This is a genomic window from Kitasatospora sp. NPDC036755, assembly GCF_040636595.1.
GTDB lineage: Bacteria > Actinomycetota > Actinomycetes > Streptomycetales > Streptomycetaceae > Kitasatospora.
This window is the reverse complement of the sequence record NZ_JBEZUT010000027.1, coordinates 1-43,670: the sequence shown is the minus strand read 5'-3', so window position 1 is coordinate 43,670 and position 43,670 is coordinate 1. Positions and strand designations below refer to the sequence as shown.

36 protein-coding genes, 3 pseudogenes and 3 riboswitches are annotated in these 43,670 nt (G+C 73.9%); of the genes and pseudogenes, 20 read left to right on the top strand and 19 right to left on the bottom strand.

Translation table 11 applies throughout. The features are described 5' to 3' along the window. The 3 genes from AB0E96_RS06710 to AB0E96_RS06700 form a co-directional block, all read left to right on the top strand. Positions 1–253, top strand: a 253-nt coding sequence (locus tag AB0E96_RS06710; protein ID WP_359819412.1) for a hypothetical protein, incomplete at its 5' end; no start/stop codon positions are given. Between the two features lie 94 nt (positions 254–347). Beyond that, a riboswitch (cobalamin riboswitch) is annotated at positions 348–470 on the top strand. 99 nt (positions 471–569) lie between these two features. After that, positions 570–1,637, top strand: coding sequence for a peptidase (locus AB0E96_RS06705; protein ID WP_359819397.1), 1,068 nt, complete (start codon positions 570–572; stop codon positions 1,635–1,637). Positions 1,638–1,666: 29 nt separating this feature from the next. Next, complete coding sequence (locus AB0E96_RS06700) at positions 1,667–2,155, top strand: flagellar hook-length control protein FliK (RefSeq protein ID WP_359819395.1); 489 nt, start codon at positions 1,667–1,669, stop codon at positions 2,153–2,155. Positions 2,156–2,218: 63 nt separating this feature from the next. On the opposite strand, the gene AB0E96_RS06695 is transcribed toward AB0E96_RS06700, so the two are convergent. Next, positions 2,219–2,557: a hypothetical protein gene (locus AB0E96_RS06695; protein WP_359819393.1), complete on the bottom strand. Its 339-nt coding sequence runs from the start codon at positions 2,555–2,557 to the stop codon at positions 2,219–2,221. 179 nt (positions 2,558–2,736) lie between these two features. Here AB0E96_RS06695 and AB0E96_RS06690 point away from each other — a divergent pair, with 179 nt between their 5' ends. After that, a complete protein-coding gene (locus AB0E96_RS06690) occupies positions 2,737–3,336 on the top strand; it encodes an adenosylcobinamide amidohydrolase (protein ID WP_359819392.1) in 600 nt (199 codons plus the stop codon). Here the strand turns inward: AB0E96_RS06690 and AB0E96_RS06685 are convergent. After that, a complete protein-coding gene (locus AB0E96_RS06685; protein WP_359819409.1) occupies positions 3,324–4,688 on the bottom strand; it encodes a hypothetical protein in 1,365 nt (454 codons plus the stop codon). The genes AB0E96_RS06690 and AB0E96_RS06685 overlap by 13 nt on opposite strands. 196 nt (positions 4,689–4,884) lie before the next feature. After that, positions 4,885–4,962, bottom strand: a riboswitch (cobalamin riboswitch). Positions 4,963–5,045: 83 nt separating this feature from the next. Continuing rightward, positions 5,046–5,187, top strand: a riboswitch (cobalamin riboswitch). 179 nt (positions 5,188–5,366) lie between these two features. Here AB0E96_RS06685 and AB0E96_RS06680 point away from each other — a divergent pair. The 6 genes from AB0E96_RS06680 to AB0E96_RS06655 are packed head-to-tail and all read left to right on the top strand — an operon-like array spanning position 5,367 to position 13,346. Beyond that, positions 5,367–8,183 carry a prenyltransferase/squalene oxidase repeat-containing protein gene (locus AB0E96_RS06680; RefSeq protein ID WP_359819389.1) on the top strand — a complete coding sequence of 939 codons (2,817 nt, stop codon included), beginning with the start codon at positions 5,367–5,369 and terminating at the stop codon, positions 8,181–8,183. A 20-nt stretch (positions 8,184–8,203) separates the two neighbouring features. After that, positions 8,204–9,298: a hypothetical protein gene (locus tag AB0E96_RS06675; protein ID WP_359819406.1), complete on the top strand. Its 1,095-nt coding sequence runs from the start codon at positions 8,204–8,206 to the stop codon at positions 9,296–9,298. A gap of 4 nt (positions 9,299–9,302) precedes the next feature. After that, positions 9,303–10,496 (top strand): CbiQ family ECF transporter T component, encoded by a 1,194-nt coding sequence (locus AB0E96_RS06670; protein ID WP_359819387.1) that lies wholly within the window; start codon positions 9,303–9,305, stop codon positions 10,494–10,496. Between the two features lie 4 nt (positions 10,497–10,500). Then, positions 10,501–12,144, top strand: coding sequence for an ATP-binding cassette domain-containing protein (locus AB0E96_RS06665; protein ID WP_359819384.1), 1,644 nt, complete (start codon positions 10,501–10,503; stop codon positions 12,142–12,144). Beyond that, a complete protein-coding gene (locus tag AB0E96_RS06660) occupies positions 12,141–13,010 on the top strand; it encodes an ECF transporter S component (RefSeq protein ID WP_359819383.1) in 870 nt (289 codons plus the stop codon). Before AB0E96_RS06665 ends, AB0E96_RS06660 begins: the two co-directional genes overlap by 4 nt. Positions 13,011–13,028: 18 nt before the next feature. Continuing rightward, the gene (locus AB0E96_RS06655) at positions 13,029–13,346 is read left to right on the top strand and encodes a hypothetical protein (protein ID WP_359819380.1); all 318 of its coding nucleotides are present in this window, start codon (positions 13,029–13,031) and stop codon (positions 13,344–13,346) included. 221 nt (positions 13,347–13,567) lie between these two features. Here the strand turns inward: AB0E96_RS06655 and AB0E96_RS06650 are convergent, their stop codons facing one another. The 3 genes from AB0E96_RS06650 to aceA form a co-directional block, all read right to left on the bottom strand. Further along, the gene (locus AB0E96_RS06650; protein WP_359819377.1) at positions 13,568–14,434 is read right to left on the bottom strand and encodes a 3-hydroxybutyryl-CoA dehydrogenase; all 867 of its coding nucleotides are present in this window, start codon (positions 14,432–14,434) and stop codon (positions 13,568–13,570) included. A 27-nt stretch (positions 14,435–14,461) separates the two neighbouring features. Further along, positions 14,462–16,072, bottom strand: a complete 1,611-nt coding sequence (gene aceB / locus AB0E96_RS06645; protein ID WP_359819375.1) for a malate synthase A — start codon at positions 16,070–16,072, stop codon at positions 14,462–14,464. A 108-nt stretch (positions 16,073–16,180) separates the two neighbouring features. Beyond that, on the bottom strand, positions 16,181–17,473 hold the full coding sequence (gene aceA, locus AB0E96_RS06640) for an isocitrate lyase (protein ID WP_359819373.1): 1,293 nt from the start codon (positions 17,471–17,473) through the stop codon (positions 16,181–16,183). Between the two features lie 351 nt (positions 17,474–17,824). Here aceA and AB0E96_RS06635 point away from each other — a divergent pair, with 351 nt between their 5' ends. Next, entirely contained in the window at positions 17,825–19,228 is a 1,404-nt protein-coding gene (locus tag AB0E96_RS06635) for a short-chain fatty acyl-CoA regulator family protein (RefSeq protein WP_359819372.1), read from the top strand. A gap of 393 nt (positions 19,229–19,621) precedes the next feature. Here the strand turns inward: AB0E96_RS06635 and AB0E96_RS06630 are convergent. From AB0E96_RS06630 to AB0E96_RS06615, 4 genes and pseudogenes are all read right to left on the bottom strand, one after another. Beyond that, a pseudogene (locus tag AB0E96_RS06630) lies at positions 19,622–19,864 on the bottom strand (glycoside hydrolase family 95 protein); the annotation flags it as partial. Between the two features lie 163 nt (positions 19,865–20,027). After that, a complete protein-coding gene (locus AB0E96_RS06625; RefSeq protein WP_359819370.1) occupies positions 20,028–20,261 on the bottom strand; it encodes an FAD-dependent oxidoreductase in 234 nt (77 codons plus the stop codon). A gap of 40 nt (positions 20,262–20,301) precedes the next feature. Further along, positions 20,302–21,456: a terpene synthase family protein gene (locus AB0E96_RS06620; RefSeq protein ID WP_359819368.1), complete on the bottom strand. Its 1,155-nt coding sequence runs from the start codon at positions 21,454–21,456 to the stop codon at positions 20,302–20,304. 455 nt (positions 21,457–21,911) lie between these two features. Then, positions 21,912–22,865 carry a pirin family protein gene (locus tag AB0E96_RS06615; RefSeq protein WP_359819366.1) on the bottom strand — a complete coding sequence of 318 codons (954 nt, stop codon included), beginning with the start codon at positions 22,863–22,865 and terminating at the stop codon, positions 21,912–21,914. Positions 22,866–22,971: 106 nt separating this feature from the next. Between AB0E96_RS06615 and AB0E96_RS06610 the strand changes: the two genes are divergently transcribed. Then, complete coding sequence (locus tag AB0E96_RS06610) at positions 22,972–23,460, top strand: carboxymuconolactone decarboxylase family protein (RefSeq protein ID WP_359819365.1); 489 nt, start codon at positions 22,972–22,974, stop codon at positions 23,458–23,460. Between the two features lie 218 nt (positions 23,461–23,678). Further along, on the top strand, positions 23,679–24,965 hold the full coding sequence (locus AB0E96_RS06605; protein WP_359819363.1) for a serine hydrolase domain-containing protein: 1,287 nt from the start codon (positions 23,679–23,681) through the stop codon (positions 24,963–24,965). A gap of 157 nt (positions 24,966–25,122) precedes the next feature. Here AB0E96_RS06605 and AB0E96_RS06600 read toward each other — a convergent pair whose 3' ends face one another. Beyond that, positions 25,123–25,875 carry an acetoacetate decarboxylase gene (locus tag AB0E96_RS06600; protein WP_359819361.1) on the bottom strand — a complete coding sequence of 251 codons (753 nt, stop codon included), beginning with the start codon at positions 25,873–25,875 and terminating at the stop codon, positions 25,123–25,125. Positions 25,876–26,058: 183 nt separating this feature from the next. Between AB0E96_RS06600 and AB0E96_RS06595 the strand changes: the two genes are divergently transcribed. The 5 genes and pseudogenes from AB0E96_RS06595 to AB0E96_RS06575 form a co-directional block, all read left to right on the top strand. After that, a complete protein-coding gene (locus tag AB0E96_RS06595; RefSeq protein WP_359819359.1) occupies positions 26,059–26,940 on the top strand; it encodes a 3-hydroxyacyl-CoA dehydrogenase family protein in 882 nt (293 codons plus the stop codon). 115 nt (positions 26,941–27,055) lie between these two features. Further along, complete coding sequence (locus AB0E96_RS06590; RefSeq protein ID WP_359819357.1) at positions 27,056–27,904, top strand: hypothetical protein; 849 nt, start codon at positions 27,056–27,058, stop codon at positions 27,902–27,904. Positions 27,905–28,076: 172 nt separating this feature from the next. Then, on the top strand, positions 28,077–28,682 hold the full coding sequence (locus AB0E96_RS06585) for a TetR/AcrR family transcriptional regulator (protein WP_359819355.1): 606 nt from the start codon (positions 28,077–28,079) through the stop codon (positions 28,680–28,682). A 142-nt stretch (positions 28,683–28,824) separates the two neighbouring features. Further along, positions 28,825–30,141: a GNAT family N-acetyltransferase gene (locus tag AB0E96_RS06580; RefSeq protein ID WP_359819353.1), complete on the top strand. Its 1,317-nt coding sequence runs from the start codon at positions 28,825–28,827 to the stop codon at positions 30,139–30,141. Positions 30,142–30,471: 330 nt separating this feature from the next. After that, positions 30,472–31,251 (top strand): annotated as a pseudogene (locus AB0E96_RS06575) (aminoacyl--tRNA ligase-related protein); the annotation flags it as partial. On the opposite strand, the pseudogene AB0E96_RS06570 reads toward AB0E96_RS06575, so the two are convergent. The 3 genes and pseudogenes from AB0E96_RS06570 to AB0E96_RS06560 all read right to left on the bottom strand — a co-directional run. Next, positions 31,249–32,175: pseudogene (locus AB0E96_RS06570) on the bottom strand (aminotransferase class III-fold pyridoxal phosphate-dependent enzyme); the annotation flags it as partial. The pseudogenes AB0E96_RS06575 and AB0E96_RS06570 overlap by 3 nt on opposite strands. Before the next feature lie 156 nt (positions 32,176–32,331). After that, positions 32,332–33,060 carry a response regulator gene (locus AB0E96_RS06565; protein ID WP_359819351.1) on the bottom strand — a complete coding sequence of 243 codons (729 nt, stop codon included), beginning with the start codon at positions 33,058–33,060 and terminating at the stop codon, positions 32,332–32,334. After that, positions 33,057–34,952: a sensor histidine kinase gene (locus AB0E96_RS06560; RefSeq protein WP_359819348.1), complete on the bottom strand. Its 1,896-nt coding sequence runs from the start codon at positions 34,950–34,952 to the stop codon at positions 33,057–33,059. The genes AB0E96_RS06565 and AB0E96_RS06560 overlap by 4 nt, the downstream gene beginning before the upstream one ends. 234 nt (positions 34,953–35,186) lie before the next feature. Between AB0E96_RS06560 and AB0E96_RS06555 the strand changes: the two genes are divergently transcribed. Then, a complete protein-coding gene (locus tag AB0E96_RS06555; RefSeq protein ID WP_359819346.1) occupies positions 35,187–36,599 on the top strand; it encodes a cation:dicarboxylase symporter family transporter in 1,413 nt (470 codons plus the stop codon). A gap of 252 nt (positions 36,600–36,851) precedes the next feature. On the opposite strand, the gene AB0E96_RS06550 is transcribed toward AB0E96_RS06555, so the two are convergent. Together AB0E96_RS06550 and AB0E96_RS06545 are read right to left on the bottom strand one after the other, a co-directional pair. Beyond that, a complete protein-coding gene (locus AB0E96_RS06550) occupies positions 36,852–37,874 on the bottom strand; it encodes a hypothetical protein (protein WP_359819344.1) in 1,023 nt (340 codons plus the stop codon). A 114-nt stretch (positions 37,875–37,988) separates the two neighbouring features. Further along, positions 37,989–38,600, bottom strand: a complete 612-nt coding sequence (locus AB0E96_RS06545; protein ID WP_359819342.1) for an RNA polymerase sigma factor — start codon at positions 38,598–38,600, stop codon at positions 37,989–37,991. Positions 38,601–38,928: 328 nt separating this feature from the next. Here AB0E96_RS06545 and AB0E96_RS06540 point away from each other — a divergent pair, with 328 nt between their 5' ends. Continuing rightward, entirely contained in the window at positions 38,929–39,300 is a 372-nt protein-coding gene (locus AB0E96_RS06540; protein WP_359819340.1) for a hypothetical protein, read from the top strand. 233 nt (positions 39,301–39,533) lie between these two features. Here the strand turns inward: AB0E96_RS06540 and AB0E96_RS06535 are convergent, their stop codons facing one another. From AB0E96_RS06535 to AB0E96_RS06520, 4 genes are all read right to left on the bottom strand, one after another. Further along, positions 39,534–40,106, bottom strand: coding sequence for an ATP/GTP-binding protein (locus tag AB0E96_RS06535; protein ID WP_359819403.1), 573 nt, complete (start codon positions 40,104–40,106; stop codon positions 39,534–39,536). Between the two features lie 115 nt (positions 40,107–40,221). Then, complete coding sequence (locus AB0E96_RS06530; RefSeq protein WP_359819400.1) at positions 40,222–40,569, bottom strand: DUF742 domain-containing protein; 348 nt, start codon at positions 40,567–40,569, stop codon at positions 40,222–40,224. A 125-nt stretch (positions 40,570–40,694) separates the two neighbouring features. Next, complete coding sequence (locus AB0E96_RS06525) at positions 40,695–41,105, bottom strand: roadblock/LC7 domain-containing protein (RefSeq protein ID WP_355257205.1); 411 nt, start codon at positions 41,103–41,105, stop codon at positions 40,695–40,697. Beyond that, a partial coding sequence (locus AB0E96_RS06520; protein ID WP_359819338.1) for a nitrate- and nitrite sensing domain-containing protein occupies positions 41,102–43,670 on the bottom strand: 2,569 nt, incomplete at its 5' end. The genes AB0E96_RS06520 and AB0E96_RS06525, both read right to left, overlap by 4 nt.

Sequence of the window (43,670 nt, the reverse complement as noted above, 5' to 3'; positions counted from 1 at the left end):
GCGTGACATCCGGTTCGTCCGGCTGTGGTTCACCGATGTGCTCGGGTTCCTGAAGTCCGTCGCGGTGGCACCGGCCGAGCTGGAACAGGCCTTCGCCCGTTCCGGACGGCCGGCAGCTCGTCCCATCCGTGTTCGGACGCCCGCGCTGGCAGCACGCGTTCGCGTTCGCGCTGTCCGCCCTGGAACGCGAACTGCGGCCGACCGGTCAGGTGTGACGGCGGGTCTTGACGCGGCTCGCCGATCCGATGCCTAGACCGCCTGGTACGTGTCGCGGAGGCGGCCGGGGGAAGCGGGATGTGACGCACGATCCCTTGACCGGATCTTTTCCGCTTCGCCATGATGAGCCGTCATGTTGTGACTCCGCCGATGGGGGAAGTCCGGTCCGAATCCGGCGCTGACCCGCAACGGTAGGCCGCCGACTCCACGTCGCGCGGCGAGCCCGAGTACCCGTCGGCGGAGGTGTGTCACCCCTCCTCCCGTCGTGGTCTGCGGGCCGGAGCTCCGAGGGCTGCCCGGCGTGCCGCCGATGCCCTCCGGGCCCCTGCGTCCAGGCCCGGAAAGGTACCACCATGCCCGCGCTCCGTCGCACCCTCGGTCTGCTCGCGATACCCGCCCTCGCTCTCGCCACCGCCCTTCCGGCGGCCTCGGCCGCCCACGCCGACACGACCTCCTCCTGGACCGTCCGCCCCGACGCCGCCGCGGGCGGCTGGCTGGCCCGTCAGCTCGTCGACGGCGACCACTTCGAGTCCGTCTTCAACGGGACGGCCTACCCCGACCAGGGCCTGACGATCGACGCCGTGCTGGCCTTCGCCGCCTCGCACAGCTCGGACGAGGCCGCCGCCAGGGCCACCGCCTGGCTGGCCAGGCCCGAGATCATCGGCGGTTACCTCGGCGACGGCACCACCGAGGCCTACGCCGGCGCCACCGCCAAGCTGCTGCTTGCCGCTGAGGTCCGCGGCGCTAATCCGGCCTCTTTCGGTGGCGTCGACCTACCGGCCCGGCTGCGCTCGCTCCAGACCACCGAGGGGCGCTTCTCCGACCGCTCGCAGTGGGGCGACTACAGCAACGCCTTCGGCCAGTCGCTCGCCCTGATCGCCTTGCACCGCACCCCCGGAGGCGCCCCGGCGGCTGCCGTCGACTTCCTCGCGAACAGCCAGTGCGCGGACGGCGGTTACCCGGTCTCCTTCGGCCAGGCGACCTGCACCGCCGACCCGGACGCCACCGCGCTGGCCGTCCAGGCGCTCGCCGCCACCGGCCGCACCGCCAAGGCGAACGCGGGCCTCGGCTGGCTGACCGCGCACCAGAACGCCGACGGCGGCTTCGCGGCCGCCGGGGCGACCGCCTCCAACGCCAACACCACCGGCCTGGCTACCCAGGCGCTGGTGGCCGGCGGGCGCTTCGGCGCCGGCCTCAAGGGCTGGAGCCGGCTGGTGAAGTTCCAGCAGGGCTGCTCGGCCGACCCGGCGGTGCGCGGCGCGGTCGCCTACGACGAGACGGGGTTCAACGCGGGCAACGGCGCCCGCGCCACCGCACAGGCCGTCCTCGGCCTCGCGGGCACCCCGCTGGCCACCCTCTCCGCAGCCGGGGCCCGCCCCGACGCCCCCTCCCTGGCCTGCCCGTCGCCGACCGTCCGCTGAACGAACCTGACACCACTGGGAGTTCCCCGATGACCGACACCCTCACCCCGGCCCGCCCCGTCCGCCCGGTCCGCCGCACGCTCGGTTCGATCGCCTCCGCCGCGGCCCTCACCGCCGGCCTGCTCGGCGTCTCCGCTGCCCAGGCGCCGCAGGCCCAGGCCGCCGCCTGCAGCGGGACCACCGGCGTCACCGTCGTGGTCGACTTCACCGCCGTCGGCGGCGGCATCCAGACCGGCTGCGCGCTCGGCGACCCGGCCAGCGGCCTGACCGCGCTGACCGGCGCCGGATTCTCGTACGCCTTCCACCCGCGCTACCCGGGCTTCGTCTGCACCATCAACGCCTTGCCGACGACCTGCACCAACCCCACCGGCAGCGCCTACTGGTCGTACTGGCACGCCCAGCACGGCGGCCCCTGGTCGTACAGCAGCCTGGGCGCCGGCAGCTACAACCCGGCACCCGGAGACGTCGAGGGCTGGTCCTTCGGCGCGGGCGCCCAGCCCGGCACCACCGCGCCCTGACCTGCCTGCTTGTCCACGCCTCGACGCCCCGGCCTCCCCGACGGGGGAGGCCGGGGCACGGGGTCAGGCGGGGGGTGCCCTCCGGCGCCGGGCGAGGTGGTCGTAATGCAGCACGCTGCCGACCGCCGCGGCCGTGAACAGCAGGGTGTTGGCCACGATGCCCGCGGTGGCCGGCCACGCGGGGTCGCTGCCGTCAGGGAGCAGGGTGTTGGCGACCAGAGTGCCGATGCCGGTCAGCAGCCCGCGCGCGAGGTGCACGGCCAGGAACGCCAGGAGCCCGGCGGGCAGGGTCAGGACGATCGCGGCGAGGTAGAAGCGTCCGTTCTCGGTCAGCCCGCCCAGGCCCGCCAGCAGGCCGACCACGGCCACGTAGCAGCCTGCCACCCATCGGGAAGCACTCATCAGAACCCGTCCCCCTGCTCCGTGAAGCCGACGGGTGATCGCTTGCCGAGGCCGTGATCTTCCTCGTCGCGGCCGCTCACCAGACCGTGTGGGGGAGCCGTCGTCGAGGCGGTCCCGGCGCCCGGCGGTTGCTCTCCAGCACCGTCCTCGGCGGTGGCCTCGGCGAACGGGAGTGGGTGGTGAACGCACAGGTCAGGCCGGGGTACAGCCGGATGGACCCGGAGCGGCACCTGGCGGAGCTGGCTGCCGCGGAGCGGCTGCGGGGCGCCGGGGCGGGGCTGATGACCGCCGCCCAGGTGGACGACTTCACCTGGGCGTGCGACGGCGGGGCCTCGGCGGTGGTCACGACGGGGATCGGCGTGCCGATCTGGGCCGCCGGGCCCGAAACCGCCCCGGCTCACGCGTACGTGCCGGGTACGATCAACATCCTCGTCGTCGTCCCGGCGGCGGTGTCCGACGCGGGCCTGGTGAACCTGCTCGCCACGGCCACGGAGGCGAAGGTCCAGGCCCTGCTGGACGCCGGCTACGACTGCTCCGGGACGCCCTCCGACGCGGTGTGCGTCGCGGTACGGCGCACCGGCGCGGGGGAGAAGCCGGAGCCGTTTGGTGGCCCGCGCTCGCTGCGGGGCGCACGGGTGGCGCGCGCGGTCCACGCGGCGGTGCGCGCGGGGGCCGAGAGGGACCGCGCGCGCCGGGCGCGGGGGCCCGCACCCGAGCACGCACGGCCGACGCAGGACTGCCGCCGCAGCGTCGTCCTGCCGGTGGATCAGCTGCCGTAGCGCAGCGAGACGGTGTCGCCGAGGTGGACGGTGGTGGCCCGGGTGGCGGCGGCCTCGATGGCGCCGTCGAGGCCGACCTTCCAGGTGGAGGAGCCGCTGTTCGCGGTGCCGTTGAGCGCGGTGACGGTGCCGCCTCCGGTGGCCGGGGTGACGGAGGTGACGCAGCCGCTCGGAGTGGCGGTGGCTGCCGCGTCGAGGACGTCGCCGAGGGTCGTGGTGGTGCCGGTGGGGGCGAGGGTGACGGCGCAGACCTTGAGGCTGCCGGTGCCGTCGTCGACGACCAGGGCGAGCTTCGCGGCGGTACCCGTGGTGAAGTCGGTGGTGGCGGACCAGGCGGGTTCGCCCGCGCTGGTCGGCGCCGGCGGGGTGGCGGTGAACCCGGCGCCGGCGACGGCGCGCAGGCCGTCGACGGAGGCGTACGGCGACGGGGAGGTGTCGGTGGGCAGGTACTTGAAGCCGCCGCCGGGCTTGAACTGCTGGGCGATGAGGAAGTCGAGCGGGGTCTTGCCGGTGCCGCTGGTGAAGTCGGTGCCCTGGGGGTTGATGCCGCAGGCGTTGAGGCCGGACACGGCCCAGCCGTTGGAGTCGGTGTTGACGCCGAACATGGCGTTGAAGGCGCCGGAGGAGGCGAGCTTGCCCTTGAGGAAGTTCTTCGCGGCCACGATCGCGGCGTCGGTGTTCGGGACGCCGCCGACACACAGCGAGGCGATGGCGGCGCCGGTCATGTCGATGTCGCTGCCCTGGGCGAGCGCGGTCGGGTCGCCGGCGGCCTTGCTGTAGTTCCAGCCGCCGTCGTTGTGCTGGTTGGCGCGCACGGTCGCGACCGAGGCGTTCAGCAGGGACTGCGGGACGCGTTGTCCGCCGCTCTGGGTCTTGGCACCGCCGAGGGCGAGCAGACCGAAGACTGTCCCGTTGAAGTTCGCGGACGGGCCGTAGTAGCCGGGTTCGGCGGTCTGCCAGTAGGCGGCGAGGTCGGCCACGAGGTTGCGGCCCGGGCCGATCCGTGCAGGGTCGATGCCGGCCGCGTAGGAGTTGAGGATGCCGCGTTCGTAGTCCGTCACCACGGGCGAGGCGCTGGGCCAAGTGGGGGCGGCGAGCTGGTTGCGGTAGACGAGGCGGGCGTTCTTGCTGGTGTCACCGCCGGGGGTCACGTCCGCGGAGGCGGTCCCGGCGGCGGCGAGCGCGCTGAAGGCCCACTCGTTGGAGAGCCCGCCGCCGGTGACGTAGCTGCCGTCGGCGGCCTGGAGGGACTTGAGGTACGTCACGCCGGTGCTCTTGGAGGTGGCTATCTGACTCGGCGAGGCGGTGGCGTGCGCAGGGACGGCCGACAGGAGGAGGGCGCCGGCGGCCATGGAGACGGTCGCCGCGGAGGCGAGACGTGAGGAGATGAGGCGCGAGTGCGCGGGAACGGACACGGAACGGGCTCCTTGGGGTGACGGGCGCGCCGGTCCTGCCCCGGGCGCCGGCACTCGTTCGGGGAGCGCGCGGTGGGGGCGGCGGCCGCCCGGATCGCGTGGGCTGGCTGGTGCTGGTGCTGCACGACCGCGCGGGCATTCGGGCTCGGGACCGGTGCAACCACCGCCCCACACCGCTGCGCGTCAGCTCCGGATTCGCACCGGATTCCCCCGCTCGGCCACCGCGGACGTTACCGCACCCGTGAACGGATCTACGGGGTGGCGAAAGTGACATGACGACTCGTTGACGACGACTTCGAGCGCGTGGTGTGATGAACCGCTTTTTCATCCTCGGCAGTCAGGGGAAGCCGGTCCGATTCCGGCGCTGACCCGCAACCGTAGACCCGCCCGCAAGGGCCGGTGAGCCGGAATGCCTGCGCCGGGGCCTTGTTCAGGAGTACATGCGTCGTCGTGGACTACGACGCGGTCACGACGGTCCCCGTACCGGGGAGAGCCGTCGGCTGCGCCGTGGGACCCCGACAACCGATCGGGGAGTCGCCGGTGAGGGTCAGCAGCAGTCCTACGCGTCACAGAAGCAGAGAGCTGGGCTCGCTTCTGGTCACCACGGCCGTCGCAGTGGCCGCCTGCGGAACGGTCCTGCTCGGCCACCCCGGCAGCGCGGCAGCCGACCCGATCGAGCAGTGCACGGCGACGACGGGCGCGATCGTCGCCGTCGACTTCGGCCACTGGGGCGGCGGGGTCGTCCGCGGCTGCGACGCCCACCCGACGACCGGGATGAACCTGCTGCACAACGCCGGTTTCACCACGACCGGGACCGAGCACGACGGGCCCGCCTTCATCTGCCGGCTCGGCACCGGGACCTTCAACGGCGGCGTCCAGTACCCCACTCCGGCCGAGGAACCGTGCGTCAACACCCCGCAGGCCACCGCGTACTGGTCGTACTGGATCGCCGCACCCGGCCAACAGACCTGGTCCTACAGTCAGTTCGGCGCCGGCACGCAGCAGCCCAAGCCCGGCGAGGTCGAGGCCTGGGTGTACGGCGGCACCGACATCGGCGGCACCAGCGGGGCACCGAGCTTCACCCCGGACTCGGTCCGCGCCAAGAACGGTGGCTCCTCGGCGTCCCCTTCGCCTTCCTCCTCCCCCTCGGCTACCCCGACCCCGACCGCGAGCCCCACCGGGCCCTCCGCAACCGGCAACCCGGCCGCGGCCGCGGCCTGGCTGGCCGGTCAGCTGGTCGGCGGCGACCACATGGAGAACTGGGCCGCCCCGGGGCCGGACTACCCCCGGACCGCCCTCACCGCCGTCGCGCTCGCCGCCGCCGGGACGCAGGACCCGGCGCTGCGCAAGGTCGTCGGCTTCCTCGTCGACCACACCGACGCGTTCCTGTACCCCGACGGCCCCACCGGCGCGCCCGACACGAGGGCCGCCACCCTCCTGGCTCTCGTCGCGGAGAGCACCGGCCGCGACCCGCGCACCTTCGGCGGGCGGGACCTGCTCGCCGCGCTCACCGACCACGTCTGCACGGCAGCCGGGGAGAACGGCAAGTGCACCGCCGCCGGGGACTTCCTCGGTGCGGCCTCGCCCTGGGTCCAGTCCCTGGGCATCATCGCCCTCCAGCGCGCCGGCGTCACGCCGCCCGCCCCGGCACTCGCCCGCTTCACGGCCTTCCAGTGCGCCGACGGCGGCATGGCCGGCTCGATGATCGTCGCCGGTGACCACTGCGAATCCGACCCGCTCACCACCGCGGCCGCCGCCCTCGCCCTGCGCACGGCCCCCGGCTACGAGGCAACCGCCAAGAAGGCCACCGACCAGCTCGCGGCGAGCCAGCAGCCCGACGGCTCCCTCCTCCCGTACGCCGGCGCACCCGGCGACACCACCAGCACCGCGAGCGCCGCCCAGGCCTTCCAGGCCACCGGCCAGGGCGCCCGCTGGGCCGCCGCCACCGCCTGGCTCGCCGCCCGCCAGAACAAGGACGGCGGCTTCGGCCCCGACGCGTTCACGCCGGACCCGGACGCCGCCGCCACCGAACAGGCCATCCTGGCCCTGACCGGAACCGACCTCACCTGCGTCCGGCACAACCCCGACGGCGCCACCCCGACGCCCACCCCGCCCGTCGGCAGGAAGCCCGACGCCGCCAAGGGCAGCGCCTACCTCACCGACCCGGCACGGCTGATCGCCGGCCACTACTACGAGGGCTTCCCGGCGTTCGCCGACTTCGGCCTCACCATCGACGGCGCCTACGCCCTCGCCGCCACCGGCACCGACGACGCCGCGCTGCGCCGGATCGTCGACTTCCTGGACCAGCAGGGCAAGGACGCGAGCGACCGTACCGTCAACGACTGGACCGCCATCGGAACCGAGTACGCCGGCGGTGGCTCGATCGGCAAGGAAGCGCTGCTCGCCGAGGTCGTCGGCCGGGACCCGCGGAACTTCGGCGGCCACGACCTGATCGCCGCCCTCGCGGCGATGGTGTGCACCAAGGCCGACGCGAACACCGGCTGCGACGCCCCGGGCAACTACGCCTACGCCACCTCGGTCTTCTCCCAGGCGCTCGCCGTCATGGCCCAGCTCCGGGCCGGTGAGTCGGCCGGCGCGGCCCCCGCCATCGCCTACCTGAAGGGCCTCCAGCACGCGGACGGCTCCTGGCCGAGCCTGATCCCCGCCACCGGCGACTCCGACGTGGACAGCACCGCGATGGCGGTCATGGCCCTGGCCCTGGTCCCGGGCGAGGACGCCGCGCTGGCGGTCGACAAGGGGCTCGGCTGGCTCGCCGCGCGGCAGCTGCCGGACGGGGGCTTCCCCGGCGCGGCCGGTGACTCGACCAACTCGGCCGCCCTGGCCGTACAGGGCATGACGCTGCGCAAGAACACCTACGACGGTCAGATCGCCAAGGCACTCGACTTCCTCGCCGGGCAGCAGAACGGCGACGGCGGGTTCAACGTCGCCTCCGGCGGACAGCAGGGTTCGGACGTCCGGGCCTCCACGCAGGTGCTGGGCGGTGCTACCGGGATCTCCTTCGGGACGCTGACCCGCTCCCTCGGAGGTACGCCGACGCCGACCCCCACGGGGACTCCGACGCAGATGCCCACGGGGACGCCGACCGGCACGCCTACGGGCACCGCGAGCGCAACCGGCACGCCGACCCCGACGGGCACCGGCACGCCGTCGGCGACGACGTCCCCCACCTCCGTCGCGTCCGATCCCGGTGACGGCTCGACCACCCGTCCGTCCGACGCCCCGCTCGTCGGTGAACCGGTCGGCGGTGGCGTGCCTGCCGGGACCGGGCAGTCCGGTACCGGCGGCCTCGCGGCGACGGGGAGCGAAGCACTGGCACTGACCGGGGCGGCCGGTCTGCTGACCGTGCTCGGCGCTGTGGCCGTCCTGGCCGCCCGCCGTCGTACCGCCTCCGGTTCGGGGCGTCACCGGTGATCCGGCGCTTCGGCCGGCTGATCGGTGCCGCCGCCACGACCCTGGCCGTGGCGTTCGGCGGTGTCGCCGTGGGCACCGCCCCCGCCGCCGCCGCGCCGCTGCCGATGGACCAGTGCACCACCACCTCCGGCGTGGTCCTCGCCGTGGACTTCGGCAAGTGGGGCGGTCCGCTGCTGCGGTCCTGCGGGACCACCCCGACCACCGGGTACACCCTGCTCAACCAGGGCGGCTGGAAGACCACCGGGACGGGGCACGACGGCCCGGCGTTCATCTGCCGGATCGGCTACAGCGGGTTCCAGGGCGGGAAGCAGTTCCCGACCCCGGACCAGGAGAAGTGCGTCCTGACGCCTCCGGCCACGGCCTACTGGTCGTACTGGCACGCGGATCCGGGCCAGAACACCTGGTCGTACAGCCAGTTGGGCGCGATGCTCTACCAGCCGAAACCGGGCAGCGTCGACCTGTGGATCTTCGGCGGCACCAACGTCGAGGGCACCGAGGGCCGTCCGGCCTTCTCGCCGGACAGCGTCCGGGCGCACGACTCCAGCCCCGGCGGGCAGCCGGCCGACCCCGGCCAGGGCACCACGGGCGGCCCCGGCGGTGCCTCGGGCGGCTCCGGCAGCGGATCGACGGGCGGCGGCGGGACGACCGGCGGCGGTTCCGGTACCGGATCGAGCGGCACCACCGGCGGGTCGGGTACCACCGGCGGGTCCGGAACCGGCCGGGCTCCGGCGCCCGCCAAGCCCCCGGCGGGCGGAGCACGTCCGTCCGCTCCCGGTACGCCCCCGGGGAGCGGCAGCCCCGCTACCCCCGAGGACGGCATCACGCCGCCGGGTGCCCCCGAGCCGACGCCGGTATCCGCGACCCCGGTACCGGTCGAGCCGCCCACCGCGGCATCGACGGACACCCCGAGCGACCGGCCGACGGAGCAGCCCGCCGTGGCCGCGCCGACGCCCACCCCCGCCGTACCCGGCGGGGCGGTCAACGCCGACCCGGTGGCCGACGCCCCGCACGACTCCGGCTCGATGTTCCCCGCCGTGCTCGGGTCCGTCCTCGTCGTGGCGCTGGGCGTGGCCACCGTGGTCGCCGCGCGGCAGCGCCGTCGACGGACCGAGTGATCGGATGACCATGCTCGACAAGGCCGTCGCCGACTCCTCCCCGCTCGCCCCCGGGCGGGCGGCGGGGAACGGTCGCGCCCCGCGCAACCTCCACCCGCTGGCCTGGTGGGCCTGGGCACTCGCCCTGGCGACGGCGGCCAGCCGCACCACCAACCCGCTGCTGCTCCTGCTCGTCCTCGCCGTGCTCGGCTACGTGGTGACGGCCCGTCGCAGCGAGGCCCCGTGGGCGCGCGGGTTCACCTACTACCTGTGGCTGGCCCTGACGGTGGTGGCGATCCGGGTGGTCTTCCGGTGCGTCTTCGCCACCGGGATCACCCCGCACGACCACCTGCTCTTCTCCCTGCCGCACATCCCCACCCCCGACTGGTACGCGGGCATCCGGATCGGCGGCCCGGTCTCGCTGGAGGCCACGCTCTCCGCGGCCTTCGACGGGCTGCGGCTGGCCTGCCTGATCTGCTGCATCGGCGCCGCGAACACCCTCGCGAACCCCAAGCGGGCCCTGCGGGTGCTGCCGGGTGCCCTGTACGAGCTGGGCGTCGCGGTGACGGTGTCGCTCAGTGTCGCGCCGCAGCTGGTGCAGAGCGTCCAACGCGTCGCCCGGGCCCGGCGGTTGCGTGCTGGGCAACGCAAGGGCGTTCGCGCGCTGCGCAGCATCGTGGTGCCGGTCCTGGAGGACGCGCTGGAGCGTTCGCTCAGCCTGGCCGCCGCGATGGACTCGCGCGGCTACGGGCGCTCCGGCACCGCCTCGCGCCGCTCCCGCCGGCTCACCGGCGCGCTGATGCTGCTCGGCATGTGCGGCCTGTGCGCCGGGGTGTACGGGCTGCTGGACGGCACGGCGCCGGCCGCGCTCGGTCTGCCCGCCTTCCTCGCGGGCGCCGTGCTGTGCGTGGCCGGCCTCCTGCTCGGCGGGCGGCGCGTCCGGCGCACCACCTACCGCCCGGACCGCTGGCGGGCCGCCGAGTGGGCGGTCGCCGGGTGCGGGGTGACCGCCGCAGTACTGCTGTTCGCCACCGTCGGCTACGACGCCACCGACCTGAACCCGTCCCTGTACCCGCTGACCTGGCCGACGCTGCCGCTCGTCCCGGTGCTCGCCCTGCTCGTGGCGGGCGCTGCGGGGATCGTCTCCCCACCGCCGGGCCGAACGCCCGCAGCCTCCGCCCTCCTCCCACCAGTACCGACCGCTCGCACACCGAGGTGACCACGTGATCCGATTCGACCAGGTCGGCGTGGTGTACGACGGCGCGACGACGCCCGTCCTGCGCGACGTCGACCTGCACATCCCGGAGGGCGAGCTCTGCCTGGTGGTCGGCCGCACCGGCGCCGGCAAGTCCACTCTGCTCGGCGCCGTCAACGGCCTCGTGCCGCACTTCACCGGCGGCACCCTGCGTGGCCGGGTCACCGTGGACGGGCGCGACACCGCCCACCACCCGCCGCGCGAACTCGCCGACGTGGTCGGCGTGGTCGGGCAGGACCCGCTGGCCGGCTTCACCACCGACACGGTGGAAGAGGAACTGGCTTACGTCATGGAGCAGTTGGCGATCCCGCCGGAGACCATGCGCAAGCGCGTCGAGGAGACCCTCGACCTGCTCGGTCTGGCCGAGCTGCGCCACCGTGCCCTGCACGAGCTCTCCGGCGGGCAGCAGCAGCGTGTCGCCATCGGCTCGGTGCTCACCGCGCACCCGCGCGTGCTGGTGCTGGACGAGCCGACCTCCGCGCTCGACCCGACCGCCGCCGAGGAGGTGCTGGCCGCGATCACCCGGCTGGTGCACGACCTCGGCGTCACCGTGCTGCTCGCTGAGCACCGGCTGGAACGCGTCGTCCAGTACGCCGACAGCGTCGCCTACCTGCCCGGCGACGGGACGGTCGTGCACGGGCCGCCCGCCGAGGTCTTCCGGGACACCGCGATCGCACCTCCCGTCGTCGGCCTCGGCCGACTGGCCGGCTGGCAGCCGCTGCCGCTTTCCGTCCGGGACGCCCGCCGCGCCGCCGTGTCCCTGCGCGAGCGGCTCACCGATGTGCCCGTTCCTCCGCCACGCCGGGCAGCGGTGGCGGGGGAACGGGTGCTGGACGCCCGGGGGGTGGTCGTCCGGTACGGTCCGGTGGCCGCCGTCCGGGAGGTCGACCTGGCGCTGCGCGCCGGCGAGGTCACCGCACTGATGGGCCGCAACGGCTCCGGCAAGTCCTCGCTGCTGTGGGCCCTGCAGGGCTCCGGGCCCCGGCAGGGCGGCAGCGTGAAGGTCACCGGCACCGGGGGAGGGAAAGCCGAGGACCCCAAGCGCCTGACCGCGGCCCGGGCCCGCCGGCTGGTCGGGCTCGTCCCGCAGACCCCGACCGACCTGCTGTACCTGGAGACCGTCGCCCAGGAGCTCGCGCAGAGCGACCTCGAAGCCGATCACGCCGACGGGCCGACCGCCCGGCAGATCCTCGACCGCCTCGCCCCCGGGATCCCGGACGGCACCCACCCCCGGGACCTCTCCGAGGGCCAGAAGCTGGCCCTGGTGCTGGCGATCCAGCTGGCCGCCGCACCAAGGGTCGTGCTGCTGGACGAGCCCACCCGGGGGCTCGACTACCAGGCGAAGGAGGCGCTCACCGGCATCGTGGACACTCTCGCCGCAGAGGGGCGCACCGTCGTGGTCTCCACCCACGACGTCGAGTTCGTCGCCTCCGCCGCCGACCGGGTGGTGGTGATGGCCGAGGGCGAGGTGGTCGCCGACGGCCCCACCGCCGAGGTGATCGTCGCCTCACCGACCTTCGCCCCGCAGACCGCCAAGATCCTCGCCCCGCGCGCCTACCTGACGGTCAACCAGGTCGCCGGGGTGCTGGAGACCGCGGAGGCGGCCCGGTGACCGCCGTCCGGATCCCCGGCCGGGCCCGGGTCGTGGTCGCCCTGGCGGCCTTCATCGGTCTGGTCGCCTTCACCTGGCCGTTCGTCGTCGCGCCGGGGAAGTTCGGCTCCTCCTACGCCCCGCCGCTGATCTTCGGCGCCCTGCTCGTCCTGGTCCTCGCCGTCGTCATCGCCGAGATCTCGGCCGGCGGCATCGACGCCAAGGCCCTCGCCATGCTCGGCGTCCTGTCCGCCGTCAACGCCGGACTCCGCCCCCTGGGCGCCGGCACCGCCGGAGTGGAGACGGTCTTCTTCATCCTCGTCCTGGCCGGCCGGATCTTCGGCCCCGGCTTCGGCTTCACCCTCGGCTGCACCTCGCTCTTCGCCTCCGCCCTGCTCACCGGCGGCGTCGGCCCCTGGATGCCCTACCAGATGTTCGGCTGCGCCTTCGTCGGCATGCTCGCCGGACTGCTGCCGAAGGCCCGGCCCCGCCTGGAGGTGCCGATGCTCGCCGCCTACGGCGCGTTCTCCGGCTACCTCTTCGGCTTCCTGCTCAACCTCTCCTTCTGGCCGTTCTCCACCGACCCCAACAGCTCCATCGCCTACCTCCCCGGGCTCCCCTTCACCGAACAGTGGCACCGCTACCTGCTGTTCGACCTCGCCACCTCGCTCGGCTGGGACACCGGCCGCGCCGTCACCACCTTCACCGCCGTCCTCGTCGTCGGCCCGGCCGTCCTCACGGTCTTCCGCCGTGCCGCCCGCCGTGCCAACTTCGAACCCACGGTGCGTTTCGAGGCCCCGGACGGCACCGGCACCGGCACCGGCACCGGCACCGGCACCGCGCCGGTGCCCCCTGCCGTGCGGTCGGCGGAGACGGCGCCCTCGTGAACCGGAAAGGTCAATGCCATGCCCAAACCCGGGAAGCCCCGAACGGTGACGATGGACGGAGCCCGGTTCGTCGTCCTCACCCCGGAGCAGTACGCCGGACTGGAATCCTCACGCCGCCAGCTCGGTGGACAGCAAGCCCAGGTCGCCCGGATGAAGCTGGACCTGCAGCGTGGGCGGGAGCTGCTGCGCGAGGCCGAACGGGTGCTGGCCGACCTTCCCGCGAAGCACGCCGAGAGTTCGAGCGGTCGGTTGGGGCCCGAGCGCGGACTTCCGGAACTGCTCGCCGACATCCGCGCAGTCCTGCCATCGCGAGCCGACCCCGACCGGACGCCCTGATCGGTATCCGGACAGTGCTCGCGTCGGCATGGGTCTCTTCACTCGGGTGGCACGGGGATTCAAGCTTGTTCACGCGTGTGCGGCGGCCGGGCCGATGCCGCGGAGCGGAGCGGGGCTGCCCGGAGCCTGTCTGACGATCCGCCATCAGACGGAACGCAATGTCCCGCCGACGCTCCAAACCCTCCGCGACAGAGGTAGGGGCGCCGACGGGACACGTGTGGTCACACCGTCCGGTGCGGGTGGAATCCGCGGCCGCTCTTGCGGCCGAGGAGGCCGGCCTCGACCATCCGGGAGAGCAGCGGCGGGGGTGCGTAGAGCGGTTCCTTGTACTCGTCGTACATCGAGCGGGCGATGGCCTCGACGGTGTCCAGGCCGATGAGGTCGGCGAGGGCGAGCGGGCCCATGGGGTGGGCGCAGCCGTGGACCATGCCGGCGTCGATGTCCTCGGGGGTGGCGTGGCCGGCCTCGGCCATCCGGATCGCGGAGAGCAGGTAGGGCACGAGCAGCGCGTTGACGACGAAGCCGGCCCGGTCGCGGGAGTGGACGACGTGCTTGCCGAGGACGTCCCGGGCGAAGGCCTCGACCCGGTCGACGACGGCGGGGGCGGTGTGCAGGGAGGTGACCAGCTCGACCAGCGGCATCACCGGGGCCGGGTTGAAGAAGTGCAGGCCCAGGACGTGGGAGGCCCGGCCGGTGGTGATGCCGAGCCGGGTGACCGGGATGGCCGAGGTGTTGGTGGCCAGGACGGCGTCCTCGGCGAACAGCACCTTGTCCAGCGTGGTGAGCACGTCGGCCTTGACCCGCTCGTCCTCGACGACGGCCTCGACGACGAGTTGGCGGTCGGCCAGGGCTTCCAGGTCGTCGGCGAACAGCAGGTGCGCCCAGGCGTCGGTGCGCTGCTCCTCGCTGATCCGTCCGCGCTCGACGGCGCGGTGCAGGGAACGGTCGATCCGGCTTCGCGCTGCCCGCAGCGCCGCCGAGCCGTTCTCGCAGACGATGGTGTCGAGTCCGGCGCGGGCGAAGACCTCGGCGATGCCGGAGCCCATCTGCCCGGCGCCGACGACGGCGACACGGCGGATGTCGTTCATGGTGCGCTCCCTCCGTGGTTGGGCGGCTCAGGCCGCGGTGCGGACTCGTACGAGGTGGCGGGCGTAGGCCTCGGTGGTGAGGAAGGCGGGCAGCTCCGCGCCGAGGGAGGTCTCCTCCAGGATCCGCACCGCGTCGTCCACGAGGACCGGGTCGGCGCCCTCGCCGCGCAGGGTGGCGCGTTCCCGGTCGATCAGCCGCCGCACCAGGTCCGGAGTGACGAGCGACCCGCCGGTCAGTCGGGTGCAGTGGTGCTGCCACTGCCAGATCTGGCAGCGGGCGATCTCGGCGGTGGCGACGTCCTCCATCAGCCCGAAGACGGCGACGGCGCCGGAGCCGTTCAGCCAGGCCACCAGGTAGCGCAGGGCGACGGCGACGTTGGAGCGCAGGCCCTGCTCGGTCGGCAGGCCGGCGGTCAGCCGGTGGACGCCCAGCAGGTCGGCGGCGGTGACCTCGACGTCCTCGCGGGAGCTGTCGAGCTGGTTCGGGCGGTTGCCGAGGACGGCGTCGAAGGCGGCGCGGCAGGTGTCGACGAGGCCGGGGTGGGCGACCCAGGAGCCGTCGAAGCCGTCGCCGGCCTCCCGCTCCTTGTCGGCGCGGCCCTTCGTCAGTGCGACGGCGTTGGCCTCCGGGTCGCGCTGCGGGATCGCGGCGGCCATGCCGCCGATGGCGTGGGCGCCGCGGCGGTGACAGGTGCGCACCAGCAGGTCGGTGTAGGCGCGCATGAAGGGCTGGGTCATGGTGAGGGTGGCGCGGTCGGGCAGGACGTAGCGCGGGCCGTGGTTGGCGAAGTTCTTGATCAGGCTGAACAGGTAGTCCCAGCGTCCGGCGTTGAGTCCGGCGGCGTGCTCGCGAAGTTCGTAGAGGATCTCGTCCATCTCGAAGGCGGCGGTGATGGTCTCGATCAGCACGGTGGCGCGGATGGTGCCGTGCGGGATGCCCAGTTCGGCCTGGGCGACGGTGAAGACCTCGTTCCAGAGCCGGGCTTCGAGGTGGTTCTCCAGCTTGGGGAGGTAGAAGTAGGGGCCGGAGCCGGCCTCGATCTGCGACCGGCCACAGTGGAAGAGGTAGAGGCCGAAGTCGACCAGGGCGCCGACGGCGGCGCGGCCGTCGATCAGCAGGTGCTGTTCGTCGAGGTGCCAGCCGCGGGGGCGGACCACGATGGTGGCGGGGGTGTTCCCGATGTAGTAGCGCTTGCCGTCCGGGGTGGTGTCGTCGATCCGGCGTTCGGTCGCGTCGAGCAGGTTGAGCTGGCCGGTGACGAGGTTGTGCCAGGTGGGGGCAGTGGCGTCCTCGAAGTCCGCGAGCCACACCTTCGCGCCGGAGTTGAGCGCGTTGACGGTCATCCGGCGCTCGGGCGGCCCGGTGATCTCCACCCGGCGGTCGTGCAGGCCGGGGCCGGCGCCGGCCACGCGCCAGGTGGTGTCCTCCCGGACGGCGCGGGTCTCCGGGAGGAAGTCCAGTGTGCCGGCTGCGGCGAGCGCCTTGCCGCGGCGGCGGCGCTCGGCCAGGAGTTCGGCGCGGCGTTCCGCGAAGGCCTCGTGCAGGCGGGCCACGAAATCCAGGGCGGCAGGGGTGAGGATCTCGTCGAAGCGGTCCTCGGGTTCGCCGAGGATCTCGATGCGGCTGGTCTGGCTCATCCGGTTCTCCAAGAGGCGGGCGGGAGGCGCCCGGGGCCTCGTCCCTCAACGAGGCCCCGGGCGGCGGGGTGGAAGGCGGCTCGTCCCCAACGAGACCGCCGGGGTGGCTCAGTGGAACTGCTCGGCCTCGGTGGAGCCGGTCAGCGCCAGGGTCTCGGCGTTCGGGTTGAGCGCGGTGGAGACCAGGTCGAAGTAGCCGGTGCCGACCTCGCGCTGGTGCTTCACGGCCGTGTAGCCGTCCGGCACCGCGGCGAACTCGGCCTCCTGGAGGTCGACGTAGGCCGTCATGCCGTGCTCGGCGTAGCCGCGGGCCAGCTGGAACATCGAGTGGTTGAGCGCGTGGAAGCCGGCCAGCGTGATGAACTGGAAGCGGTAGCCCATCGCGCCCAGCTCCCGCTGGAACTTGGCGATCTGGTCGTCGTCCAGGGCGGCCTTCCAGTTGAAGGACGGCGAGCAGTTGTAGGCGAGCATCTTGTCCGGATACTCGGCCTTGAGCGCCTCGGCGAACTCGCGGGCCTGGGCGAGGTCCGGGGTGCCGGTCTCCACCCAGATCAGGTCCGCATACGGGGCGAAGGCCAGGCCGCGGGAGATCACCGGCGCCATGCCGGGCTCGACCCGGTAGAAGCCCTCGGCGGTGCGCTCGCCGGTGCAGAACCGAGCGTCGCGCTCGTCGACGTCGCTGGTCAGCAGGTTGGCGGCGAGGGCGTCGGTGCGGGCCACGATCAGGGTCGGCACGTCGGCGATGTCGGCCGCCAGCCGGGCGGAGTTGAGGGTGCGCACGTGCTGGGCGGTGGGCACGAGCACCTTGCCGCCGAGGTGGCCGCACTTCTTCTCGGAGGCCAGCTGGTCCTCGTAGTGGATGCCCGCCGCGCCGGCCGCGATCATGCCCTTGGTGAGCTCGAAGGCGTTCAGCGGGCCGCCGAAGCCGGCCTCGGCGTCGGCCACGATCGGCACCAGCCAGTCCGGCCCGTCGTTGCCCTCGGCGGCGTCGATCTCGTCGGCGCGCAGCAGCGCGTTGTTGATCCTGCGCACCACCTGGGGGACCGAGTTGGCGGGGTAGAGGCTCTGGTCGGGATAGGTCTGCCCGGCCTGGTTGGCGTCGGCCGCGACCTGCCAGCCCGACAGGTAGATGGCCTGCAGCCCGGCCTTCACCATCTGCACGGCCTGCCCGCCGGTCAGCGCGCCGAGCGCGTGGATGTAGTCCTGCTCGTGCAGCTGCCGCCACAGCCGCTCGGCGCCGCGCCGGGCCAGGGTGTGCTCCTCGCGCACCGTGCCCGACAGCCGGACCACGTCGGCCGCCGTGTAACTGCGCTCGATGCCCGCCCACCGGGGATCGGACGCCCACCGGGCGGCCAGCGCCGCCGCGCGCTGCTCCTGCTGCTGCCGAACCGACTGAGTCATGGTGATCCACTCCAGGGATGCTTTGCGAAGGATGTGAGCTGCCTCTCACCGCAGGGCGAGTGGGCGGCCGGTCGACGCCGGGCGGCGGTGCGACACCGCGGGACGTGGTCGCCCGGGCAGCTCGGACCAAGGCTGTTGACCTGGGTCTTCGCGGTTGCCGTGTGTGCCTCCCGGCCGCACCACCGACTCTGGCAGCTCGCCCGGCCCCCGTCACCGATGGACCGCTGCCAACTTCTGCGAACGACCGGCCGCGAATCTGCGAAGGCTGCGAAGGTCTCCCCTGCGCTCTCCGGCTACGCTGCCCCACCACGTGGTCAGCACGTCGACCCACAGAAAGCGGGGAGTGACACGATGGGGAAGGCCTTCGCCGGCGCCCGGCTGCGCCGCCTGCGTGAGGAGCGCGGACTCAGCCAGGCCGCCCTCGCCAGGCTGCTCGAGCTCTCACCCAGCTACCTCAACCAGTTGGAGCACGACGCCCGCCCGCTCACGGTCCCCGTGCTGCTGCGCCTCACCGAGGCCTTCGGGGTGGAGGCCGGTTACTTCGCCCCGCCGGACAGCGCCCGGCTCACCGCCGAACTGCGCGACGCCCTCGGCGAGGAGCTGACGGCCGGCCGGATCGGCACCGGTGAGCTCGACGAACTGGCCACCCGCCTGCCCGCGGTGGCCCGGCTGCTGACGGACCTGGCCCGCGGTCGCCGGGACGCGGCCGAGCAACTCGCCGTCCTCGCCGGGGAGCGCGGTCCCGGGGTGGACGCCCGCACCCCGCACGAACAGGTCCGCGAGTTCTTCTACCGTCGCCGGAACTACCTCCACGAACTCGACACCGCAGCAGAGGAGTTGGCCGGGACGATCAAGCTGAAGCGCGGCGGGGTCCGGGAGGCCCTGGTCGAACGGCTCGCCACCACGCACCAGGTCCGGATCGCCACCGGAGGCGAACAGCTGCACCAGTACGACGAGCGGACGCGGACCCTGCGCCTGTCCGACCGGCTGCGCCCCGGTCAGCAGGCCTTCCGGATGGCCACCCAACTAGCCTACCTGGAACACGACTGCCTACTGTCCGAACTCGCCGCGCAGGACAGCCCGGAGGGATCCACCGCCTTCTCGCTGACGCGGATCGGCCTCGCCAACTACTTCGCCGCCGCCCTCGTCCTGCCCTATCGGGCGTTCCACGCGCAGGCGGAGTCCGCCCGCTACGACATCGAGCACCTCGCTGACCACTTCGGCGTCGGCTACGAGACCGTCTGCCACCGGCTCAGTACGCTCCAGCGCTCCGGCCTGCGCGGGGTGCCGTTCTCCTTCGTGCGCGTCGACCGGGCCGGGAACGTCTCCAAGCGACAGTCCGCCACGGCCTTCCACTTCTCCCGCACCGGCGGCACCTGCCCGCTGTGGAACGTCTACGACGCCTTTGCCGCGCCCGGCAAGGTCCACGTCCAGGTCGCCGCCATGCCCGACGGCCGCCGCTACCTGTGGACTGCCCGCGCCGTCACCCGCTCCCCGGGCGGTTGGGGCCGCCCGGGGAAGACCTTCGCCATCGGCCTCGGGTGCGAACTCCGCCACGCGGAAAGGCTTGTGTACTCGACGGGCCTCGACCTCGCCGACGAGGCCGCCGCGACCCCGATCGGTCTCGGCTGCAAGGTCTGCGAACGGCCGGCCTGCCCGCAGCGCTCCGCCCCGCCGATCGGCCGCCCGCTCGCCGTCGACGAGCACACCAGCACCTTCGTCCCGTACGCCGCGCTGCCGGATCCCCAGGGTTGAGGGCCCGGAGCGGTATTCCGGTGGACCATCCGCCTCGCGCTCTCCGCGAGGCCGATCCCGGTGCGGGAGACAGACGCGGTCGAGAAGCCCGGCGATGCACGGATCGCGGAGCACGCAGCGGACGGTTCGACCCTTCCGCGCGGCCGACACGACGCCGGTGACGCGCAGCAGCCGCAAGACTTGAGAGACCGCGGTGCCGCGAACACCGGTCGCGAGGGTGAGATCGGTAACGCAGATCGGGCCGGCATGGTGGATCGCGACGAGCAGGGCCGGACGGCTGGGGTCGGCCAGGAGTGCGAACCTCTCGGACAAGGCTCTCACATGCTCCCGGTCCCTGGTCGGCGTGGATTCCACCACCGTCCGGGCCCATCATGACGCTGCCGGTATGCACGTCGTCCACGACGGGATCTGGCTGAGGCAGTAGTCGGTGAACGCGTCGAAGCAGGACGGCAGGTCCGCCCGGTCGGGCAGCCAGTAGTTCATCTGCACGTAAACGTCCGTGTTGTAGCCGCCCATCCACTGGTCGGTCCCGTTGTGGTCCGTCCACAGCCCCTGCAGGTTGGTGGGCAGACTGCCGCGCGAGCCCGCGATGGTGAGGTAGCGGCCGAACTGGAGGTAGGCGGCTTCGAGCTCGGGACCGCGGCCGAGGTGCCGGCAACAGCGCGTACGACAACGACTGCGCCAACCGCGGATCGCCCCGCCGCCGGTTGCCTCTGCGTCCTGCCGCGGTCCCGTCTGGCTGCCGTGTGGTAACTGTCGAGGAGTTCGAGCTGGGGACTCTCGCTGGCTTCGGCGAGAGTCACTTCGAAGGGCCGGTCCCAGTCGGAGGCTGCTTCTGGTAGATCGGCTGTCTGATGTTTCCGAAGGAAGCGGGGAGTACATCTTCCGAGCTGAGGCGGCCACCGGCGTGGGAGTCGCGTTCGAGGACGGTGACGGTGTGGCCGGCGCGCTGGAGTCGCCATGCCGCTGCCAGGCCGGCGATGCCGGCGCCGACGACGATGACGTTCCGCGGGCGGGATCCCTGCGCCGTCACGGTGACTTTTTCCGTCGCGCCCCTGTACTGCCGGGACGGGTCACCGGTTTCCCGAAGACCGGCCGGGGGCACGGTGGTTCAGCAGATCGGCCACATACAGCGCCCGGCCGTCGCGGACCTCACCGGGACCGGCGTAGCGGGTCACCTCGAAGTGCCAGTCGAAGTTCCCCCGGGTGTGCGCCCGGTACGCCCGCGCCATCGCCAGGCCCTGCCCGGCCAGATCGTCGTCGATGCCGGCAGCCGCCGGCTGGGCGGGCAACTGCCGCTCGGCGGTGACGAACTGCTCGATGCACTCGGTCAGCAGCGCATTGACCCTCTCGCACGCCTCGCCCACGCCCACGCGCTCGTGGTGCGCGGTCAGGGCGACGGCGTTGTGGACGTAGCCCACCGGCCGCTCCTTGTTCAGCGAGATGACGTCGTTGAACAGCCCCTGGTGCTGCGCCGAGGCGCTGCGCATGCCCCTGAGAGCGGGCAGGCGGTGGACGCTTTCGGGCAGGTCGATCCCGGCGGCCGCCTCCGACAGGAGGAAGAACAGGTGCTCGGCGCTGCTGAGTTCGCGGTGGAGGCGGTACTCGGCCGGGCTCTGGTAGCGGGAGGTTGCTCGGTCCAGGGTCTCGGTGTAGTAGGTCCACAGCCAGCCGGTGGCCCAGCTCAGGAAGTTCGCCCGCCACCGTCGCGACCGGCCCTCGGAGAGGCGGGGCCACAGGTCGGCTGCGGCCGCTTCCAGCGGCTGGTCGCAGGGGCGTCCGTCGAATGCGTCCAGGATGCCCTGCACGCTCCTGCGGCACCATGGCGCGTCCCGCCCGGCGGGGCCGTCGTCGAACTGCTCATCCACACTCCAGGCCCATGCCATGAACTGCGTCAGCAGCGGCATCGACTCCGGTGCCGCGTAGGGGTGGTAGCGGGCCGAGATGAGGTCGATGCGCAACTGCTCCAGCGGGCTGCGGGAGGACTCGGAGGTGAACAGCCCGAACGTGTCGATCCACTCCCACAACGGGGCGACGGCAGCCTGCTGACCCGGATTGGGCTTGACTTGCGGGAACGGCATGAAGAACCGCGGCAGCTCCGGCGGGCCCGCCGCCTCTGCGCGCTGGCGCTGGTCCGCACCGGTTGTCTCGGGGGCTTCGTCACTCATGGTGAACACCAGGCGGATCGGTGTGGCGGACGTCGCCACGCGGGATGCGACCCGCTCCACGGGAAGTGTCAGAACGCCGATCGCTGATCGCAAGTGGGTGGGCGGAAACGGTCGCAGACGGACGCTGGTGACTCAGCCGAGCCGCGATGATGTGGCGAGGTGCCGGTTCACCGAACACCGCGGTGCGGGCCGTGGTCCGTGGTTCCCGGATCGGCTGCGGAGGCCCGCCCGTGGCTTCGTGCCGTACGCCGTACTCGGCTCGATGAGATGTGCTTCCCCGAGGGCTTCGAGGTGGCGCTGTGTCCCACGCTCCGCATGCTCGACAGCCGATGCCGATACTCGGAAGGGCCTTTTCCGCAGGCTCGTTGGCATCTCGCATGACCTGTCAACGGCGCCTGTCACGCGTCGAGTGCGGAGGCGAGTGTCGACAGGGGTGCTTCGGGGTGGGCGAAGGGGGACTCCGGCTCGGGGGTGCGGCGGACCCGGCCGCCGCACCCGACTGGCAAACACCCAGGTCAGCGCGCGTTTCCCCGGGGCTTGAGGGGGATGCCCGGGAGCTCCGGGGCGGGGAGGCGGTCGCCGGGGTAGCCGTCGACGGCGCCGAAGCGGTCGGAGGCGGCCTGCCACTCCTCGCGGGCCTGGGCGATGTCCTCGTGGGAGCGCCCGATGAAGTTCCACCACATGACGATCCGCTCCTCGAAGGGCGTGCCGCCGAGGAGGACGAGCCGGGCGTCGGTGTCGCCGGTGTTGGTGAGGGTGAGGGTGGTGCGGCCGGGGGCGGTGTAGCCGAGTTCGGCCGGGCACAGCGGGGTGTCGAGGAGGCGGATGTCGCCGCTGTCGACGAGCAGGCCGTGTTCGAAGGCGGGGTCGACGGCGAGGGTGACGGTGGCGTGCGGGTGGAGGGTCAGTTCGGCGCCGAGCAGCGGGGTGAAGGTGGGGACGGGGGAGGTGTCGCCGGCGAGGGTGCCGAGGAAGACCCGGGCCTCGCCGCCGTCGAGGGTGACCGGGCCGGGGACGTGGTGGTGGAAGTCGCGTCCGGTGTGCCGGTGTTCCTCGGGCAGGGCGACCCACAGCTGGACGCCGTGCAGGACGGTGGTGGCCGGGGTGGAGACCTCGGAGTGGGCGATGCCGCGGCCGGAGGTCATCAGGTTGACCTCGCCGGGCCGGACGTAGGCGTGGACGCCGAGGCTGTCCCGGTGTTCGATCTCGCCGGTGAACAGCCAGCTCACGGTCTGCAATCCGGTGTGGGGGTGCGGGGCGACGTCCATGCCGCCGGTGGTGGCGACGTCGTCGGGTCCGTAGTGGTCGACGAAGCACCAGGCGCCGATGGTGCTGCGGGAGCGCTGCGGCAGGGTGCGGCGTACGGTCATCGCGCGCGGGCCGCCGAGGGGCACGTCCCGGGCGGGCAGGACCTCGACTCGCGGGCCGGTGGCGGGCGTGTCGACGCGGTCGGTCTCGGCGGTGCTCACGGTGGGGTCCCTCCCGGGTGTCCAGTGGTGCCAATTAGTTCTATATTCAACTATCATGCCATGGCAGAGTGGCCGGCGACAGCTGTGATCAGCCTAAGGAGTCCAGGTGAGTGATGTGACGGTGGTCCCGACGGACCGGCGGGTGTTCATCGACAAGCAGAGCCCCCGGGCGTACCAGGCACTGCTGGCCGCCGCCGAGGCGGCCCGCGAGGTCGCGGCCGAGGCCGGACTGGACCGGCGGCTGATCGAACTGGTCAACCTCCGCGTGTCGCAGATCAACGGCTGCGCCTACTGCCTGCACGTGCACACCAGGGCCGCGATCCGCGAGGGCGAGACCACCCAGCGCCTGGGCGTGCTCCCGGCCTGGCGCGACACCGAGGTGTTCAGCGACCGGGAGCGCGCCGCGCTCGGACTGGCCGAGGCGACCACCTCCCCGGCGGACGCGGCGCTCCAGGAGGCCGCGTACGGCGCGGCGCGCGCGGTGCTGAGCGACGAGGAGATCTCCGCGGCGGTCTGGGTGTCGATCACCATCAACGCCTTCAACCGGGTCTCCATCCTGAGCAAGCACCCGGTCCGCCCGGTCGCGGCCCGGTAGCGGGTCCGCCGCGCGGCCCCGGCGGGGCCGGGAACCGCCGCGCCCACTGCCACCGCCGCCCTCGGCGCCCCCGCAGGGCCTCCGTCTTCCGGCGGAGGCCCTCCGTTGGTGGGCGTACGGCCGACTCCTCCCGGCGGAGGATGACGGGCCGTCAACGCGGCGGCGAGGCTGGGCGGCGGAGGCGAGGAACTGCTCGCCGACGGCGAAGGTGGGGTCGCATGGCACGTCGTACGCTTTCCGCGCTGGTGGGGGCGGTCTGTCTGGCACTGGCCGGGCCGGTGGTCTCGGCGGGTGCGGCCGAGGCCGCCGACGGGCGGCCGGGCCCGGGGGACCCGCGGGCGGCGGCCCTGCGGGCGGTGACCGGCGCCGGCGCGGTCGCGGCGATCGCCGAGGTCAGGGACGGGAAGGGGGTCTGGCGCGGAGCGTCCGGCGTCTCCGACCTCGCCACCGGCGCGCCGGCCCGCGCGGACGGGCGGTTCCGCGCCGGCAGCGTCACCAAGGTGTTCACCGCCACCACCGTGCTCCAGCTGGTCGGGGAGGGGCGGATCGGCCTGGACGACCCGGTCGAGCGGTACCTGCCCGGACTGGTCCCGAACGGCGACCACATCACGGTCCGTCAACTGCTGAGCCACCGCTCCGGCCTCTGGGACTCCACCAACGAGAAGGGCGGGGTCTTCCCCGACTGGACGGACCCGGCGGTGGTCCGGGCCTGGTTCGACCAGGGCGGCCTGACCCGGCCCATCACCCCGGCCCAGGTCGTGGCCTCCTCGGTGGCGCACCCGCCCGTCTTCGCGCCGGACGCCACGTTCGGCTACTCCAACGTCAACTACACGCTGCTCGGCATGATCATCGAGAAGGTGACCGGGCGCGGCTACGCCCAGGAGATCACCGCGCGCGTCCTGCGCCCGCTCGGTCTCACCGGCACGTACTTCCCGGGCACGGCCACGGACATCCGGGGCCCGCACGCGCACGGCTACCTGACGCTGCCCGAGGGCCCCGGTCCGGAGGACGTCAGCGACCGGGACGTCACGGTGGCGAGCCTGACCTGGGCGAACTCGGCGGGCGAGCTGATCTCCACCCCGGGCGACCTGAACCGCTTCGACAAGGCCCTGCTGGACGGCCGGCTGCTGCCGCCGGCGCTGCTGAAGGAGATGACCGCGACCAGGCCGATCGTGGTCGACGGCGTGCCGTCCGCGCTGGGCTACGGCCTCGGGCTGGCCCGCTGGGAGCTCTCCTGCGGCCCGGTCTACGGGCACGACGGCTCGGTGCCCGGGTACGGCACCCAGATGTGGTCCTCGGGCGACCGGCAGATGACGCTGTCCGTCACGCCGCGCGGTGACGGGCAGCAGCACCTCGGACAGCTGGTGGCGGAGTTCGACTTCATGGAGCAGGCCTTCTGCGGCACCGGGCCGGGGCCGAAGCCGGGAGTGAAGCCCGGGGTGAAGCCGGGGCCGGAGCTGGGTGTGGCGCAGGGGCCGGCGGCCGTGGCACCGAAGCTCGGCTGACCGCCCGCCCGCCGTCCGGCGAGGACGCTCCCCAGCCCGCCGCCCGGCGGGTTCGCCGCTCCGGCTCGTCCGCGTTGGTCCTCGACCGCGCGGGCGGGCCGGAGCGGTGCCGTTTCCGGCGCCCGCCGCCCGGTGGAGCCGGTCCGCCCGGCGGGCTTCAGGCCGTGCGGCGCTGCTCGGCCAGGTAGTCGTGGACGGGCGTGGCGGGGGCGAGGGTGAGGTCGGTGAGGATGTGGCTGGCCGAGACGACCTCCAGGACCGGCAGGTCGGCCAGCGGTGCCATGACGTGCGCGGACAGCTGGAGCCGGGCGGGGCCGGTCCAGGCCTCCTTGACGGTGACGTCCGTGATCCGGGTCCGGACCAGGTCGCAGACCCGCAGGCCGCCGGTGTAGTCGGGGACGATCTTCACCCCGTACGTGGGCACGGTGATCTGCTCGCGGGCCTCGGCCGGGTCCATCGGCTGCCACTTGTAGGCCATGGTCGCGGTGGCGACCCGCTGGCTGCCGTGGTCGAGGGTGCCGATCAGGGTGCCGGCCTCGGTGAACAGCCGGGGGCTGCCCATCACCTTCGGGTAGGCGCTCAGCTCGCGGCCGGCGGCGGTGGCGGCGAAGTTGTCGAGGTACATGGCGTGCAGGTACTCGCCGTGCTCCCTGCCGTACCGGACCGGGACGACCTGCCCGGCCTCGACGTACGGGCCGAAGCCGTCGACCTCGCCCATCTTCATGACCTCGAAGCGGACCAGCGGCTCGTCGATCTCCAGCGGCTCCGGGACGACCGCGCGCAGCGCCTCGGGGTCGGTGCGGTAGACGACGTTCAGGTACTCGCGGTCGGTGAAGCGGGTGGCGCGGGGCGGGTAGACGGGGGCGGTCAGCGGGGTGGCGGCGTGGCGGAGGACCTGGTCGGGGCGCATGGGGGGCTCCTTCTCGGCGGCGGGTTGCTTGGTCTCCTCAAACGGATACCATGTGTATCGGATACACCATGCATCCGATTGGGCTGTGGTGCAACCGCGCCGAAACCCCGTACGGACGCCCCGTACGGGAGGCCCGCGCGGCACGGCCCCTCGGAACGCGGCACAACCAAGGAAGTGATCTCGATGCCGTTCACCGTCCCCAACCCCGCCGGCCGCCCCGTCGCCGTCGTCGGAGCCGGCACCCTCGGGCGCCGCATCGCCCTGATGTTCGCCACCGGCGGCGGGGAGGTCCGGATCTACGACCCCTCGGCCGAGCAGCTCGCGGCCGCCCGCGCGTACGTCGAGGAGCAACTGCCCGCCGTCGCCGCCGCGGTGGGCGGGGGAGAGCCGGGCACCGTCGCCGTCGGCGACGACCTCGCCGAGGTGCTGCGCGGCGCCTGGCTGGTGATCGAGGCGGTGCCCGAGCGCCCGGAGCTCAAGCAGCGGGTCTTCGCCGACCTCGACCGCACCGCCGATCCGGACGCGATCCTCGGCAGCAACTCCTCGTCCTACCCGACCAGCCGCTTCGTCGACTGCGTGCGGGAGCCCGAGCGCCTGGTCAACATCCACTTCTACATGCCGCCCACCCAGAACGCGGTGGACGTGATGTCCAGCGGGCGCACCGACCGGGCCGTCATCGACCTGCTGCTGGCCGAACTGCCGCGCCACGGGGTGTTCCCGTTCGAGGCGCGCAAGGAGAGCACCGGCTTCATCTTCAACCGCGTCTGGGCGGCCATCAAGCGCGAGTCGCTCGCCGTGGTCGCCGAAGGCGTCGCCACGGCCGAGGAGGTGGACGCCATGTGGTCCGTCAACACCGGCCTGCGCGGCGGCCCGTTCCGCGCGATGGACCAGGTCGGCCTGGACGTCGTGCTCGACATCGAGGAGCACTACGCCGCCGAGCGCCCGGGCCTGCCCACCGGCCCGCGCGAGCTGCTGGAGGAGTACGTCCAGGCCGGCCGGCTCGGCGTCAAGACCGGGCGGGGCTTCTACGACTACGGCACGGGCGGGGGCACGGCCGCGGCCTGAGACGGCGTCGGCGGGCGCGGGCCGGGGGGCCGAGCCGGGCGGCGGGCGGCGGGTGGCTGGGAGCGGGTCCGGAAAACCGGTGGCACCCGCTCCCACCTGCGGTGAGAATGCACCGGTGATCCCCTCGCCGCTGTCTCCCGTCCAGGACCCCCGCGCGTGGTCGGTCGCCCCCGACTACCCGGGCATGCGGGACCTGGTTGCCGGGCTTGAGGTGCCGGCCGGAGCCGCGAGGGGCGTCATGAGCGCCCTGGAGACCTCCCGGGAGCTCATCCGGCACTCCTACTTCCGGTACGAGTTCGCCACCGCCGCCGTCACCCACGCGCTGCTCGCCCTGGAACAGGTCCTCGTGGCACGGCTGTCCGTCGAGGAGCCGCTCCGGGAGCTGATCGGGCGGGCCACCGCCGAAGGGCTCCTCGGGGCGGAGCCCGCCGCCGCACTCGACGACAGTCTGTGGCTGCGCGACGCGCTCGCCCGGGGCACGGTGGCGAGCGACACGGTGTACCCGAGCCGGGCCGTCGAGCTGGTGCGCGCCGTCTTCGACGCCGTGTCCGCGCTCCTTCCGGCCGTGACGGCGGGTGCGGCGGATGCGACGGCGGGTACGGCGGCGACGGAGCGGGCCGGGGCGGCTGAGCCGGCCCGCGGAACCGCGGACGGGGAACCGCTCCCGGACCGGCTGACCGGGCTCTGGGAGGAACACCAGAGGGCCCCGTTCCCCAGGAGCTTCGTCATGGTGGAGATCGCGGGGGTGGACCTGACCGGCCTGGACGACGCCGTCTGCAGCGCCGTGTACCGGGAGTGGGACGGCGAGTTCGACAGCCGCAGCATCTCCGACCTCTGGTACCGCATCGCCGACCTCGACAAGGTCGTGCCGCTGATCGAGGAGCAGTACTGCCGCGAGTACTTCGCCAGGCTCCGGACACTGGCCGGGCTGGTGGCGGCCCGCCACCTGCCGCCCGCGACCTGAGCGCCGTCGTCGCTGCGCCGCCCTGAGCGCGCGTCCGCCCAGCCTCCGCCCGCCAGACGTCCCGGCCGACCACCGCCCGGCGCCTCGGCCGTCCCCTCGCCCGCCCGTAGACTGGGCCGCGCCGCCCCGGCGGCACCGTCGAGCGAAGAACGAGAGCCGAGGACCGCAGTTCGTGCCCAAGTCACCCACGAAGCGGCGCCCGCTGACCGTCGCCGCCCTGAACGACAGCGCCCTCGCACTGTTCGTCGAACACGGCTTCCACGCCACCTCGATCCGTGACATCGTCGCCCGCGCCGGGCTGACCCGCGGCGCGTTCTACTCCAACTACCAGGACAAGGAAGAGCTCTTCCTCGCCCTCTACGACCAGCAGATCGACAAGCTGCTCGACGACCTGCGGGCCGCCTTCGCGGACACCGGGCCCGGGCCGGACCTCCCGTCCCGGCTGCTGCGGGAACTGGCCGACCGGCGGCAGGAGGACGAGGGCTGGTTCCTGCTCTCGATGGAGTTCACCCTGCACGCGGCCCGGCACCCGGAGGTCGCCCGGAGCCTGGCCGAGCACGAGGCCCGGCTGGTCGACGGGCTGATGGAGCTCATCGAGCAGACGCCGGAGCACACCTCGCGGGTCCGCCCGCGCGACCTCGCCCGGCTGCTGGTCATCCTGCACGAGGGCGCCACCGCGATGCGGCTCACCGAGGAGGCGCGGGGCGAGCTCGCCGAGTTCCCGGAGGAACTCCTCCACCAGGTGGTGGACGGGCTGTTCCACGCCGGTGCCCGCTGAACGGGCCATGCGCGGCCATGCGCGGCCGGGCGCGGGTTCCGCGCGGGCCGCGCACGGGGTACGGAACCCCGCGGGGAACCCCGCGCGGTGACCCGGGTGGGTACGGTCGTCCCACACGCATCATCGGAGAGGGGAGCGGGCCATGTCGGGAGCCGAAGAGGACTCGGAGACGGTGCTGACCACCGAACGGCTGGTGGTGCGGCAGTGGACCATGTCCACGGCCGATCAGGAGCGCGCCCTCGACATCTACTCCCGCTGGGAGGTCGCCCGGTGGCTCGGCCGGGAACCGCGTGTCATGACCGGGCCCGAGGAGGCCCGGGCCTTCATCGAGCGCTCGCGGAAGCGGTCCGTCGACCCGCGCTACGGTGCCTGGGCGATCGAACGGCGGGACACCGGCGTGGTCGCGGGCACGGTCCTGCTGGTGCCGCTGCCGGACGGGGACGGGGAGGTCGAGGTCGGCTGGCACCTCCACCCCGACAGTTGGGGCCAGGGCATCGCCACCGAGGCCGCCAGGGCCGTCCTGGCCAAGGGCTTCGCCGACGGCCTGACCGAGATCCGGGCCGTCCTGGCTCCGGACAACGCCCGGTCGGCGGCGGTCTGCCGGCGCCTGGGGATGACCGGCACCGGGCTGACCGACCGGTGGTACGGCCGGGAACTGGCGGAGTTCCGCATCGACCGGGACGGTGCGGGCGCGACGGAGGCGGTGGACGCCGCGGGCGCGGGGAGCGTGGCCGATGTGACCCTCAACCTCTGGCGCCGCCCGCTCGGCGAGGTGCCGGCCGAGGTCTGGGACCGCACCGAGCTGACCGTGCTCATCCTCGCCGAGACCGGGATCCGCGAACTCCCGCCCCGCATCGGCCGGTTGACCGGGCTGCGGACCCTCGACCTGGGGCACAACCGGCTCGCCGCGCTGCCCGTCGAGCTCTTCGGCCTCACCGGACTCGGGGACTTCCTCTACCTGCACGACAACGAGCTGACCTCCCTGCCCGAGGAGCTCGGGCGGCTCACCGCGCTGCGCTACCTCAACGTGGGCGAGAACCGGCTCGCCGAACTCCCCTCCAACGTCGGCCGGTTGGCCTCACTGGTCGAGCTGCGCGCGCAGCACAACCGGCTCACCGCCCTGCCGGAGTCGATCGGCGAGCTCGGCGAGCTGCGCGAACTCTGGCTGCGCGGGAACGAGTTGACCGGCCTGCCGGACTCGGTCGGCCGGCTCGCCGAACTGCGCGAGCTGGAACTCCGGGAGAACGCCCTCACCGAACTGCCCGCCGCGCTCGCCGGGCTTCCCCGGCTGCGCCGACTCGACCTGCGCGGCAACCGGATCACCGAACTGCCCGAGTGGCTGGCCGATCCGGGCGCGCTGCCCGCGCTGGAGAAGCTGGACCTGCGGTGGAACGAGGCGCGGCCCTCGGCCCGGCTGCTGGCGGCACTGGCCGCGCGAGGCTGCGTCACGCTGTTCTGAACCCGGCGGACGGGCCCCGGAAAAGGATCGGCGCCCGCCGGTCCGCAACTGCTACCGTGGAAGGCATGAAGCGCGCTGCACTCGCCACGACGACGCCGGAGAGAGTCCCGGCGCGCTGACTGCTGACCTAGTCCGAAGCCCCGGGGCGAGTGCCCCGGGGCTTCGCCGTTCCCCGGACCCACTCGCCCACAGACCCGAGTGGAGACCGCCCTCATGCACGACCACCAGCCGCACGACCAGTCCTCGCCCACCCCGGCAGCCCATGCCCACCCGGCGCACGACCACCGCAGGCTCGGCCGCGAACTCGACCTGTTCGACACCGACCCGCTGATGGGCTCCGGCCTGCCGTACTGGCTCCCCGACGGCGCCGCGATCCGGCACTCCCTGGAGGAGTTCATCCGCGGCCGCGAGCGCCGGGCCGGCTACCGCCACGTCTACTCCCCGGTGCTCGGCAAGCGCGAGCTGTACGAGATCTCCGGCCACTGGGCGCACTACCGGGAGGACATGTTCCCGCCCATGGAGCTGGGCTCCGAGGAGATGGTGCTGCGCCCCAGTCTCTGTCCGCACCACGCGCTGATCTACCGCTCACGCTCCCACAGCTACCGGGACCTGCCTCTGCGCATGGCCGAGTTGGGCGGCATGTACCGTTCCGAGCTGTCCGGGGTGCTGGGTGGGCTGACCAGGGTCCGGGCGATCCAGCTGAACGACGCCCACATCTTCTGCACCCCGGAGCAGGCGGCCGACGAGGCCGTCGCCGCACTGGAGTTGATCCGCGAGGCACACCGGGCGCTCGGCGTCGTCCCCGTCCGCTACCGCCTCTCGCTGCCCGGCTCGGGCGGCAAGTACGTGGCGGATCCGGCACTCTGGGAGCGCGCGGTCGCCCTGCTCACCGAGGTGCTGGAGCGTTCCGGCGTGCCGTTCGAGGCGGCGGAGGGCGAGGCGGCGTTCTACGGGCCCAAGATCGACGTGCAGATCGCCGACGGCGCCGGGCGCGAGTTCACCCTCTCCACCGTGCAGATCGACTTCCATCAGCCGGAGCGGTTCGACCTGCGGTACGTCGGCGCGGACGGTGCCAAGCACCGGCCGGTGATGGTGCACCGCAGCGTAGTCCTCGCGGTACACGACGACGGCGAGCGGGAGGCTGCCGCCGATGGCCTTGGAGAGGACCATCGCGTCCGGGACGATGCCGCTGTGCTCGATCGCCCACATCGCGCCGGTGCGGCCGACTCCGGTCTGCACCTCGTCGACGATCATCGGGATGCCTCGCTCGGCGGTGATCCGGCGCATCGCGCGCAGCCAGCCGTCGGGCGCGGGGACGACCCCGCCCTCGCCCTGGACGGCTTCCAGGATCATCGCGGCGGGCGCCACCACGCCGCCCGAGGGGTCGTCCAGCAGCCGTTCCACGTAGGTCTCGGCGAGGTCGGTGCCCGCCGCGCCACCGACCCCGAACGGGCAGCGGTAGCCGTACGGGTAGGGCAGCCGGGCGACCTCACCGCCGCTCGGCAGCGGTTCCTTGACGGCGACGTTGCCGGTGAGCGCCAGGGCGCCGGCGGTCATTCCGTGGTAGGCGCCGGTGAAGGCCAGCGCGCCGGACCGGCCGGTGGCGGTCTGCATCAGCTTGAGCGCGGCCTCGACGGCGTCCGTCCCGGCCGGTCCGCAGAAGTGCACCCGGGCCCGGGCGGCGAACTCGGCCGGCAGGCTCTCGAACAGCGCGCTGGTGAAGTCGTCCTTCTCGGCGGTGGCGAGGTCGAGCAGGTGCAGGGGGGCGCCGCTGTCGAGGGTGCGGCGGATCGCCTCCAGCACCACCGGGTGGTTGTGGCCGAGGGCGAGCGTGCCGGCGCCGGAGAGGCAGTCCAGGTAGCGCCGTCCGTCGGCGCCCTCGACGGTCATGCCGTGGGCGCGGACCGGGACGATCGGGAAGGAGCGGGCGTAGGTTCTGGCGGCGGACTCGCGGACGCGCTGACGGCGCAGGATGGCCTCACCGGCTGCCGGGGCTCCGGAGGCGGCCTGGACGGGTACGGCTGCGAGCGACACGAGAAACCCCCAGGGGAAGTTAGGTTAGCCTAACTTTACTGCCCTTGACCTGCTGGAACGCCCCGGGGGTCGCAGAACCACCCGGGCGAGTGAACCTCCCCCGGTTCCGCCAACGAGCGTCGCGCGAGAAGGTAACGGCCCGGTCCCCGAAACCCCTCAGGACCGGCCCCTCCACCGATAACAGAGCTCCGGCCGTCCGACGCTCCCGTACTGCGGCTCCCGCACCGCGCACCCCGTCTCCACCAGGTGCTCCAGGTAGCGCCGCGCGGTGATCCGCGAGACCCCGGCCGCCGCCCCCGCGGCCGCCGCCGACAGCCCGGTGGCCGCCCCCCGCAGGACCGAGGCGACGGTGTCCAGGGTGGGCGCGCTCAGCCCCTTGGGCAGGGTGCTGCGCTCCGGTGTGCGAAGCAGGGCGAGCGCCTGGTCGACCTCCTCCTGGCCGGTCGCCTCGCCGGTGCGTCCGAGGCTGTCGCGGTAGCGGGCGTACCGTTCCAGGCGGTCGTGCAGGGCGGCCGCGCTGAACGGCTTCAGCAGGTACTGCACGACACCCGCCGACACCGCCTGCCGGACCATGGCGAGGTCGCGCGCCGAGGTCACCGCGATGACGTCGGTCCCGTGGCCGGCCGCGCGCAGCGTGCGGCAGAGCTGGAGCCCGTGGCCGTCCGGCAGGTAGAGGTCGAGCAGGGTGAGGTCGACGGGCGTCCCGGCGGCGCGGGCCCGCTCCAGGAAGCGGAGCGCTTCGGCACAGCTGTGGACCGTCCCGGCGACGCGGAAGCCGGGCTCCCGCCCGACGTACAGGGTGTGCGCGGCCGCGGCCACCGGGTCGTCCTCGACCACCAGGACGGCGATGCCCGCACCGGCGGCGGTGTCGGCGGCGCCGCTCACAGCCCGGCCCCTTCCCGCTCTCGACCGGCGGACCCGCCGGGACGGCCGGCGGGTCCGCCCGGCTCTGCCGCCCCTGCCGATCCTCCCGGCTCACCGGGCTCACCGGGCTCACCGCCGGGCCCTCCCGGCCGCCCTGCCAGCGGCAGCCGCACCGTGAGCACCGCCCCGCGGTCGCGTCCGACCTCGACGGTGCCGCCGTGGCGCCGGGCGGCCTGGGCGACCAGCGCCAGCCCGAGCCCGTGCCCGCGGCCGTCCCGCTTGGTGCTCCAGCCGCGCCGGAACACGTCCTCGACCGCGCCCGGGTCTATCCCCGCGCCGGTGTCGGCGACCCGCAGCAGCAGGCAGTCGCCGGACGGCCCCGCGCCGCCGCCGTCGGGGCGGCCCCGGTCGTCGGCGTCCCGGCCCCCGGCGTCCCGGTCGTCCGCGATCCTCGCCGTGACGGTGACCTCCGGCGGGACGGGGCTCTCGGCCGCGCCGGCGATGGCGGCGTCCACGGCGTTGTCGATCAGGTTGCCGAGCACGGTGATCAGGTCGCGGGAGCCGAGCCCGGGCGGCAGCACCCCGTCGTCGATCCGGCTGTCCTCGGTGAGCGTCAACTCCACACCCCGTTCGGCGGCTTGGGCCGCCTTGCCGAGCAGCAGCGCGGCCAGCACCGGCTCGCTCACCGCCGCGACCACCCGGTCGGTGAGCTGCTGGGCGAGTTCGAGCTCGGCGGTGGCGAACTCCACCGCCTGTTCGTGGCGGCCGAGTTCGATCAGCGATACCACCGCGTGCAGCCGGTTGGCGGCCTCGTGCGCCTGCGCGCCGAGCGCCTCGGTGAAGCCGCGGACCGAGTCCAACTCGCCGCTCAGCGACTGGAGTTCGGTATGGTCACGAAGGGTGATCACCCGGCCGAGACCGGTACCGGTTCCGATGGTGGAGGTGTTCAGCACCACGACCCGTTCGGCGGTCAGGTGCACCTCGTCCCGGACCGGGTCCGCCCGCAGAACGGCCGCCACCAGCGCCTCCGGAAGGGCGAGCTCCGCCACCGGGCGACCATCCAAGTCGCCTTCCAGGCCGAGCAGTTCACGGGCGGCATCGTTGCACAGCACCACCCGGTGCGAGCGGTCCAGCAGGACCAGCCCCTCGCGCACCGCGTGCAGGGTCGCCTGGTGGTACTCGTAGAGGTGGCTCAGCTCGTCCGGCCCCATCCCGTGGGTGTGCCGCCGCAGCCGGGAGTTGGCGAGGTAGGTGCCGACGCCACCGAGCGCGAGCGCGGCGACCGCCACCCCGACCAGGGCGAGCAGCGGACCGCTCAGCTGCGCGGAGATCGACTGCACCGTGAGGCCCGCGCTGACCAGCGCCACCACCCGGTGCCGGTCGTCCAGGACGGGGGTGACCACCCGCACCGAGGGGCCGAGCGTGCCGGTGTACGTCTCGCTGCGGGTCTGCCCGGCGAGCGCCCAGTCGATGTGGCCGAGGTAGAGCCGGCCGATCTGCTCGGGCAGCGGATGGGTCCAGCGCACGCCCTCGGTGTCCATGACGGTGATGAAGGAGACCCCGGTGTCGGCCCGCACCTGCTCGACGTACGGCTGGAGCACCGCGGTCGGGTCCGGGTCGCCGACGGCCGCCCGCACGGACGGCGAGTCCGCGACGGCGTGCGCGACCGCGGTGACCTGGCGGCGGGCGGAGTCCTCGGCGCGGTCGGCGGTGAAGAGGTACGCGAGCACCGCGCCGCCGGCGACCACGGCGGCGACGATCACCACCTGGACGACGAACAGCTGCCCGGCCAGGCTGCGGACCAGCCGCCGGGGCAGGCGTCGAGGCAGGCCTCGGGCCGGGCGCCCGGGCCCGCGGCCCGTCGGCCGGTGCGAACGGCGGCGCGGGGCGGTGGGGGCGGTGCGCTCGGACATGCCTGCCAGTGTGCACCACGCTCCGGGACACCCCCGGGGCCCGTCCGGCCACCGCCTCCGGGACCCGTCCGGCCCGCACCGCCGGCCCGCACTGTTCGCGGGCCGGGCATCGGGGCCGCCCGCACGGTTCATGAACTCTATGAACGCAAACGTGACCTGCGTCACCTCCGGGCCCATAGTCGGAGCGGCCCATCCCCCCGGGGCCACCAGGACTGCACGGCAAGGGAGCCGCAGATGTCGATCGCTGGAGCCGCCGCGGCGGCGGGACCCAGACGCAAGGACCGGACCCACTACCTCTACATCGCCGTGATCGCCGCGGTGGTCGCGGGTGTGGTGGTCGGCCTGGCCGCCCCCGGTTTCGCCGTGGAGCTGAAGCCGGTCGGCACGGGCTTCGTCAATCTGATCAAGATGATGATCAGCCCGGTAATCTTCTGCACCATCGTCCTGGGCATCGGCTCGGTGACCAAGGCCGCGAAGGTCGGCAAGGTCGGCGGCCTCGCCATCGGCTACTTCCTCGCCATGTCGACCGTCGCCCTGGCCATCGGCATGGTCGTCGGCAACCTCCTGGAGCCCGGCGGCGGCCTGCACCTGACCGCCGCGCTCGCCAAGTCCGGCCACGCCCAGGCGGCCGCCGGCGGCGCCCAGTCGACCACCGACTTCCTGCTCGGGATGATCCCCGAGACCCTGTTCTCCGCCCTCACCCAGGGCAAGGTGCTCCAGACCCTCCTGGTCGCCCTGCTCGCCGGCTTCGCGCTCCAGGCGATGGGCCCGGCCGGCACGCCGGTGCTGCGCGGGATCGAGCACCTCCAGCGGCTGGTCTTCCGGGTCATGTCGATGATCATGTGGGTCGCTCCGATCGGCGCCTTCGGGGCGATGGCCGCCGTGGTCGGCGCCACCGGCACCGCCGCGCTGAAGAGCCTGGCCGTCATCATGATCGGCTTCTACGTCACCTGCGCGCTGTTCGTCGTCGTGGTGCTGGGCGCGCTGCTGCGCCTGGTCGCCGGGGTCAACGTGTTCGCGCTGCTGAAGTACCTCGGCCGCGAGTTCCTGCTGATCCTCTCCACCTCCTCCTCGGAGAGCGCGTTGCCCCGCCTGATCGCCAAGATGGAGCACCTGGGCGTCAGCCGCCCGGTCGTCGGCATCACCGTGCCGACCGGCTACAGCTTCAACCTCGACGGCACCGCCATCTACCTGACCATGGCCTCGATCTTCATCTCCGAGGCGATGGACAAGCCGATGTCGCTCGGCGAGCAGCTCTCGCTGCTGGTCTTCATGGTGATCGCGAGCAAGGGCGCGGCCGGGGTCACCGGCGCCGGACTGGCCACCCTCGCGGGCGGGCTCCAGTCCCACAAACCCGCGCTGGTGGACGGGGTCGGCCTGATCGTCGGCATCGACCGCTTCATGTCCGAGGCCCGCGCGCTCACCAACTTCGCGGGCAATGCCGTCGCGACCGTGCTGATCGGGCACTGGACCGGCGAGATCGACGCCGAGCGCGCCCGACGGGTGCTGGCCGGCGAGCTGCCGTTCGACGAGCTGACGCTGGTCGACACCCACGCCGCGTCGGACGGCCCCACCGCGCCGGACGGCCCCACCGCCGACGCGCCCCAGGTCGTCCCCGCCCAGGGCACCGCCCCCGCCGGGGTCTGAGCCCGGCAGCACCCCCGCACTCCCCCGGTTCGGCGCCTCCCACCAACCCCCGGAAACGGCGCCGGACCGGGGGTCTTCGCGTCCTCGCGCTCAGGCCCGGGCGGCGTTCCCGGGCGTCCGACGTTCGCGGGCGTCCGACGTTCCTGGGCGTCCGACGCGCCCGGCCGACCGACGCGCCCGGCCGACCGACGCGCCCGGCCGACCGACGTTCCCGGCCGACCGACGCGCCCGGCCCGGAGGTCGGCTCGCGCGTCACAGCTCCTGCGAACCGCTGAGCACCCAGGCCACCCCGCTGGCCGGATCCTCCAGCGCGACGTGCAGGTGGTGCAGTCCGGCCGAGGGCTCCTGCCAGGTGAAGCAGCGCATCCGGGCCACCAGCGCGTTCACCTCGCCCCGCTCGACCCCGCCGACCCCCACCGGGCCCTCCGGGCTCTCCGGACCGTCCGGCCCACCGTCCGCCCCGGCCATCGCGGCCAGCGCCCGCCACAGCCCCAGCCTGCCGTGCGCAGAGCCCTGCGCCCGCCCCACCGCGGCGGACCGCACCAGCGCCGGGTAGACCAGCGTGAACGGCAGGTACCCGCCGACCACCCGCCGGTCGCGGGCCAGCAGGGCCGCCGCCGCGGGGGCCTGACCTCGGACGCAGGCCGTCGCCGCCCACGGCGCCAGCTCGCCCAGCCCCGTCAGCGCCCGGACGACCCGGGGCCCGTCCGGCCGACCGACCGACGGCGCCACCGGAGGCAGTTCCACCTCCCCCAGGCCCTCCCGACTGGCGGGCAGGGTCAGCAGCGCGCTGCGCGCTCCCCCGCCCGGCAGGTACTCGCGCACCCGGCCCGCCTCCTCCCATCCCGCCGCCTCCCACGGTTCCAGGCGCATCGGCACGCCCTCCGGGTCGGGCTCGGCCCCGAACGGGAGGTCCTCGCCGAGCAGCGCCCGGGTGTGTGCGACCAGCCGCCGCACCGGGCCCGGGCCGAGCAGCGGGGCCAGCCGCAGCCAGGAGTGCCGGGTCGCCAGCACCTCCCAGAGCGGGCCGGCGTCGTGGTCGTCCACGCCCGCGGCCGTCCCCGCGCCGCCGTCCCGGTCGAACAGCCGGACGGCCAGCTCGGGTGGCGCCGCGTAGGCGATCAGGTGGCCGAGCGGCGCCGTCAGCGCGGCCGCGGCCTCCTCGCCCGCCTCCGCGCTCGCGGCCGCCCGGCCCAGCCGGTAGGCGGCGAGCAGCTCGGACCAGCGGCCGTCCTCGGCCAGCGCGCGCAGGCGGTCGTCCCCGTACGTGATCACGTTTCGCAGGGTACGGGCCGGGGCGGCGCAGCAGCCGACTTGCCGTCGGTTCGGTGCGTCGGGGCGGCGGGCGTGCGCCCACCTCCGCCGCCTCTGGCCCGCCCGCGCCCCTGGTCACGCCCCCTTTCGCACCTGCCACCGCGTCGCTCCGTCGAGCCCCTCCTCCCATGCGCGCTCCCGCTCCCATCCGTGTTCGCGGTCGCATTCCCGGTCGTGCCCCCTTTCGCGCTCCCGTTCGCGCTCCTGCTGGAGGACGGCGCGCAGCCGGCCGTGGGCGCGGCGCCGGGTGACGGCCAGGGTGCTGCGGTGCAGGCCGAGCAGTTCGGCGGCCTCGTCGATGCTGTAGCCGTCGAGGTCCACCAGCACCACGGCACGGGCCTGCTTGGCGGTCAGGAAGCCCAGCAGGCGGAGCACCTCCCAGCGCGCCTGCAGCTCGGCCATCCCGCCGGCCCTGGGGTCGAGCGCCCCCCGGTCCCGCTCCCCGGCCTCGCCCGCCTCCGGCACCTCGGGCATCGGCACCCGCCGGCGCTCCCGGCGCCACTGGTCGCGCAGGATGTTCACCATGGTGGTGAACGCGTAGGCGTAAGGCTGCGGATGGCCGAGGAAGCGCTCCGGCCGACGGGCGATCCGGAGGTACGCGTCGTGGACGACGTCCCCGGCGCCGAGGGGACCACCGGCGAGGGCGGCCGCCGCCTGCTGGAGTCTGGGTAGAAGATCCGTGAACACCCGGTTGAATTCGGCCGATTGATCGTCGCTCCCGCTCGGATCGAATCCCCTTCCCCGTCCGCCGCCCGCACTTCGACCGCTGCGATCCGCCATGCCGCTCTCCCCGGAATCGGCACTCCGAGCACCCGGTTCGCGCTGGCCACACGGGACGCGGGCCAACCGGATGACTTGTGACACAGGTCACATCATAGTTCGTCGTCTCACCCTGCGCAGTCAATCGTGTGCAACACGTCACCGACCGCGCGGGAGGCGGGAATTCACACCACACGGACATCCCGGCGGCCGGAGCACCGCGCTCGACGAGAACCACTCAGCAAGGAGAACCACCGTGCGAGGCTGCATCACCAGGAAGATCGCCACGTTCGGACTGGCCGCCACGGCCGCCCTGGGCGTGCTCGGGACCACCGCCCCGCCGGCCGCCGCAGCGACGGTCCGGACCCGGACCGCCACTCCGGAGTCCACCGAGACCTGGAACACCGTCGCGTCCGCGACCTACCACTGCGTCATCACCGCCAACTACGGCTGGCGGTGGGAGGGCCACTGCAACGTCTACTCCGGGCGACTGCGCACCATCACCTACTGCGCCAACGGCACGTCCACCACCGGGCTGTGGATCGGCGCGCGACCGGAGGCCTGGGCGGTCTGGGGCAACTGCTCGGGATCCACCTGGACGCGGATCGTGTTCCAGTGGCACAGCTGAACCGCCGACCGTCTGACCGCTCGACCGCCGCCAGAACCGCCAGGAGCGCCAGAACCGCCGCCACGAGGGCCGCCAGGAGCGCCGCCCGGCTCTGACGGGTGACAGATGACAGCTGACAGATCTCGAAATCTGTCAGCTGTCATCTGTCATTTGCACACTGTCCGTCCGCCGGCGCCGCCCGCACGCCTCTTTCTCGGCCCACCACCTCGGCCGACCACCGCGACCCGCCCACCTCAGCCCACCGGCGTGACGTCCGCGAGCAGGCGGGCGGCGTGCACCCGGCCCGCGTGCTCGACCAGGTTGATCAGCACCTCCTTGCCCGAGGCCCGGCGGCGCGCGTCGCACAGCAGCACCGGCGTGCCCGCGTCCAGGTCCAGTGCGCGGGCGACCTCCTCCGGGCCGAACTCCCGCGTCCCGGAGAAGCGGTTCACCGCGACCACGAACGGGATGCCCCGGTGCTCGAAGAAGTCGACGGCCGGGAAACAGTCGGTCAACCTGCGGGTGTCGGCGAGCACCACCGCACCGAGCGCCCCCTGCGCCAGCTCGTCCCACAGGAACCAGAACCGGTCCTGCCCCGGCGTGCCGAACAGGTAGACCGCCAGCCCCTCGCGAATGGTGATCCGACCGAAGTCCATCGCCACCGTGGTGGTGGACTTCCGCTCCACGCCGTCCAGGTCGTCCGTCCCGCGCCCGGCCTCGGTCAGCCGCTCCTCGGTGCGCAGCGGGCGGATCTCACTGACCGCGCCGACCAGCGTCGTCTTGCCGACTCCGAAGCCGCCCGCCACCAGGATCTTGAGCGCGAGCACGGTGCCGTCGGGATCCTCGGCGCCGAAGGGGTCCGGCCCGCCGGACGGGTCGCGGGCGTCGTACCGGTCGGCCGGGTCCGGCCCGGTGGACGGGTCGAGGGGTTCGGACGGGTGGTCAGAGTGCGCGGAGTCCACGGATGACCTCCTGGAGGATGCGCTCGTCGGGGAGCAGGGCGGGCGGGACGGGACGGCGGACCCGGATGAGCCCGGCCGCCAGCAGGTCACCGAGCAGCACCCGCACGACGCCCACCGGCAGGTCGAGGTCGGCGGCCAGCTCGGCCACGGACAGGGGGTTGCCCCGGCACAGCGCGAGGATGTGCGCCTGCTCCGGGCCGACCGGCGGCTCCGGCACGTCCGGCGCGAGCGTCGGGTCGGGCAGCTCGGTGACCACCACGGCTATCAGGTCGAACTGCTGCTCCCCGGCCCCGGTGCGCCCGCGGGTCATCGCGTACGGGCGGACCAGCGGACCGGCCTCGTCGTCGTACCAGCGGGCCCGGTGGGCGGCCGCGAGCGGGTTGCGGGGCTGTCCGTCGGGTGCGGCCCTCGGGTGCTCGGGATGTCGCCCCCGGTGCGGGCGGGGCACCGGGCTCACCGGCCGCCCACCGCCCGTGGCGGGGCGCTCAGATGCTCGCCGACCCGGCGGACCAGCCGGGCCATCTCGTAGGCGATCAGGCCGAGGTCTGCCCGGGCGGTGGCGAACACGGCGAGGCAGGTGCCCTCGCCGGCCGCCGCGACCAGCAGGTAGCCGCCCTCCAACTCGACCATGGTCTGGCGGACTTCACCCGCGCCGAAGTGCCGGCCGGCGCCCTTGGCCAGGCTGTGGAAGCCGGAGGCGACGGCCGCCAGGTGCTCTCCGTCCTCCCGCGCCAGGCCGGCCGAGGTGCCCATGGCCAGGCCGTCGGCGGAGAGCATCACGGCGAAGCGGAGCTCGGGGGCGCGCTGGACCAGTTCGTCGAGGAGCCAGTTCAGCTCCCCCGCGCGGTGGGTGGTGGCGATCACGGACGCTCTCCTTCGGGTCGGGACGGGTGTTGGGGGTGACGCGCCCGCGGCGGCTGCGGAGGGTCGGCGGGCTGCCCGTCCCGCCGACGCTCCGGGGTCAGGCCGCGCGCCCATCCGCTCTGGAAGGCGGACATCGCCGCCCGGGCCTCCTCCGGGCTGCGGCCCGCGACACCGAGGCCGTCACCGGAGCCGGGCCCGGCCGGGGCAACGGCCGCCGCAGCCGCAGCCGTACGGCGGTGACCGTGCGCGGACGGGCGGGCCGGGGCCTCGCGCAGCTGCGGCATGAGGCTCGCCTGGCGGGTCCGGCGCGGCAACTCCTCGGGGCCCGGGTCGCCCCGGTGACCGCCGGGCCCGTGGCCCTCCGAGTCCGGTCCGGGCACCGGCTCCGATGGACGTTCCGTCCGGTGCGGCGCCGCGCCGTACGGCTGCGCCGGCCCGGACCGCGGACGGGCGGCCGCACCCGCGCCCCCGTCCGCAGCCGGACCGGCCGCCCGGGCCGCGGAGGCCCGGAAGGGCGTGCGGCGTACCGGCCCGGGGGCACTGCCCCGGACACCGAACGGCAGCAACGCCCCACCCTCCGGCGGCGGCCCACCCACCGCCGGAAACCCCTCACCCGCTCCGCCGCGCGGGTGCTCCCGGTGGCTCGGGTCACCGGTCGGATCACCGGTCGGGGTGCCGCCCGAGACACCCGCCGGCTCCTGCGCGTGGCCGTGCACCGGCGTGAACTCCCGCTCCGGGCCGCCGTACCGCACCCCCTCGGCGGTCCCGGACCCGGCCCAGGCCCCTGACTCGGTCCCGGACGCGGTCCCGGACTCGGTCCCGGACTCGGCGGACAGGGGTGCGACCGGCTCGCGGCCGTACCACACGCCCTCCTCCTCCTCCAGCCCGGCCTCCGTCCCCAACTCCGCGTCCAGCCCCGCCTCCGACGCCGCCGCCTCGTCGGCCAGCAGCGTGGTCGGCAGCAGGACCACCGCCGTGGTGCCGCCGTACGCGGAGGTCACCAGCGAGACCTTGACGTCCTGCCGCCGGGCGAGCCGGCTGACCACGAACAGGCCGAGCCGGTCGCTGTCGAAGAGGTCGCTCTGTTCGGCGGCAGAGATCCGGCGGTTGGCCGAGTCCAGCACCTCCGGCCCCATGCCGAGGCCGCGGTCCTCGACCTCCAACGCGAAGCCGTTGCCGACCCGTTCGCCCCGGATGTGCACCCGGGTGTGCGGCGGGGAGAACCCGGTCGCGTTCTCGACCAGCTCGGCCACCAGGTGGGTGAGGTCGGCGACGGCGTGGCCGACCACCGCGGCGCGCGGCAGCGGGTGGACCTCGACCCGGGCGTACTCCTCGACCTCGGAGACGGCCGCGCGCACCACGTCCACCAGCGGGACGGGCCGACGCCAACCCCGCCCGGGGGCGGCTCCGGAGAGGATGATCAAGCCCTCGGCGTGGCGGCGCATCCGGGTGGTGAGGTGGTCCAGCCGGAACAGGTCCGCCAGCTCGGACGGGTCCTCGGTGCGGCGCTCCATCGCGTCCAGCAGGGTGAGTTGGCGGTGCACCAGGACCTGGCTGCGGCGCGCGAGGTTGACGAACACGCCGGAGACGCCGGAGAGCACCTCGGCCCGCTCGACCGCCGCCGTGACGGCCGCCCGCCGCACGGTGCCCAGCGCCCGGTGCACCTGGCCGATCTCGTCCCCCCGCTCGACCGGCAGGGGTGCCTCGGCCTCGATGTCCACCTCCTCGCCCGCCCGCAACTTCCGCATGGTGGAGGGAAGTTTGCGACCGGCCAGGTCAAGTGCCGAGTTGCGCAGGCCGATCAGCTCGGTGACCAACCCGCGCCCGATCTGCACCGAGATCACCAGCGAGGCCACCACACCGATCAGGCCGAGCAGCACGGCCATCCCGGCCGGGGTGAACAGGCCGAGGGCGTACGGGTCCTGACGCTCGGCGGCGAGCCGTCCGGCCCGGTCCTCGACGGCCCGCAGGGCACCCGCCGTGTTGCCCGCGACCATCGCCCAGCGGTCGGCCGGCACCGCAGCGACCGCCGTCCGGCCGTCGGCGGCAGCCCGTACCCGGTCCTCGTACCCGGCCAGTTCGCGGTGGTCCGGTCCGCCGGTGACGGCGAGCAGCGCCTCCCGGTCGGCGGGACGCAGGTCGGCGGCGGCGCCCTGCTCGAACTCGCGCCGGGCGAAGGCCGCGCCGGAGAACTCCCGCAGCTGGTCGTCGGCGAGCCCGCCGGACAGCTGGGCGGCGCGCAGCAGGGCGTCCTCCCGGGCGAGCAGTTCGCGGGACCGGGCCAGCTCCAGCAGCACCCGCGCGTCGGAGGCCTCCCGAGGGGCCTGCAGGGGCGTGACGGCGCCGGCTGCGACGAGCGCCCGGTCCACCGCCTCGCCGTACACCGCGTACGCCTCGGGCCAGCCGACGCTCCTGGCCAGGACTCGGTCGCGCAGCGCGGGCAGCAGCGCGAGCGAGCCGCCGAGGGCGTCTCGTGCAGATCGTCGCCACCCAGGACGTGTCCAACCCGACCGTGCTCGCGCCGGACGGCACCACCGTGACCTGCGACGACCCGGTCGGCCCCGG

Coding starts and splice junctions, on each gene's coding strand:
- AB0E96_RS06655 (WP_359819380.1), top strand. CDS start 13,029: ATGCCCAAACCCGGGAAGCCCCGAACGGTGACGATGGACGGAGCCCGG.
- AB0E96_RS06635 (WP_359819372.1), top strand. CDS start 17,825: ATGGGGAAGGCCTTCGCCGGCGCCCGGCTGCGCCGCCTGCGTGAGGAG.
- aceA (WP_359819373.1), bottom strand. CDS start 17,473: ATGACTCAGTCGGTTCGGCAGCAGCAGGAGCAGCGCGCGGCGGCGCTG.
- AB0E96_RS06595 (WP_359819359.1), top strand. CDS start 26,059: ATGCCGTTCACCGTCCCCAACCCCGCCGGCCGCCCCGTCGCCGTCGTC.
- AB0E96_RS06700 (WP_359819395.1), top strand. CDS start 1,667: ATGACCGACACCCTCACCCCGGCCCGCCCCGTCCGCCCGGTCCGCCGC.
- AB0E96_RS06555 (WP_359819346.1), top strand. CDS start 35,187: ATGTCGATCGCTGGAGCCGCCGCGGCGGCGGGACCCAGACGCAAGGAC.
- AB0E96_RS06650 (WP_359819377.1), bottom strand. CDS start 14,434: ATGAACGACATCCGCCGTGTCGCCGTCGTCGGCGCCGGGCAGATGGGC.
- AB0E96_RS06605 (WP_359819363.1), top strand. CDS start 23,679: ATGGCACGTCGTACGCTTTCCGCGCTGGTGGGGGCGGTCTGTCTGGCA.
- aceB (WP_359819375.1), bottom strand. CDS start 16,072: ATGAGCCAGACCAGCCGCATCGAGATCCTCGGCGAACCCGAGGACCGC.
- AB0E96_RS06685 (WP_359819409.1), bottom strand. CDS start 4,688: ATGGCCGCCGGCGCCCTCCTCCTGTCGGCCGTCCCTGCGCACGCCACC.
- AB0E96_RS06705 (WP_359819397.1), top strand. CDS start 570: ATGCCCGCGCTCCGTCGCACCCTCGGTCTGCTCGCGATACCCGCCCTC.
- AB0E96_RS06695 (WP_359819393.1), bottom strand. CDS start 2,557: ATGAGTGCTTCCCGATGGGTGGCAGGCTGCTACGTGGCCGTGGTCGGC.
- AB0E96_RS06670 (WP_359819387.1), top strand. CDS start 9,303: ATGACCATGCTCGACAAGGCCGTCGCCGACTCCTCCCCGCTCGCCCCC.
- AB0E96_RS06560 (WP_359819348.1), bottom strand. CDS start 34,952: ATGTCCGAGCGCACCGCCCCCACCGCCCCGCGCCGCCGTTCGCACCGG.
- AB0E96_RS06600 (WP_359819361.1), bottom strand. CDS start 25,875: ATGCGCCCCGACCAGGTCCTCCGCCACGCCGCCACCCCGCTGACCGCC.
- AB0E96_RS06580 (WP_359819353.1), top strand. CDS start 28,825: ATGTCGGGAGCCGAAGAGGACTCGGAGACGGTGCTGACCACCGAACGG.